The 57,671-nt window shown below is 44.7% G+C and carries 61 protein-coding genes, 1 pseudogene, 1 riboswitch and 1 other annotated feature (1 of these 64 running past the window's edge); of the genes and pseudogenes, 43 read left to right on the top strand and 19 right to left on the bottom strand.

The window, feature by feature from the left end; translation table 11 throughout:
* On the bottom strand, window positions 1-512 hold the 5' portion of the coding sequence (locus B9A22_RS12865; protein ID WP_084576136.1) for a metal-dependent hydrolase. It extends 436 nt beyond the left edge of the window; 512 of the gene's 948 nt are visible here — the first part of the coding sequence; it begins with the start codon at window positions 510-512; the stop codon falls past the left edge of the window.
* A 95-nt stretch (window positions 513-607) separates the two neighbouring features.
* Complete coding sequence (locus tag B9A22_RS12860) at window positions 608-2,029, bottom strand: amino acid permease (protein WP_084576135.1); 1,422 nt, start codon at window positions 2,027-2,029, stop codon at window positions 608-610.
* Window positions 2,030-2,471: 442 nt separating this feature from the next.
* Here B9A22_RS12860 and B9A22_RS12855 point away from each other — a divergent pair, with 442 nt between their 5' ends.
* Both B9A22_RS12855 and B9A22_RS12850 read left to right on the top strand, forming a co-directional pair.
* Complete coding sequence (locus B9A22_RS12855; protein WP_084576134.1) at window positions 2,472-3,158, top strand: TerC family protein; 687 nt, start codon at window positions 2,472-2,474, stop codon at window positions 3,156-3,158.
* Complete coding sequence (locus B9A22_RS12850; RefSeq protein WP_245823979.1) at window positions 3,082-4,236, top strand: sugar diacid recognition domain-containing protein; 1,155 nt, start codon at window positions 3,082-3,084, stop codon at window positions 4,234-4,236. The genes B9A22_RS12855 and B9A22_RS12850 overlap by 77 nt, the downstream gene beginning before the upstream one ends.
* Before the next feature lie 110 nt (window positions 4,237-4,346).
* Here B9A22_RS12850 and B9A22_RS12845 read toward each other — a convergent pair whose 3' ends face one another.
* The 3 genes from B9A22_RS12845 to B9A22_RS12835 all read right to left on the bottom strand — a co-directional run bounded on the left by B9A22_RS12845 (window position 4,347) and on the right by B9A22_RS12835 (window position 7,885).
* The gene (locus tag B9A22_RS12845) at window positions 4,347-5,675 is read right to left on the bottom strand and encodes a (Fe-S)-binding protein (protein ID WP_084576132.1); all 1,329 of its coding nucleotides are present in this window, start codon (window positions 5,673-5,675) and stop codon (window positions 4,347-4,349) included.
* Window position 5,676: 1 nt separating this feature from the next.
* Window positions 5,677-7,059, bottom strand: coding sequence for an FAD-binding oxidoreductase (locus B9A22_RS12840; RefSeq protein WP_084576131.1), 1,383 nt, complete (start codon window positions 7,057-7,059; stop codon window positions 5,677-5,679).
* Between the two features lie 169 nt (window positions 7,060-7,228).
* A complete protein-coding gene (locus B9A22_RS12835) occupies window positions 7,229-7,885 on the bottom strand; it encodes a response regulator (RefSeq protein WP_084576130.1) in 657 nt (218 codons plus the stop codon).
* A gap of 142 nt (window positions 7,886-8,027) precedes the next feature.
* Here B9A22_RS12835 and hyfB point away from each other — a divergent pair, with 142 nt between their 5' ends.
* The 9 genes from hyfB to B9A22_RS12790 all read left to right on the top strand — a co-directional run bounded on the left by hyfB (window position 8,028) and on the right by B9A22_RS12790 (window position 17,327).
* Window positions 8,028-10,058, top strand: coding sequence for a hydrogenase 4 subunit B (gene hyfB, locus B9A22_RS12830; protein WP_217805948.1), 2,031 nt, complete (start codon window positions 8,028-8,030; stop codon window positions 10,056-10,058).
* A gap of 5 nt (window positions 10,059-10,063) precedes the next feature.
* The gene (locus tag B9A22_RS12825; protein WP_245823978.1) at window positions 10,064-10,951 is read left to right on the top strand and encodes a respiratory chain complex I subunit 1 family protein; all 888 of its coding nucleotides are present in this window, start codon (window positions 10,064-10,066) and stop codon (window positions 10,949-10,951) included.
* A gap of 16 nt (window positions 10,952-10,967) precedes the next feature.
* Window positions 10,968-11,594, top strand: a complete 627-nt coding sequence (locus B9A22_RS12820) for a hydrogenase (protein ID WP_084576129.1) — start codon at window positions 10,968-10,970, stop codon at window positions 11,592-11,594.
* A 4-nt stretch (window positions 11,595-11,598) separates the two neighbouring features.
* Window positions 11,599-13,074 (top strand): hydrogenase 4 subunit F, encoded by a 1,476-nt coding sequence (locus tag B9A22_RS12815; RefSeq protein ID WP_084576128.1) that lies wholly within the window; start codon window positions 11,599-11,601, stop codon window positions 13,072-13,074.
* Window positions 13,071-14,582, top strand: coding sequence for a hydrogenase large subunit (locus B9A22_RS12810; protein WP_084576127.1), 1,512 nt, complete (start codon window positions 13,071-13,073; stop codon window positions 14,580-14,582). The genes B9A22_RS12815 and B9A22_RS12810 overlap by 4 nt, the downstream gene beginning before the upstream one ends.
* 11 nt (window positions 14,583-14,593) lie before the next feature.
* Window positions 14,594-15,316: an NADH-quinone oxidoreductase subunit B family protein gene (locus tag B9A22_RS12805; protein ID WP_084576126.1), complete on the top strand. Its 723-nt coding sequence runs from the start codon at window positions 14,594-14,596 to the stop codon at window positions 15,314-15,316.
* On the top strand, window positions 15,316-15,981 hold the full coding sequence (gene sdaAB, locus B9A22_RS12800) for an L-serine ammonia-lyase, iron-sulfur-dependent subunit beta (protein ID WP_084576125.1): 666 nt from the start codon (window positions 15,316-15,318) through the stop codon (window positions 15,979-15,981). The genes B9A22_RS12805 and sdaAB overlap by 1 nt, the downstream gene beginning before the upstream one ends.
* A gap of 19 nt (window positions 15,982-16,000) precedes the next feature.
* Window positions 16,001-16,885: an L-serine ammonia-lyase, iron-sulfur-dependent, subunit alpha gene (sdaAA, locus tag B9A22_RS12795; protein WP_084576124.1), complete on the top strand. Its 885-nt coding sequence runs from the start codon at window positions 16,001-16,003 to the stop codon at window positions 16,883-16,885.
* Between the two features lie 61 nt (window positions 16,886-16,946).
* A complete protein-coding gene (locus B9A22_RS12790; RefSeq protein ID WP_084576123.1) occupies window positions 16,947-17,327 on the top strand; it encodes a RidA family protein in 381 nt (126 codons plus the stop codon).
* 147 nt (window positions 17,328-17,474) lie between these two features.
* Here the strand turns inward: B9A22_RS12790 and lgt are convergent, their stop codons facing one another.
* Window positions 17,475-18,269: a prolipoprotein diacylglyceryl transferase gene (lgt, locus tag B9A22_RS12785; RefSeq protein WP_084576122.1), complete on the bottom strand. Its 795-nt coding sequence runs from the start codon at window positions 18,267-18,269 to the stop codon at window positions 17,475-17,477.
* Window positions 18,270-18,348: 79 nt separating this feature from the next.
* Here lgt and B9A22_RS12780 point away from each other — a divergent pair, with 79 nt between their 5' ends.
* Both B9A22_RS12780 and B9A22_RS12775 read left to right on the top strand, forming a co-directional pair.
* Entirely contained in the window at window positions 18,349-18,882 is a 534-nt protein-coding gene (locus B9A22_RS12780; protein ID WP_084576121.1) for a TlpA family protein disulfide reductase, read from the top strand.
* A complete protein-coding gene (locus tag B9A22_RS12775) occupies window positions 18,872-19,576 on the top strand; it encodes a cytochrome c biogenesis CcdA family protein (protein WP_084576120.1) in 705 nt (234 codons plus the stop codon). The genes B9A22_RS12780 and B9A22_RS12775 overlap by 11 nt, the downstream gene beginning before the upstream one ends.
* Before the next feature lie 7 nt (window positions 19,577-19,583).
* Here B9A22_RS12775 and B9A22_RS12770 read toward each other — a convergent pair whose 3' ends face one another.
* From B9A22_RS12770 to B9A22_RS12760, 3 genes are all read right to left on the bottom strand, one after another.
* Entirely contained in the window at window positions 19,584-19,853 is a 270-nt protein-coding gene (locus B9A22_RS12770; RefSeq protein WP_084576119.1) for a metal-sensitive transcriptional regulator, read from the bottom strand.
* A 73-nt stretch (window positions 19,854-19,926) separates the two neighbouring features.
* Window positions 19,927-20,622, bottom strand: a complete 696-nt coding sequence (locus B9A22_RS12765) for a metallophosphoesterase (protein ID WP_084576118.1) — start codon at window positions 20,620-20,622, stop codon at window positions 19,927-19,929.
* 76 nt (window positions 20,623-20,698) lie between these two features.
* Window positions 20,699-23,968, bottom strand: a complete 3,270-nt coding sequence (locus B9A22_RS12760; protein ID WP_245823977.1) for a DEAD/DEAH box helicase — start codon at window positions 23,966-23,968, stop codon at window positions 20,699-20,701.
* 142 nt (window positions 23,969-24,110) lie between these two features.
* Between B9A22_RS12760 and B9A22_RS12755 the strand changes: the two genes are divergently transcribed.
* On the top strand, window positions 24,111-25,487 hold the full coding sequence (locus tag B9A22_RS12755; protein ID WP_084576116.1) for an aminotransferase class V-fold PLP-dependent enzyme: 1,377 nt from the start codon (window positions 24,111-24,113) through the stop codon (window positions 25,485-25,487).
* A gap of 71 nt (window positions 25,488-25,558) precedes the next feature.
* On the opposite strand, the gene B9A22_RS12750 is transcribed toward B9A22_RS12755, so the two are convergent.
* Window positions 25,559-25,963 carry a hypothetical protein gene (locus B9A22_RS12750; protein WP_084576115.1) on the bottom strand — a complete coding sequence of 135 codons (405 nt, stop codon included), beginning with the start codon at window positions 25,961-25,963 and terminating at the stop codon, window positions 25,559-25,561.
* 109 nt (window positions 25,964-26,072) lie between these two features.
* Window positions 26,073-26,283 (top strand) — a binding site (T-box leader).
* Window positions 26,284-26,334: 51 nt separating this feature from the next.
* Between B9A22_RS12750 and leuS the strand changes: the two genes are divergently transcribed.
* From leuS to B9A22_RS12620, 25 genes and pseudogenes are all read left to right on the top strand, one after another.
* Window positions 26,335-28,815 (top strand): leucine--tRNA ligase, encoded by a 2,481-nt coding sequence (gene leuS, locus B9A22_RS12745; RefSeq protein ID WP_084576114.1) that lies wholly within the window; start codon window positions 26,335-26,337, stop codon window positions 28,813-28,815.
* Window positions 28,816-28,847: 32 nt separating this feature from the next.
* Window positions 28,848-29,171: a thioredoxin gene (trxA, locus tag B9A22_RS12740; RefSeq protein WP_084576113.1), complete on the top strand. Its 324-nt coding sequence runs from the start codon at window positions 28,848-28,850 to the stop codon at window positions 29,169-29,171.
* 277 nt (window positions 29,172-29,448) lie between these two features.
* A complete protein-coding gene (locus B9A22_RS12735) occupies window positions 29,449-30,621 on the top strand; it encodes a radical SAM/SPASM domain-containing protein (RefSeq protein ID WP_084576112.1) in 1,173 nt (390 codons plus the stop codon).
* Between the two features lie 4 nt (window positions 30,622-30,625).
* Window positions 30,626-31,618: a putative heme d1 biosynthesis radical SAM protein NirJ2 gene (gene nirJ2 / locus B9A22_RS12730; RefSeq protein WP_084576111.1), complete on the top strand. Its 993-nt coding sequence runs from the start codon at window positions 30,626-30,628 to the stop codon at window positions 31,616-31,618.
* A 295-nt stretch (window positions 31,619-31,913) separates the two neighbouring features.
* On the top strand, window positions 31,914-33,044 hold the full coding sequence (locus B9A22_RS12725; RefSeq protein WP_084576110.1) for a hydrogenase small subunit: 1,131 nt from the start codon (window positions 31,914-31,916) through the stop codon (window positions 33,042-33,044).
* A 21-nt stretch (window positions 33,045-33,065) separates the two neighbouring features.
* Complete coding sequence (locus B9A22_RS12720) at window positions 33,066-34,958, top strand: nickel-dependent hydrogenase large subunit (protein ID WP_084576109.1); 1,893 nt, start codon at window positions 33,066-33,068, stop codon at window positions 34,956-34,958.
* Window positions 34,959-34,978: 20 nt separating this feature from the next.
* Window positions 34,979-35,701 (top strand): Ni/Fe-hydrogenase, b-type cytochrome subunit, encoded by a 723-nt coding sequence (gene cybH / locus B9A22_RS12715; RefSeq protein WP_084576108.1) that lies wholly within the window; start codon window positions 34,979-34,981, stop codon window positions 35,699-35,701.
* A gap of 11 nt (window positions 35,702-35,712) precedes the next feature.
* Complete coding sequence (locus B9A22_RS12710; RefSeq protein WP_084576107.1) at window positions 35,713-36,195, top strand: HyaD/HybD family hydrogenase maturation endopeptidase; 483 nt, start codon at window positions 35,713-35,715, stop codon at window positions 36,193-36,195.
* Window positions 36,196-36,473: 278 nt separating this feature from the next.
* Window positions 36,474-36,788: a hypothetical protein gene (locus B9A22_RS12705; RefSeq protein ID WP_084576106.1), complete on the top strand. Its 315-nt coding sequence runs from the start codon at window positions 36,474-36,476 to the stop codon at window positions 36,786-36,788.
* A gap of 98 nt (window positions 36,789-36,886) precedes the next feature.
* Entirely contained in the window at window positions 36,887-37,246 is a 360-nt protein-coding gene (gene aroH, locus B9A22_RS12700) for a chorismate mutase (protein ID WP_084576105.1), read from the top strand.
* 221 nt (window positions 37,247-37,467) lie between these two features.
* On the top strand, window positions 37,468-38,439 hold the full coding sequence (locus tag B9A22_RS12695; RefSeq protein ID WP_084576104.1) for a glycosyltransferase family 2 protein: 972 nt from the start codon (window positions 37,468-37,470) through the stop codon (window positions 38,437-38,439).
* 86 nt (window positions 38,440-38,525) lie between these two features.
* Window positions 38,526-38,663: riboswitch (cyclic di-AMP (ydaO/yuaA leader) on the top strand.
* Window positions 38,664-38,668: 5 nt separating this feature from the next.
* Window positions 38,669-39,337 (top strand): C40 family peptidase, encoded by a 669-nt coding sequence (locus B9A22_RS12690; RefSeq protein ID WP_084576103.1) that lies wholly within the window; start codon window positions 38,669-38,671, stop codon window positions 39,335-39,337.
* Between the two features lie 153 nt (window positions 39,338-39,490).
* Entirely contained in the window at window positions 39,491-41,221 is a 1,731-nt protein-coding gene (locus B9A22_RS12685; protein ID WP_084576102.1) for an ABC transporter ATP-binding protein, read from the top strand.
* A gap of 163 nt (window positions 41,222-41,384) precedes the next feature.
* Window positions 41,385-42,353: a metal ABC transporter solute-binding protein, Zn/Mn family gene (locus B9A22_RS12680; RefSeq protein ID WP_084576101.1), complete on the top strand. Its 969-nt coding sequence runs from the start codon at window positions 41,385-41,387 to the stop codon at window positions 42,351-42,353.
* A 112-nt stretch (window positions 42,354-42,465) separates the two neighbouring features.
* Window positions 42,466-42,909 (top strand): Fur family transcriptional regulator, encoded by a 444-nt coding sequence (locus tag B9A22_RS12675; RefSeq protein ID WP_084576100.1) that lies wholly within the window; start codon window positions 42,466-42,468, stop codon window positions 42,907-42,909.
* 12 nt (window positions 42,910-42,921) lie between these two features.
* The gene (locus tag B9A22_RS12670; RefSeq protein ID WP_084576099.1) at window positions 42,922-43,650 is read left to right on the top strand and encodes a metal ABC transporter ATP-binding protein; all 729 of its coding nucleotides are present in this window, start codon (window positions 42,922-42,924) and stop codon (window positions 43,648-43,650) included.
* 11 nt (window positions 43,651-43,661) lie between these two features.
* Entirely contained in the window at window positions 43,662-44,507 is an 846-nt protein-coding gene (locus B9A22_RS12665) for a metal ABC transporter permease (RefSeq protein WP_245823976.1), read from the top strand.
* A gap of 69 nt (window positions 44,508-44,576) precedes the next feature.
* Window positions 44,577-45,146, top strand: a complete 570-nt coding sequence (locus B9A22_RS12660; protein WP_084576098.1) for an HDIG domain-containing metalloprotein — start codon at window positions 44,577-44,579, stop codon at window positions 45,144-45,146.
* Window positions 45,147-45,216: 70 nt separating this feature from the next.
* Entirely contained in the window at window positions 45,217-45,810 is a 594-nt protein-coding gene (yyaC, locus tag B9A22_RS12655; protein ID WP_084576097.1) for a spore protease YyaC, read from the top strand.
* A gap of 410 nt (window positions 45,811-46,220) precedes the next feature.
* A complete protein-coding gene (gene sigK / locus B9A22_RS12645) occupies window positions 46,221-46,934 on the top strand; it encodes an RNA polymerase sporulation sigma factor SigK (protein WP_084576095.1) in 714 nt (237 codons plus the stop codon).
* A gap of 145 nt (window positions 46,935-47,079) precedes the next feature.
* Window positions 47,080-47,316, top strand: a pseudogene (locus B9A22_RS12640) (transposase domain-containing protein); the annotation flags it as partial.
* A gap of 304 nt (window positions 47,317-47,620) precedes the next feature.
* Window positions 47,621-48,730, top strand: coding sequence for a WG repeat-containing protein (locus tag B9A22_RS12635; protein ID WP_139796242.1), 1,110 nt, complete (start codon window positions 47,621-47,623; stop codon window positions 48,728-48,730).
* Between the two features lie 165 nt (window positions 48,731-48,895).
* On the top strand, window positions 48,896-49,774 hold the full coding sequence (locus B9A22_RS12630; protein ID WP_084576093.1) for a CsgG/HfaB family protein: 879 nt from the start codon (window positions 48,896-48,898) through the stop codon (window positions 49,772-49,774).
* A 262-nt stretch (window positions 49,775-50,036) separates the two neighbouring features.
* Window positions 50,037-50,339, top strand: coding sequence for a hypothetical protein (locus tag B9A22_RS12625; protein WP_245823975.1), 303 nt, complete (start codon window positions 50,037-50,039; stop codon window positions 50,337-50,339).
* Between the two features lie 262 nt (window positions 50,340-50,601).
* Window positions 50,602-51,252 (top strand): TVP38/TMEM64 family protein, encoded by a 651-nt coding sequence (locus tag B9A22_RS12620; RefSeq protein WP_084576091.1) that lies wholly within the window; start codon window positions 50,602-50,604, stop codon window positions 51,250-51,252.
* A gap of 448 nt (window positions 51,253-51,700) precedes the next feature.
* On the opposite strand, the gene B9A22_RS12615 is transcribed toward B9A22_RS12620, so the two are convergent.
* The 7 genes from B9A22_RS12615 to B9A22_RS12585 form a co-directional block, all read right to left on the bottom strand.
* Complete coding sequence (locus tag B9A22_RS12615) at window positions 51,701-52,285, bottom strand: DUF2284 domain-containing protein (protein ID WP_084576090.1); 585 nt, start codon at window positions 52,283-52,285, stop codon at window positions 51,701-51,703.
* Between the two features lie 177 nt (window positions 52,286-52,462).
* On the bottom strand, window positions 52,463-52,654 hold the full coding sequence (locus tag B9A22_RS12610; RefSeq protein WP_084576089.1) for a DUF4177 domain-containing protein: 192 nt from the start codon (window positions 52,652-52,654) through the stop codon (window positions 52,463-52,465).
* 81 nt (window positions 52,655-52,735) lie between these two features.
* Window positions 52,736-53,263 (bottom strand): GNAT family N-acetyltransferase, encoded by a 528-nt coding sequence (locus tag B9A22_RS12605; RefSeq protein ID WP_084576245.1) that lies wholly within the window; start codon window positions 53,261-53,263, stop codon window positions 52,736-52,738.
* A gap of 57 nt (window positions 53,264-53,320) precedes the next feature.
* Window positions 53,321-53,734 carry a double zinc ribbon domain-containing protein gene (locus B9A22_RS12600; protein WP_084576088.1) on the bottom strand — a complete coding sequence of 138 codons (414 nt, stop codon included), beginning with the start codon at window positions 53,732-53,734 and terminating at the stop codon, window positions 53,321-53,323.
* Window positions 53,735-53,752: 18 nt separating this feature from the next.
* Entirely contained in the window at window positions 53,753-53,938 is a 186-nt protein-coding gene (locus B9A22_RS12595) for a hypothetical protein (protein WP_084576087.1), read from the bottom strand.
* Between the two features lie 67 nt (window positions 53,939-54,005).
* Window positions 54,006-54,446 carry a GNAT family N-acetyltransferase gene (locus B9A22_RS12590; protein ID WP_084576086.1) on the bottom strand — a complete coding sequence of 147 codons (441 nt, stop codon included), beginning with the start codon at window positions 54,444-54,446 and terminating at the stop codon, window positions 54,006-54,008.
* An 884-nt stretch (window positions 54,447-55,330) separates the two neighbouring features.
* Window positions 55,331-55,876: a hypothetical protein gene (locus B9A22_RS12585; RefSeq protein WP_084576085.1), complete on the bottom strand. Its 546-nt coding sequence runs from the start codon at window positions 55,874-55,876 to the stop codon at window positions 55,331-55,333.
* 88 nt (window positions 55,877-55,964) lie between these two features.
* Here B9A22_RS12585 and B9A22_RS12580 point away from each other — a divergent pair, with 88 nt between their 5' ends.
* From B9A22_RS12580 to B9A22_RS12570, 4 genes are all read left to right on the top strand, one after another.
* The gene (locus B9A22_RS12580) at window positions 55,965-56,171 is read left to right on the top strand and encodes an ASCH domain-containing protein (protein WP_084576084.1); all 207 of its coding nucleotides are present in this window, start codon (window positions 55,965-55,967) and stop codon (window positions 56,169-56,171) included.
* 93 nt (window positions 56,172-56,264) lie between these two features.
* Window positions 56,265-56,438, top strand: a complete 174-nt coding sequence (locus B9A22_RS25440) for a hypothetical protein (protein ID WP_176215505.1) — start codon at window positions 56,265-56,267, stop codon at window positions 56,436-56,438.
* An 11-nt stretch (window positions 56,439-56,449) separates the two neighbouring features.
* A complete protein-coding gene (locus B9A22_RS12575) occupies window positions 56,450-56,797 on the top strand; it encodes a trehalose-phosphatase (protein WP_084576083.1) in 348 nt (115 codons plus the stop codon).
* Window positions 56,798-56,877: 80 nt separating this feature from the next.
* A complete protein-coding gene (locus tag B9A22_RS12570) occupies window positions 56,878-57,057 on the top strand; it encodes a hypothetical protein (protein ID WP_084576082.1) in 180 nt (59 codons plus the stop codon).
* Between the two features lie 117 nt (window positions 57,058-57,174).
* On the opposite strand, the gene B9A22_RS25435 is transcribed toward B9A22_RS12570, so the two are convergent.
* Entirely contained in the window at window positions 57,175-57,339 is a 165-nt protein-coding gene (locus tag B9A22_RS25435; RefSeq protein WP_176215504.1) for a hypothetical protein, read from the bottom strand.
* A 41-nt stretch (window positions 57,340-57,380) separates the two neighbouring features.
* Window positions 57,381-57,671 (bottom strand): hypothetical protein (locus B9A22_RS12565; RefSeq protein WP_217805947.1); only part of this gene is annotated, 291 nt, incomplete at its 5' end.

The raw sequence follows: 57,671 nt of genomic DNA, 5'->3' as shown, positions 1-57,671 counted from the left end.
ATTTTAAGCAGGTATCTTAGCAGAGTGTATAGCCCAACTGAGGTGAAAAATAGCAGTGAGGTTTCGCGAGGGGCCAGTCCTTGCAAGAACACCATACACATAATACTTAGAAGTACCGGATCAAAGACGTTGAGCAGACTAAAACTTTTGCGTTCTCGGCTAAATGGGTACAAAATGGCTGCTCCGTGGGCATTAAAAAAATCAATAACGATATGTGAAAGGCCACCTAAAAATGACCAGACAAAAACCTGAGCAAGCGGTGCAGCTGGCATACATAAGAGAAAACCGGCGGCAATTAAACCTGACCACATGAAAAGCCCAGGTATAGAATGAGAAAAGGATCGATGTTGTCTGAGGTAAGAAAAATTGCCGCGGATTTGTGCAATTATATCAAAATCAGGCGCCTGGGCACCAATAATACTAGCCAAGTAAAGAGGGTCGTTAAAGCTTAGGGGGTGGCCTGATAAGCCGGCGACAGCGATACCCACTAAGGCATGGGACAAAGTATCCATGTAAAGCAAAGCCTCCCTGATCTAGGTGACATAATATCGACACTCGATAATTATACCACAGTAGATAGGGAGGCAGTCTATTGGTAATAGCTGGACTATCGAAGAGGTAGTGAAGTGTTATTTGGTTCTTTTCTATCAAGAAACAGCCGGTAATAAGCATAGATAGCGGCCAATATGGGGATGCCGGTATAGACGACAATACGCTGGGCTTCGTCAAAATACAGGCTGACAATTACGACTAAGTTAAGAACAAATGCAAGAATAGGGACAAGGGGATAGAAGGGGGTTTTAAAGCCAAGGGCTTCGACTTTGCCGCCCAGTCTTGTATATTCGCGGCGGAAGTTCATTTGACACCAGGCGATAATCATCCAGATTAAGCAGCCTGTCAAGCCGGTGCTTGACATAAGCCAAAGGTATACAGTATCTGCGGCAAACCTTTCGGTAAGAAGCGACATGCAGGCCAGTATAAGTGTTATCAGTACACCATTATAAGGTACGCCGCTCGTGTTCAATTTTCCGAGCCAGGACGGGGCTTGATTGTCTTGAGCCATTGACCATAGAAGTCGTGAGCAGGCGTATAGAGCTGAGTTACCTGCTGATAAGGCCGAGGTAAGTACGACAAAGCTCATAATATCTTTGGCATAAGGAATACCTGTTTTACCGAAGACATAAGCAAATGGGCTCTCTAATACACTTGCCTCTGATGCCGGAATGTTACCGGCAAGCACAATCATGGCCAGTACATAGAACATAACGATCCGTACAGAAATGCCTTTAATAACCCGCGGCACGTTTTTTCCTGGGTCTTTGCATTCGCCGGCGGCGATGCCGACAAGTTCTGCTCCTTGGAAAGAGTAGATAACAGCAATCATGGTCAAAAATACCGCTCCAAACCCGTTGGGGAACAGGCCGCCACCAGTATTGAAATTCGAAAAACCAAGTCCGGCTTGTCCACTACTAAACCCAAATATTAGGCCTGATCCGGCAATGATAAAGGATACGATGGCAGCCACTTTAATACTGGCAAACCAAAACTCGGTTTCCCCATAGGCTTTAACTGATACCAAATTGAGACCGGCCAAAGCTGCAGCAAATACAGCGCACCAAATCCAAACTGCGACATCAGGGAACCAATTGTGCATTATAATACCGGCAGCCGTAAAGTCGGCAGCAATACAGATCGCCCAGTTAATCCAGTATAGCCAGCCGGTGGTGAAGCCGGCACCAGGAGAGATAAAGCGAGTGGCATAGCTTTGGAAGGAGCCGGACACTGGCATGGCGACAGTCAGCTCAGCAAGGCATAATAGTACTAAATACATGATAAGTCCGCCGACCATATAGGCTAAAATAGCGCCAAATGAACCGGCTTGGTTAATCGTTTGGCCCGAACCCATAAATAGTCCGGTGCCGATCGTGCCGCCAATCGATATCATAAGCAGGTGGCGGGACTTCATGTCACGCTTGAGGCCATGTTTTTCGGGGCACAATTCAGATAAATTAACAGGTTGGTTTGACATTGAGACTATCCTCCTCCAGATGTCATTGTTAAATAATGTCCTCAACCATAATACTCTATCACCCATTAATTAGCAAGAATTATTAGATAGTAGCTGTAAAAAGGCCTGCCAAATAATTATATTGACTGGATACAGTTTCTGTAATATGATAAAATTAGTTAAATAATAATAATGATGTACCCTAAGGGGGAGTAACTGACAGGCACAGTCAACAATCCTGCACGTTGTGCATGGCTATGTCGTTGGAGCAGTCCAATAGTGAGACCTTTAGTATATTGCCGAATATACTACACCAAGGTCTTATTGCTATTTAATATAGGAGAGGACCTTGCCGTTGTTGACGGAAAGGTCCTTAGTTATTGAGAGGGGGAATTGCAGGGATATATATTAGATTTGATAAATAGACTATTATAAGGCAAACATATTTTGAGGGGGTATTTCGATGGAACTATTGATAGCGTTAGGCAGTATTACGCTCATAAACCTAATACTAAGCGGTGATAACGCTGTAGTCATAGCTCTGGCTAGTAGAAACCTGCCCCATGATCAGCGTAAGAAAGCTGTGCTATGGGGCAGCGCCGGGGCTGTAATACTGAGGATTTTGCTTACTCTGGTTGCCGCGCTTTTACTTAAGATTCCCTATGTACAGTTTCTTGGTGGAGTGGCCTTGGTATATATTGCGGTAAATTTGCTTGGTGACGAACATAAAGAGGTTTCTTGTGAGGGTGCAAATAGTTTTAGAGGAGCCATTAAAACCATTATTTTTGCCGATCTGATAATGAGCCTTGATAATGTACTAGCTATTGCCGGTGTAGCAGATGGTCATATAGGATTATTAATCTTTGGTCTTGCGTTAAGTGTACCGCTGGTGGTATTCGGCAGTCAGTTATTAATGAAGCTTATGGACAAATACCCGATTATTATTTATATCGGTGCAGCCATTCTTGCATGGACAGCTGCCAAGATGATGGTTGCCGATGCTGTACTGGGCGTGTGGTTCAAACCATATGCGCTGCTGCTTGAGGCAGGCGTCACATTGTTTGTTTTGGCCTTTGGCTATTGGCGTAAAAAGAATGCCGCAGCAAAAGATCACACATCTGTGTCTGGTGAAAATAACCATGGAACTTGATCCCCGGTTTGCCCAGTCGCTTGTTGATATTGTAGCGGCAGAACTTAATAAAAATGTAAATATTACCAATAATCATGGCGTCATCATCGCTTCGTTCAGCAAAGAACGGGTATCTCATATCCATGAAGCGGCCGCGCGCATGCTGACCAGCGGACCGATTCGGGAGTTTTCGGTTACGACCAATGATGAATCCCGTCTCAAAGGCGTACGACAAGGTTTTAATGTGCCGATTATGTTCGGCGATGGCTGTGTCGGGGTCATCGGTGTTACCGGTGTCCCTGACACGGCGGCGCCCTATGCCCGCCTTGCTGCCAAGTTTGTTGAAGCGGCATTGGAGTCTAATGCCAGGCAGGAAAAACTGGTGCGGGCGCTTAAGGAGAAAGAAGAGCTTCAGTCGATTCTCTTAAATAAGATAATTAGTGTCCAGGAAGAGGAACGCAAAAAGATTTCTCGGGAATTGCATGATGAGACCAGCCAGGCGCTGACATCAATTATTGTCGGACTGAGAGTATTGTCTGAACATGTACAGAGCGAAGGCGAGCGGGAAAAAATCCTGGAGATGCGGGACTTAGCGGTAAAAACGCTGGAAGATGTTCATCATCTTGCTGTACAGCTTAGGCCGGCGCTATTAGACGATTTAGGTTTGGTAGCGGCTACACAAAAATACATTGAAAATTATTCAAGGCAGTACAATATTCCGCTAGAGCTTAATGTACTAAATTTATCGCGAGAGCGGTTTCGACCGGAAATCGAGATTACGTTGTACCGGATTTTGCAAGAGGCGTTAACGAATATTGCCAAACACGCCAGTGCTACTCAGGTTATGGTGACGCTAAAAAAACAGCGGACTAAACTTATATTGATAATTAAAGATAATGGTATGGGATTCAATGCTGATATTTTAAGCGGCGTTGGCAGCGATACCTGTCTTGGCATTCACGGTATGCACGAACGGATTGCCTTGTTGTCTGGTGAATTTTATATTGATTCGGCTGAAGGGGAAGGCACAGTTATTACTGTAGAGATTCCGCTTAAGCGTCATAAAAAAGCAGAAAGCGGTTTGGGCCAAGCCCATTAACCGCTTTCTGCTTTTTGCCTGAATTATGAGGTTACAACACGAATGCTCATGATGACTATGGGGGTGAGTCAGACCATCCAGCATCATCGGTGAACATAAGTGAGTAATCTCTATTTCTTTTGGCCTGCTTTATAAGCCTTATCCAAAATTTGAATAACATGGACTACATCCTGGTTCATGTTATTCTGAACAAGGCCGTCAATTATATGCATCCGGCAGGTGCCACAGCTTGTAGCTACCGTGTCGGCTTTTGTTGAAGCAATATTACTGATTTTACGGTCATTGATTTTTCGCGATATTTCATAGTTTGCGAGGCTGAATGAGCCGCCTGATCCGCAGCAGCGATCAGCATCTTTCATTTCTACGAACGTTAAACCGGGGATGGATTTCAATACCTCACGCGGCTGAGCTGTGACTTTGATACCACGCGCCATGTGGCAGGGGTCATGCATCGTCACAGTGGTGTTAACAGGACCAAGTTTACTTTTATCAATTTTAACAACATCAATTAAGAACTGACTGATTTCGTAAGTCTTTTTGGCCATTTTTTCAGCTCTGGCTTTCATGCCCGGATCATCATGGAACAGTTCGACAAACTCGATTTTCCAGGCTTCGGTACAGGAGCCGCAGGCCGCAATAATATAATCAACATTATATTGTTCGAAGACCTCAATGTTGTGTTTGGCTAAAAGTTTAGCTGATTCAACATCGCCGGACATGAAGATGGGGGTGCCGCAGCAATGCTGCAGGGCAGGCATAACAATTTCGATGTTGTTTGCTTTTAGTACATCAATGACTGCCTGGCCTACATCGGTATAAATATAGTTAATTGTACAGCCGGTAAAGAAACCGACTTTCATTTTAGGCTTATCAACTTTAATGGTTTCAGGATGCTGGTTTCTCAGCGGCGAGGCGGCAAAGGGTGCTGTTACCCGCTTTTTGTCGAGACCTGGCATAGGAAAACGGGCGACTGCTGCCATGGGACGTGGAAGTTTTTTAAAGCTCAACGGGCCGAAGATACCAGCCATTCTAAGTGCTAAATCAAACATAGCCCGGCTCTTTAGTAAGTTAAATACTTGTTTCTTTATAGGATGCAGACCGCGTGCTTTTACAGCAGCCTGTCGACCACGTACAATGAGCTCGTCGGCCGGTACACCACAAGGACATTTTACTGTACATGCTTTACAGGATACACATTTGGTCATCCACTTATCAAAGTTTTCACTAATAGGAATCTTGCCGCTTAATACCGCTTCCATAAGCGCCAGTTTACCTCTGGCAACAGCTGTTTCGGTGCCCAGTTCCTTATAGATAGGACACACCTCCATACAGTTGCCGCACTTCATACAGTTAGCAAGTGCGTCCTGGAGGTCAGCTAATAGCGCTTTATCGTGCTCATTAATAGCCTCTGCTGTAATAGGTTTATTGGTATCGCTCATTTTAACACTCTCCCACAAGTTTGCCAGGATTCAAAATGAGGTTAGGGTCAAGGGCTCGTTTGATATTTCTCATAGCTTCCATAGCTACTGGGCCGAATTGGTCTTCCATATATTTAAGTTTTCCAAGGCCGATACCATGTTCGCCGGAAAGTGTGCCGCCCAGTTTAATGGCAGTGCCGAAGATTTCATCCATGGCTTTATATACGCGATCCATTTCCTCTTTGTCACGGATATCGCAAACAATTGTTGGATGCATATTGCCATCGCCAGCATGTCCGAAGGTGCCAATAGTCACATTATATTTTTTGGCAATCTCGTTTACGGCGCGAATCATATCAGGAACTTTGTTCCGGGGAACAGTAGCGTCTTCCACAAAGGTGGTGGGGCGAAGCTTAGCCAGAGCTGGAAGAGCAGCACGGCGGGCGGCCCACAGCTTGTCCCGTTCTGCGGCGTCTTTAGCCATTCTTACTTCGTCAGCTTTGTTGGTTTTTAACACTTCCATAACTTTAGCGGCTTCTTTTTCTACAACTTCAGGAATGCCGTCAACCTCGATTAAGAGTACTGCCTCAGCATCTGTTGGCAATCCGACTTTTGCGTAATCTTCAACAGTGCGGATGGTAGGGTTATCCATGATCTCAAGTGTTGCGGGAATAATTTTGGCAGCGATAATGGCAGCAATGGCGTTACCTGCATTGTCAAGGCTTTTAAAAATGGCCATCATGCTCTTTTTGGCCTCAGGAGCAGGTACCAGTTTCACAATAATCTTGGTAATTACTCCTAAAGTGCCTTCTGCACCGGTAAAGAGCTTGGTCATATCATAACCGGATACGTCTTTTACGTTCTTACCGCCGACATTCATAACCTGCCCATTGGCAAGTACAACTTCAAGACCCATTACATAATGTTTTGTTACGCCATATTTGAGTCCACGCAGGCCACCGGCATTTTCAGAAACAGTGCCACCTAAAGTTGCGGTAGTTACTGTGCCAGGATCAGGTGGATAAATAAGGCCATAGGTTTCAACTGCTTTATTAAGGTCGGACACTATGACTCCAGGCTCAGCTACAGCCACCAGGTTTTCAGTGTCGATTTCGATGAGTTTATTCATACGTGTCATGAGGAGGACAATGCCGCCTTTGGTAGGAACAGTACCGGCGCTTAAATTGGTACCAGAGCCACGGGTATACACGGGGATTTTTGCGTTGTTGGCTAAGGATAATACTTTTGATATTTCTTCCGTAGTAGCAGGTTTGACAACAACGTCAGGCATGTGAGAAAAACCGGGAGTAGCGTCATAAGAGTAGCAGTGCAGGTCCTCCACGCTTGTCAGCACGTGTTCATCGCCAACTATTTTCTTGAGAGCGTCGATATGTTGTTGTTGCATTTGCTCATACCCCTTTATTTTTTAAATTTTCACAACTTAAAAGACGTACAACTTTACTCCCTATTTTCGCTAAATTTTGCACAAAAGTAAATCAGGTACTTACCGTAAAATCAAGTAAGAAACTACTGTAGGTGCATGTAGGGTAAAATCCGACAAAAAGTAGTAATTTTCACATATTAATCAGTTTATATTGGAGGGCATAGTTGACAAGTTCAGATTTTTTTCGCACATTAAGTTTATTCATAATCCTTGAGCGGTACGTGTCGACTGTTTTGGCGCTTAGTGATAGTTGCTCAGCAATTTCACTATTAGTATGGCCCTGTGCTAACAATCTAAGTACTTGGCGTTCCCGGCTGCTTAAAAGAGTATAAGGGTCGCGTTGGTCATGTTTTTCGTCGTTTACCTGCAGGAGACTATTAAGCAGCGTTTGCGACATAGATTCATTCAGGTACTTTTTACCTGAATGAATCTTTATTATGCCTTCGACTAGTTCAGTGTCTGCAGATTTTTTTAACACATAACCGTCAGCACCAGCCCGCATAACTTCTTTAATGTATTCATTATCATCATACATGGTTAAGACAAGAATACGGCAAGGGAGACCGCGGGATTTTATTTCCTTAATACAGTCGACGCCGCTCATGACTGGCATAGATATGTCCAGAAGAAGTACATCAGGACGGAGGTCTTCTACCATAGTAAATGCCTGCTGGCCATCGCCGGCTTCGCCAATTACGTCAAATAATGGTGAACAGTTCAGCAATGCTTTAAGTCCGGAACGCAGTACTGCATGGTCGTCAGCGATAACAATACGTATCTTTTCCATTTGTGTATCCTCCATTAAAATGGTTATTATGTCAAACTTATGCAAAATTTTCAAAATTTTTATCCACATAGGCATATTATTATGTTACAATGATATAGTGTAGAAGATCAATCAATATTTACCTTAAGCGGAGGCGGTTACTGTGATTGCCGAGTTATTACTGTATTTATCGCTAGTTTCTTTTCTTACAGGTGTACTGTCACCATTTCTCACTAATAAGAAGAAAATAGTCAACTATGTTGCACATGGAATGGCAGCGCTGGGATGTCTAGCGGTCATACTGTGTGCAATTTTTGTTTTTGATGGCGGCAAAGTTGACTTAGCGGTGCCATGGGCTATGCCTTTTGGGTTAATACATATCAGGCTGGACTATCTGGCGGCGTACTTTTTACTGGTCATTGGGGTGGTAGGGTGCGCAGCAAGCGTCTATGCCATCGGCTATAGCCGGGAGTACTACCGGGATGGCCGGCGCTATCAGCTAATGGTGGCGCTTTATAATGCTTTTTTGCTATCGATGGTTTTGGTTGTCAGCGTTAGTCATGTGACGGCATTCATCGTTGTATGGGAAATTATGGCGGTAACCTCTTTTTTCTTGGTCAACCATGAATATGAACAGGCTGAAACCGGACGGGCAGCGTTTGTGTATATCGTCATGACACATATTGGGACAGCCTTTATTATCACGGCCTTTTTGTTGCTGGCACATAAGGCGGGCAGCCTGGATTTCGCCAGTTTTGTTCGGGCGGCAGGCAGTCTGGACAGCTGGACCAAGAATACGGTGTTTTTATGCGCACTTATTGGATTTGGTGCAAAAGCTGGTATTATTCCCCTGCATATCTGGCTGCCACGGGCACATCCGGCAGCTCCTAGCCATGTGTCAGCGCTGATGTCAGGGGTTATGATTAAGACCGCTATTTATGGTTTGTGCCGGTTTTTCTTCGATTTTCTAGGGGTGGGCCCAATGTGGTGGGGAGTGCTTATTTTGGTACTGGCCGTTGCCTCATCAGTGCTCGGTGTCTTGTATGCGCTTATGGAGAACGATTTGAAACGCCTATTGGCGTATTCCAGTGTTGAAAATATTGGGATAATCTTGCTGGGGATAGGGGCAGGGATGATCTTTACTGCTAAGGGGCAGGGTGTTTTGGCGGCACTGGCTTGGGGGGCGGCACTTTACCATGTGCTTAACCATGCTATATTTAAGTCAATGCTTTTCATGGGGGCGGGGGCAGTACTTAAATCCGCCCATACTAAAGACACTGAGCAATTAGGCGGGCTTATCAAGAAGATGCCCTATACCGCTCTATGCTTTTTAGCAGGCGTTGCCGCTATTTCAGCGTTGCCGCCAATGAACGGTTTTGTTAGCGAATGGCTGACATTTCAGGCATTATTTTACTTGCCGCAAGCCTTGGCTGGAGTCACTGGCAAGGTGATTGGCGCGCTATTAGTCGCGCTGCTAGGTCTTACCGGAGCGTTGGCTGCTGCTTGCTTTGTCAAAGCTTTTGGCGTGACCTTTTTAGCTAAGCCGCGGAGCATTCATGCTGAACAGGCCAAGGAAGTTGAGTTAGCAATGATTGTCCCGATGGCGGTACTTTCAGTTTTGTGCATATTGCTTGGATTGTGGCCTGAACCAGTTAGTTACATGCTTAAGCAGGTTTTGGCCAGTGCGGCAGGGGTTGACGTTTTTCAGGCTTTTTCCGCCACTAGCTGGTATGCAACTGGAATTTTGTCCCCAGTAGCTAACACTAGCATTCAAATGCCTGTCATAGCGGCACTTGCCATTTTGGGAGGAGTGGCTGCAATGGCGATATACCGCCTGTATGGCAAGCCGCAGGTAGTTACCAGCGAGACCTGGACGTGCGGCATTGTGCCGACTGCCAAGATGGAATATACGGCCACTGGCTTTTCCAAGCCAATTAGGATGGCTTTTCGTGCCATCCTGCGACCGCAGCGGGAAACGCTGGTTGATACCAATCCTAATCGTTACTTTGGCCGGCGGTTGAGTTATCATGTCAGTATAACTGATATCTTTAACGAGGTTTACCGGCCTATTAATACCGGCATAATAAATGCCGCCCGGTTTATGAAAGCAATTCAAACTGGCAGCGTGCAGCTTTATATTGGCTACATTACGGCCATAACGGTGATTGCGCTCATCTTAACTACAAGGTGGTGAATGGTTTGGAACAAATAACATCAGTATTTATTAGTATTGCTTATGCTCTAATTATTATGGTGTGTGCACCGCTGGTGGCCGGAATTATCAAGACAGCTAAAGCTGGCCTGCAAAACCGGCGTGGGCCGTTAATTTTGCAACCCTACTATGATATACTCAAGCTGCTGCAAAAGGATAGTGTGCAGTCGCCAACCACGTCATGGATATTTACACTGGCTCCGTATGTTTACTTTGCCGGGGCTTTTGGCGCGGCAGCGTTATTGCCAGCAGGCGACTTATTTGCGCTTATTTATCTTCTGGCTGCCGGTCGTTTTTTTCTGGCGCTAGCCTCGCTTGACGCTGGCAGCGCTTTTGGCGGCATGGGCGGTTCGCGCGAAATGTTCATCAATGTGCTAGTTGAACCCATGCTGCTATTAGCGATGCTTACCGTAGCGGGACAGGCCGGTTCAACAGGTCTGGCGGCCATGTCAGGCGCGGCGGCGTCGGCTCCGTTGTCACTGCCTTACATATTTTCCGCCAGTGCTTTTCTGATCCTATTATTGGCCGAGACTGGGCGTATTCCGATTGATAACCCCGATACTCATCTGGAACTTACCATGATCCATGAGGGTATGGTGCTTGAGTACTCAGGACGCTGGCTGGGTCTGATTTTTTGGGCGTCTGCTATCAAGCAGCTGGTATTTATTATTTTATTCATTACACTGTTTCTTCCTTGGCAGCCAGGCGGGGTATCCCCGGCTACGACGTTATTATGGACAGCTGGCAAGGTGGTATTTGCAGCATTGCTGCTAGCGACCATTGAAACTAGTACGAATAAGATGAGGTTGTTTAAAGTGCCTGGGTTTATTGGAGTGGCTGGCATGCTGGCGCTTCTTGCGCTGGTAGCCCAGTAAGAGGGGGACTTAGGTCATGAACTTGCTTATTATAATTCTATTGTTATTAGCGCTCTTATTGAGCCGGGTGACCAATCTCAAGACAGCAGTTAATATTCTCTTGGCCCAGTCGGCTATGGTGGCGCTGGCGTGTGCCATTGTAGCTGTGGAAACCGGCGAGGTTCATACTTATGCCGCCGCCGCATTTACGCTCATTTTTAAAGCCGGATTAATTCCATACGCCCTTTTTCGCATTGTTCGAATGCTGCGGCGTGAAAGGGAAAGCAATCCTATTTTGAGCCCTAATTATTCGGTAATGGTAGCCGGGATCATGATTGTGTTGGCATACGGACTGATTGACCGGGCGCTGCCAGGTGTGGTCAGCCGCGATGCGCTGGCTGCTGCTGTAGCCATGATGTTAATCGGTCTGACCATGATGATGACTAAGCGGCAGGCGGTACTGCAGATTGTTGGCCTGATAACAATGGAGAACGGCCTATATCTAGTAGGGCTTTCAGTAACTAAGGGGCTGCCGCTGATTATTGAATTTGGCGTGTTCTTGGATGTACTAGTGGCTGTAGTGGTACTGGTTATCTTAACCTACCGTCTGAAACGTTCTTTTATGTCTACTGACACCAGTGTGTTAAAAAAGTTAAAGGGATGATACTATGGAGCAATTGATTGTTCTGGCGCTTGTATTGCCACTTATGACCGGCGCTCTCGCCATGGCGCAGTCCAGACAAGAGGCCATCCGCTGTATTAGCTTAACAGGCAGCAGTCTGACTAGCTTGGTCTTATTAACTATTGTTTATCACGTAGCGACAGTAGGGAAAATTCATGTCGGCCAACTCTATGTTGACCATTTGTCAGCAGTTGTGCTTATGGTGGTTGCTGTGCTGACATTTACGGCTGCGTTGTTTTCCCTTTCCTATATGAAGCAGGAGATAGAGCATGGGCATATTTCGCTGAAAATGCTAAAACGGTATTACGGACTGGTTAGTTTGTTCACTTTTACCATGATTTGTGTACTGATGGCTGAGAACATGGGGATGATATGGGTAGCGGTCGAAGCCACTACGCTAAGTACGGCATTGCTTGTAGCTTTTTATTTTGACAGGGCGGCGCTTGAAGCTGCCTGGAAATATGTTATGGTGTGCACTGTCGGAATATGCTTTGCGCTTTTGGGCACTATTCTCCTTTATTATGCCCAAGTCAATGCTGGCATTGCCGGCGGGCAAGGCTTAAGCTGGCTGGCGCTTAAAGAAGTTAGCAACAGGCTAGACCCTGGCATGGTTAAATTAGCGTTTGTTTTTATTTTAATCGGCTATGGAACTAAGGCAGGTTTAGCCCCTATGCATACATGGCTGCCTGATGCTCACAGCCAGGCACCTTCGCCTGTTAGCGGTCTGCTGTCAGGAGCGCTATTAAGCTGTGCCTTATATGCCATTATCCGCACAGTTGTTATTGTCAAAGGTGCCTTGGGTGCTGCTTTTCCCGAACAGTTTTTAATTGGTTTCGGTTTGCTGTCAATAGTTATTGCTGTTCCGTTTATCATGGTTCAGCATGACCTTAAGCGACTATTGGCCTATTCAAGCATTGAACATATGGGGCTTATTACGCTGGGGGTAGGCATTGGTACGCCGCTCGCTGTGTATGGTGCGCTGCTGCACCTTATCAACCATGCTGTGACTAAGTCCGCGCTGTTTTATCTTGCAGGACTAGTGATTCAGCAGTACGGGACCAAGCATATTATGCGCATCAGGGGACTGGTGACCGCCGCACCTATGATGGGCACCATGTTTGTTGTTTCTGTGTTAGCTATTGCCGGATTACCGCCGTTTAGCATCTTTTTTAGCAAGTTCACAATTGTATGGGCAGCCTTTCAGTCAGGCAGCCCTTGGTTAGGGGCTATGGTATTACTCTTGATGGCGGCTATTTTTGCCGGTATGATCTATTACACGCTGAAAATTGGATTTGGCCCATTGCCCAGCCGTGTTTCTACTGATTACCGGCCGGGCAGACCTGCGATATCTGCAGTGTCACTGTCTATGGTGTTAATGATTGTTGCCGGACTGTACCTGCCACCATGGCTTGATGGGCTTATTAACCAGGCAGTGGCCATTGTAACAGGAGGGGAACTATGACAGGTACTTTGCAAATTATTCCGGCGGCAACTCTCAGAGCAGCTGCCACTGTAGTCAGCCATGGCGGCCAGTACCGACTGATAGCTATGTTCGCCAATGACGAACGCCTAGCCAACGGTTATTTCGCCATTTACGCAATTTTTGCCGGTAGCCGGGAACCAGCCTTTAAAACAATTAAAGCTACCATAAAACAAGATGAACCGCCCGAGTTTCCGTCGCTTACGCCGCTTATGGCGTCAGCAGCCTGGTATGAACGGGAAATCCACGACTTGTTTGGCTTAACGCCGCTGGGGCATCCTGATCTAAGGCCGCTGGTGCTGCATGAAAACTGGCCGCAGGGAGTGTATCCGCTACGTAAGGATTTTACGTATGATACGCCTATGCCAGAAGGCGGCAGTGAGTACATAGTACCGCCTGTACAGGGCGAGGGGGTATTTGAAGTGCCGGTTGGACCTATCCATGCCGGCATAATTGAGCCAGGTCATTTCCGCTTTAGTCAAGCTGGCGAAAATATCATTAATCTTGAGGCTAAACTGTTTTTTACTCATCGCGGCATTGAAAAAGCTGTTGAAGGCTTGCCGTTTACTATGGCGTTATATCGGGCCGAGCGCATTTGTGGCGCGTGTTCGGTTGCTAATACACTGGCCTATGTTCAAGCTGTTGAGGCGATGGCTGGAGCCGAAGTTCCGGTCAAGGGGCAATACCTTAGAGTACTCGCTGCGGAGCTTGAACGGCTTTATAACCATGTTGGCGATATCGGCAATCTGTGTGCTGGCTTGGGTTTTGCTCCTGTTGTCAGCCATGGATCGCGTCTTAAAGAACAACTCATGCGCCTAAATGAACGCCTGACCGGTAATCGATTCTTGCGTGGATGGGTGGCCTTGGGCGGTGTTGGTATGGATATAACGAGCGTTATGGTGAAAGATATTCAGCAGACGCTTGCCGGACTGACCAAGGACTTCTCCGGTGTTCTTGATCTCTTACGCAATAATGATTCTTTTTTGGATAGGGTTAATACAACCGGTATTCTGCCGTATCAGGCTGCCGTTGATTTGGGTGTTGTCGGTGTTGCCGCAAGAGCGTCAGGAATTGACAGCGATGTACGGCGGGATTTCCCCTATGCCGCTTATCAGGACTTTAGGTTCAGTGTGCCTGTGTATACCAGCTGCGATGTAGCCGCCCGTCTGTGGGTACGGGCTGATGAAGCAGCTGAGTCGGCCAAGATTGTCAGCCAAGTTCTTGACAGCTTGCCTAGCGGTAAGTTTAAGGGTGACTTACCACCAGTAAAACCGTATTCGACAGCATTCAGCATGACCGAATCGCCGCGAGGTTCAAGCCTGCACTGGCTTATGGCTGGTGAGAGCGGCAAAATCTACCGCTATTTTGTCCGTTCGGCCTCGTATCCAAACTGGCCGGCGCTTACTGTAGCAGCTCCGGGGAACATTATTCCGGATTTTCCCCTTGTTAATAAAAGTTTCGAACTATGCTATGCGTGTCTTGACCGTTAAGGGGGGATAATATGCTTAACTTGCTGATGAAAATAGTAAGAACAGGCCGGGTAACCGAACACCATGACAGCGGGACGACTATCCCGCCGCGTTTTAGAGGCAAGGTGGCGTGGAAAGACAGCCAGTGCCGCAGCTGCGAAATATGCCGTGAAGCTTGCCCTACTGGCGCCATAGCTTTCAGCAATGGCCAGTTGGTAGTAGATAACAATGCTTGCATTTTTTGTGGTCGCTGTAGTGAGGTTTGTGAGCATAATGCATTAGGCCACACGGCTGAGTATCAGTTGGCTGTGCTAAGAGACCACCTGTCTGAAAAAATTAAGGCAACTCTGAAGCGTTCGCTTCACATCCGTCATGTTGATGCCGGGTCCTGCAATGCCTGTGATTGGGAAATGACGGCATTGAATAACCCTGTCTATGATTTGCAGCAATACGGCATTGATTTCGTGGCTTCGCCGCGTCATGCCGATATGATAATGGTTACCGGAGTAGTGACCCGTAATCTCACTCAAGCACTTACAATGACATATGAGGCAGTGCCAGCACCTAAGCTGGTCATGGCAGTAGGTGCTTGTGCTGCCAGTGGCAAAGTTTTTGGCAATAGCTATGCAATTCGTGGTGCTGCTGATACAATAGTTCCTGTCGATATTTACGTGCCAGGCTGTCCGCCGCGTCCGGCGGCACTCATCTATGGACTGTTGCTGGCACTAGACCGACTAGGAGGTAACCACAAGTAATGAACATTTTTGATATTATCGGTCCGGTTATGGTTGGTCCGTCCAGCTCCCATACCGCTGGGGCAGTACGGCTAGGTAATGCTGCCCGGGCTATTCTCGGGCAGCCAGTTGCAGAGGCCATGATTGCCCTCCACGGCTCATTCGCTCAGACTGGTCGGGGGCATGGCACCGATTTGGCGCTGATCGCCGGGCTGATGGGCTGGCCGACCGATGATTTGAGGATTCCGAAGGCCTTTGACTATGCCAGGGAAGCCGGGCTTCAGTATTCTTTCCGGAATATTAATGTCGGCGATGCCGCTCATCCTAACTTTGTCAAGTTTTGGCTGAGAGGGCAGGACAGAGCCGAGAGCCAGGTGGCCGGAGCGTCCGTTGGTGGCGGCCGGGTGGTAATTAGCGAGGTTGATGGTTTTCCGCTCGAATTTACCGGTGATTTCCCGACAATTCTTACGCTGCATGAGGATCGTCCCGGAGCGGTGTCTGAGGTGACAGGTATTTTGTCCAAACGTGGTGTTAATATTGCCCAGATGCGCGTGTTTAGAAGAAATAAAGGCGGCTTGGCCAGTATGGTACTTGAAACCGACCAGCCGGTTGATGACGCTGATATTGCGGCTGTGGCTGAACTAGCGATGATTAGAGCTGTACGCTGCATTAACGCCATTAGCTGATAAGGGAGTGTAAGAAGCTATGTCATTAGACAAACTGTCACTTGAGGAATGGGTTCAGGCAGCTCAGGTACAATCAGTTCCTTTTGCTGACTTTTGCGTAGATTTTCAGTCCAGGCAGCTGGAATTGCCTGCAGCTGAAGTGATTGCGCGCATGGAAGCAATACTTATTGTTATGGAGGAGTCAATTGCTGCTGGACTCAAAGGACCCCGTTCCAAAGGCGGGCTGGTGGGCGGTGACGCGCAAAAGCTGCAGCAATTCACCCAAGGACCAAAGAAGAACATAATGGGAAGTTTTATCAGTAAAGCTGTGGCTTATGCCCTGGCAGTCGGCGAAGCTAACGCTGCCATGGGCCGGATTGTTGCTGCTCCAACGGCTGGCTCAAGTGGTGTATTGCCGGCAATCCTATTTGCACTTAAAGAAGAGTGCGGTCTTAGTCAGACTGAACTTGCTAAAGGGCTTGTAGTGGCTGGTGCAATTGGTATGGTCATTGCCTCACGCGCGTCTCTCGCCGGAGCTGCTGGCGGGTGTCAGGCTGAATGCGGTTCGGCCGGAGCTATGGCTGCTGGTGCTATGGTATCGCTCTTAGGTGGTACACCTGCTCAGTCCGGACATGCGGTTGCCATGACGATTAAGAATATGCTGGGATTAGTCTGTGATCCGGTGGCAGGACTCGTTGAGGTGCCTTGTGTTAAACGCAATGCCGGAGCTGTAGCTCAGGCTATTGTTGCTGCCGAAATGGCGCTGGCTGGAGTCGAAAGCGTCATACCAGTAGACGAAGTAATCGACGCTATGGATTCGGTTGGTCAGTCGATGCACTGCTCGCTTAAAGAAACGGCTCAGGGTGGTTTGGCAGTTACGCCTACTGGCCTAACGTTAACAGAAAAAATATTTGGTAATGTCTAGTAGCAGGTATTTTCCAATAAATGTAGAATACTCAAAAGAAAATAGGATTGGAGGCTGCAGCATGAAAACAGTTGTTAGTTCTGACCGTGCCCCGCAGGCCATAGGTCCCTACTCACAGGCTATCAAGGCTAATGGCTTTTTATTTATCTCAGGACAGATACCACTTGACCCCATTACTGGACAAATTGTCTACGGCGGCATCGAGAATCAAACCCACCAAGTACTCGCTAATCTTCGGGCAATTTTGGAAAGAGAAGGGTTAACCTTTGCTAGTGTTGTCAAGACAACGGTATTCTTGAAAGATATGGACGATTTTGCCGTTATGAACAAAGTCTATAGTCAGTACTTTACTGAGGAGCCGCCCGCCCGGGCCTGTGTCCAGGTAGCTAAGCTGCCGCGTGATGTTAGTGTAGAGATTGAACTGATTGCCGTTTACCCCTAAACTAAAGTAAAGAAAACACGACTTGCGCCGAGCCTCTGGCGATAGCGGAAGTCGATGTTGCCCTTATCCAGGAGAAAGTTATACTTTCTTATCAGGACAAAAGAGGCCGTATTGAAACTTTCGTTTCAGCACGGCCTCTTTTCAATTCTACTTGCTTTTGTCAGTCAGTCCGATACGCTCAGCATAGTAGCCTTGCCGGATAAACAGGATCAAACCAATGAGTATGACTGCCAGGCTGGTAAGTTGGGCGGATTTTAGGCCAAACATCAGTGTTCCGTAGTCTCCACGAAGAAACTCAAGAAAGAAGCGGGCCGTAGAATACAAAACAGCATACAGGATAAAAACCTGCCCTTTGGCATGGTTGGTTGTCCGAAAGATTAATAACAGTACAAAGATGACAACATCGATCTGGCCTTCCCATACCTCTGCCGGCCACAGCGGCTTGTCGCCGTAAACCTGGTAGGCCAATGTTGTTGAGGGATAAACAATGCCAAAATTCCCACCAGTAGGGTGACCGAAGGCATCTCCATTCATCAAATTGGCCATGCGGCCAATGGCTTGGCCCATAATGACAGCTGGAGCCGCCACAATATCAGCAAATGCCCAAGTATCAATTTTATGGATTTTAGTATAAATGATGCCGGCAATTGCACCGAGTAGAACACCGCCCTGGATAGCCATGCCGCCCTGCCAGACGAAAGGAATCTCAAGCAGGTGATGCTGGTAATAGTCCCAGTCAAAAAAGAAAACATCCCATAAACGGGCGCCGACAATGCCTGCTAAACCGCAGTAGATGCCCATATCAGGTACATGCTGGTGCCAACGACCATCTTGTTTGGCAAGGAAATAGGCAGTACCGGTTGCCAGGATAATACTCAAACTCAAAATGAGTCCGTATGCTCTGATCGGAAAGTCACCGATAAAAAAGAGGTACTGATGCATTGTGTGTTGAACCTCCACTATTAATAATAATAAGCCATAAAACATATATCTGTTATATACAGTACGAGAGGGGACCAGTATGCCGAAAAGACTCATAATTTTAGCAGTAGCAGTAATTGCCATGACCATGGCAATTGGTTTTGTCGCTATGCAGCCTGATAGTCTGCCAGGAGCTGAAACCAATAAACCGTCTGCAGATACCGGCGTGACAAGTGGGAAAACACTGCCAGGGTTTTCGCTTACCGCCCTGGACGGAAAATCGACAAAGGTTGCTCCCGCCGGACAAATTATTGTACTTAACTTCTGGGCAACTTGGTGCCCGCCTTGCCGCCAGGAGATGCCTGAACTGGATAAGTTTGCTCAAAAATATAGTGGTAAAGTTATATTCTACGCCGTCAACATTCAGGAGTCTGCCGATAAGGTGGCTGAGTACATGACTCAAAGCAGATACACCATGAATGTCCTCCTAGATAAAGATGGCGAGGTGGCGAAAACCTTCCGCATTAACAGCATACCCACAACGCTGGTAGTGGATAAACAAGGTATTATTAAATACCGCAAGTCAGGCCCAGTCACTGTGGCCGAACTGGAAGGAGTGCTGAATGGATTATAACCTCACCCTGTTAACTGTTTTTAGTGCAGGAGTAGTATCCTTTTTATCACCTTGTGTGCTGCCTATGCTGCCAACATATACTGCCCTTTTGGCAGGCACTGGGGATCAGACAGAAGTCTATGCTAAGCGCTGGAGCTTCTATATAAATGCCATTAGTTTTCTCAGTGGATATACTATAATATTTGTAGTTATGGGTGCAACAGCATCTTATATTGGTGAGCTGTTTTTTGATTACCAGGAAGTCATCCGCAAGGTTGGAGCAGTATTTATGGTAATTATGGGTCTGCAAGTGCTTGGTGTGCTAAAAATCCTCAGCCTTCAGCGCGAATACCGGCCACTACTGCGTGGTACTTTTACCGGTCCCTTCGGAGCCTTCTTATTAGGCTTGGCAGTTACTGCCGGCTGGACCCCGTGCACTGGCCCGATTTTAGCTACTGTGCTTATGCAGGCAGGCTCTTCGGCTACTGTCAGTCAGGGGGCTTTTTTACTGTTCATCTATGCCATGGGCTTTTGTGTGCCATTTTTAGTGTTAGCTATAACAATAAACCGCTACATAACCAAAATAAAAGGAGTATATAAATGGTTGCCTGTTATTCAGCAGATAGCGGGAGCCGTTCTTGTTGCGGCAGGCTTTTTCATCTACTTTGATTTAATGCAAAAAGGTTTGGGCGTATTTTGGAACCTTTTTCGCTAGGTAATCTCTACTTAAGGAAAGAAATCATTTGTTTGACTATCTGTTCAACTTTTTGTTTATCTTCTGGATTGTGAGTTATATCGCCCAAACATTCAATAGCATTGTTTTCCAGAATATAAATTCCAATTTTTTCGATAGAGGCCCTAATTGCTGAAAGTTGAATTAGGACACTACTGCATTGCTGACCCTCTTCAACCATACGTTCAATACCGGCAATATGGCCTTTGACATTCTTCAGGCGGTTTAACACTTCTGTTTGGGTGGAATTGCTAGCCATTACTACACCTCGTTTCTTGTCCTGATAGAAAGTATAACTTTCTCCTGTTTTCTTTATCCCAGGAGGGGCGGGGTTATATAAGCTGTTTGACCTTGAACTCTAGTGCATCGCAGGACACCAAATGATAAGCGGTACCGTTAATTATACCGGTAGCCGCATTTTTTATTGATGATTCGCTGTGTAAGTGGCCGTAAATGCAAAGCTCTACGTTATATTTGGCGATTAATCCGGCAAAGCCTGTTTCACTATAGTGATTATAAAATGGTGGGAAGTGGAGCATCAGGATAATGCGGTTAAACCCCGCTGTGCAGGCGGCATTAAGTGAAGCCTCTACACGCAGGAGCTCCCGGTCAAAAATCGGTCTGTCTTCAGTCGTGAATAAAGGGTCTTCCGGGCATGTCCAGCCTCGACTGCCACAGACAGCCCATTCGCCGGCAGGGGCAAAACTATTGTTGAGGAACTCAATTTTTCCTTCTACAGCTTTATTCATTTTACTCATTGTCTGCCACCAGTAGTCGTGATTGCCCCTTACCATGATTTTTCTTCCAGGCAGGCTGGCAATCGCGTTTAAATCGACAAGGGCGTCAGGGAGTTTCATAGCCCAAGAAATGTCGCCGGCAATAAGGACAACATCTTCATTAGATACTTGTTCCTGCCAGCTTGCCTTAATTTTATCCCAATGACCTTCCCAATGGTCTCCGAAGATGCTCATCGGCTTAGCAGGTGGTTCCCCGGACAAATGAGTGTCAGCTATGGCAAATATCTTCATATAAAAGCTTCCTTACGTTTATTTGAGTAAAGCCTGGAATATATTGTATCTGATAACAGAGCGAATAGCAATGTTTCTACAGTGTAAACAAACTTCGAATTTCAGCCTCATTCATTTTGGTTAAGAAATTTTCGCCAGGTTTAATGAGACTGTCAATCATTTCTTGCTTTTTCTGTTGCAGTAGATAGATTTTTTCTTCAATCGTATTTTTGGTTATCAGTTTATACACCTGAACAGAATTCTTTTGACCGATCCGATAAGCGCGGTCGGTAGCTTGGTCTTCAACAGCCGGATTCCACCACGGGTCATAGTGAATTACCATATCAGCTCCGGTAAGATTAAGCCCTGTGCCACCGGCTTTGAGCGAGATAAGAAAAGCCGATTTTTCGCCAGCATTGAAAGAATTGACAAGCCTGAGACGTTCTTCGGCCTTTGTTGAGCCATCCAAATAATAATAGCCAATTTTCATGATCTCAAGTTCTTGTCTAATCAAGGCCAACATACCGGTGAATTGTGAAAATAATAATACTCGATGCCCGCTGTCGATAGCGTCTCTCAATAGCTCCTGCAGCATCTCCAGCTTACCGCTGCCGCCAGAATAGTTTTCAATGAACAAGGAGGGATGGCAGCAGATTTGCCTGAGTCTTGTTAGCAGTGACAAGATCTTAATTTGACTCTTTTCAAAGCCATTCGCGCTGACTTCATCTTCAAACTCTTGTTTGGCTTTTAAAAGCCAGGCAGCATACAGCTTAGCTTGGGGGGGGCTCATTTCGTTTACCATTTTACTCTCGATTTTTTCCGGCAGTTCTTTTAGAACTGCTTTTTTCATACGCCGCATAATAAACGGTTTAATATGCCGCCCTAACTCCTGCAGGGCTTTTTGGTCGCCATTTTTGACAATGGGAATCTCGAATCGGTTGCTGAAAGCTTTGTGGGTGCGCAAGTAGCCTGGCATGAGAAAATCGAAAATCGACCATAACTCGGTCAATGTGTTTTCAATTGGTGTGCCAGTAAGGGCAAAATAGCTTTTCGCTTTTATTTGTTTCACTGATTTGGCATTTAACGTGTTTGGGTTTTTTATATGCTGGGCCTCATCTAAAAAACAGTATTTAAAGCTTCTTTTTTCATAAAAATCGATATCTCGCTTGATAAGACCATAAGAGGTTATTACTAGATCGGCGTTGTCAATGTCCTTGAGCTGCTCTAGCCGTTCACTAGGTTGTCCAGAGATAACGGCTATTTTTAAGCTGGGGGCGAACTTTAAAACTTCTTCCTGCCAGTTATAAACCAGTGAGGTTGGCGCAATGACCAGTGATGCCTCTGGAGAAGTGCCTTTTTCTGAAAGAATAAAGGTAATTACCTGTAAGGTTTTCCCTAGCCCCATGTCATCGGCTAAAATGCCTCCCAAACCGTAATTAGCAAGTGACTTAAGCCATTTAAACCCTGTTTTCTGATAATCTCTAAGTTTACCTTGGATTCCTTGAGGAATTGCATATTCGATATCTTGCGGTTCGCGGATGTCTTGTACCATGCGTTTAAAAGCGCTGCTGCGTTCAACGGTAAAGTCAGGCGTTTCGCGCGCTAGGCTGTCTAGGTAAAGGGCACGGTATTTTGGCAACTCGACAACTTGTTTTTCAATGTCAGCTGGGCGCAGGCTTAATTCGTCAATTAATCTGGCAGCAGCCTGAAATTCGGGTAAATCAAGTGGTATAAATCCACCGTTCGGCAAGCGGTGATAGCGTTTTTTTAGCTTATAAGCGGTTAATAAATCAATTAATTCTTTCGGTGATATGTCTTCAAGCTGAAGCGAGAACTCAAGCATGTCGGTTTCCGTATTAAGCCTTACGCCAGCGCCAATCTTTCCAGCCGGCTTGATTTTAATATTGTTAAAGTCATCTGAATAAAGAACTTCAGCAATATTTTGGAGTTCTGGTAATGCTTGCTGCAAAAAAATGTAGGACGCTTCTTCATCTGGTAGAACCAGCTTGTCGGCTGACCAGGCAAACCCGTATCGCTGAAAAATGTTTAATAATTCTCTTTCTTGGGTAGTAGACCGGAGCAGCCACTTACCTGCAGTATCAGAGTGACTAGCTCCTTTATCGTTAACAGGATTTATTATCAAATCGCCGTAGCAAAACTCGATCCTAGCGCTTACTCCATCACCAAGCCTGTCAAGATAGATGCGCTTTTCCAGCTGCTCTTTGTAAAACTTGTTGTAAACGGCTGCATCTACTTTGACTGAAGCAATTGTTTCAAGTGCAGGCAGTGTACCTGACACAAAATCAGACACTGTTGCCGCCGGAATTTGTAGTTCTGGTTTCCGGTTTTCGTTAAAACAATTTAATAATCGTCCTACATAACTGGCAAAGACAGCATCAACATGGTAAATAGCCTTATTATGATAAATGTAGCGGAACTCGGTATCAAGTCCATAAAATACATTGCCTGATAGATCCATAGACAGACGCAGCCCGCCCTCAATGGTTTTAACTGAAAGGTTTACTGGTGGCCGGCCGCCTTGAATGCGGACCCCTGGCGTTGCCTCATTATTGATGACTACGGTAAACGGCTTAGCGCCCATAATTTCAAAAAAACGCATAAGGTTTGAATGAATCAGTTTAAACCGGCGGGGTTCGCTAAAAGCAGAATTGGACTGAAGTCCGGAAAAAGAACGATAATTCCATACGGCACGTTGATTTTCTTCATCGTAGGCCTGCTGCAGTAGTTTGACTAATGCTGCTGTCACATCATCAAAAATAATTTCTTGTGGTTTTAACGTAAAATTTTTGCCGAAAACAATCTCCTGGTTATGGTTTAAGGCTGTAAGCAGCTGGGGTATATCTTTCAGGACATACATCCGGTCAGAGCCAATGGTAAACTCCAGATAGCTTGTTTTTTGGGTATTGTACAAATGAAACCCATAGGTAGGCACAAGTTTTACCAGAGCAGGTTTGCTTGATATGTTTGTATTGGTTGCAATATCCTTGTCCTGAAAAAAATCCAGGAGTTCACGGGTTGCCCGTGTTAACGGTACTAGGCTGGAAGTGCCAAAGTATTTGCTCCAGCTGTGCTGGATGGTTTTTAACACCGCGACAACATGCTTGCAAGCGCCGTCATAGTTGTAAAAAGCCGGGCAATCGCATTGATAGTGCTTGATTTTTTGTTGCTGAGTAAAGGTCACAGACACCATATAAAAATATTGTCCACGCACTCGGGCTTCAAAGGTAGTATCCTTGAGCGAAAACTGCAAGTCGTCGACACAATTATTGTGGTAATAGTGGCAGCCTCTTATATAGGAAGCGTGAGAATCTGCTTCACTTTTGATTTTTTCTTCAGTTAACATCATAGCTCCTTCCCGCTTTGTTTAACTATAATAAATTATATTAATGTAGATAAAAATCCTGCACACGATTCCCCAAGTTTAACTATTGGCATACATTATATCGACGGCATATTAGCTTAGATTATGCTAAAAGCGGGGTTGAAATATGATTTACCGTAACTTGAGTAGTTATTTCCGGAGCTTAGTAGCCGGGGCTGATACAAAGATACCGATAGCGAATGGTAAATACGTTACGGCGATTAACTTTGACAATGCGGCCACCACGCCGCCGCTTTGCTCGGTGCTAAAAGAAATTGCCTGCTTCGCTCCCTGGTATGCCTCTGTTCATCGCGGTAAAGGTTATAAATCCATTCTTACTTCAGAGCGTTATGATCACGGGCGGGAAGTTGTCAAACAGTTTGTCAAGGCAGATAAACATGATGTTGTAGTTTTTACCAAGAATACAACTGAATCAATCAATATGCTGGCCTATGCCTTAGCAACTGATGACAAGCAGCAGGTGGTTCTGTCAACAGACATGGAACATTTAGCTAATGACCTGCCATGGCGGGATAAATTCACTATTGATTATGTAGCTATAACAAGCTCGGGCAGATTATCATTAGAGAACTTAGCGCTAAAACTCCAGACCTATGAGGGCAGAGTAAAACTTGTGACTGTTACTGGTGCCTCAAATGTGACCGGTTATATCAATCCAATTCATACAATTGCCCGGCTGGCCCATAAATATGGTGCCAAAATTTTTGTTGATGGTGCCCAATGGGTGCCGCATACTCCTGTTGATATGAAGCCGTATGATTCTCCCGAACATATTGATTACCTGACCTTTTCCGCACACAAGATGTATGCGCCGTTTGGCGCCGGGGTTCTTATTGGGGCAAAAGAAACCTTTGAACAAGCCATTCCCGTATACCAGGGTGGCGGGGCAGTCGGTTTGGTGTCGCAGCAAACTATTGAATGGGATAGTCCTCCTGCAAAATATGAAGCGGGAACTCCCAACATGATGGGTGTATTGGCACTTATCACAGCAATAGAGACACTATCTAGACTAAATATTGGTGACATTCACAATTACGAACGGAAATTGATTGACTATGCCATCGGCGGTCTGTCAACTATCCCAGGCATTACCTTGTACAGTACCCGGGATCGGGATGAAGAAAGAGTAAGCCTGGTATCCTTTAGCCTAGAAGGAATGCACCACAGCCAAGTGGCAGAAATCTTATCCCAAGAAGCGGGAATTGCTGTTCGCAACGGTCTGTTCTGTGCTCACCCCTATGTAGAAAAATTACTGAATTTAAGTGAAAAAGAAATCAGCCATTATCAGACCCAAAATGATAAAACCATTCCCGGATTGGTTCGGATTAGTTTTGGTATCTACAATAACCTCCGGGAGATAGAGGGTTTTCTTGATTTGTTATCACATGTTGCTAAGCACCGACAATATTATGCCCGCAAGTATAGTTACGTACTAGCGCCTGACCGCTGCGGGGATCGGAAAAAGGATGACCTGTACTGCTAGAAACAAAACCACCCAGATTCCGTAGTTCGGATTCTGCGTGGTTTTGTTCTTTGCTTAATTTTGCATTCATTTTAGTTACTGGAGCTAACTGATTTAATCCATTCCTCCAACTTAGCCAATACTTCTGCCCTGGCGGTGTCTACCTCTGTGCCGCGCCATTCCTGCCCTGTTTCACTGTCAAACCATGAATCCTTTTGTGAAAAAGTTCCAGTAGGGTAGAGTTTTTCTTTGGCAGCATCTAAGATACCATCAAACATGCTTTGCTTAATATTTTTCCTGATCATGCGGCAGCCGGCCTTTTCGGTAGTTGCAACTTCTATACCGTCCGGGCCGGCGCTAAGCTCAACGTAGGAAAGCAGCTTGCCTTGCTGGCCAGCGGCGGAAATAGCCTGCTTGGCATAAGCGGCGGCCTGCTCCCGCTTAATACTGTCATCATTGACACTAACTCTGACATTGCCGATAATAAGCTTATACATGACGCACCTCCTTATGAACTATTGTATGAGTATTTGCCTAATATAGAACAGCTTTTGCCAGTGCCGCCATAAGTTGACTTTTGCAATTTATTGCTATATAATGGAACATACAAATCTGAAGAGGCAGAATAGTAAGCTTATTGGATGCTGTTCAGAAAGTTGGCGGCTGTTGCGAGCCAATCTGCACGATAGCTGAACTCGCTGCTCAGGAGCGGCCGTGAAATTTTTTGTAATGGTCGACGCAAGCCAGCGTTATAGGTGAAGAGTGGATGACAACTGTCATCAAACAGGGTGGTACCGCGAGAAACCTCGTCCCTGGCGTCAGCCACGGGACTTTTTTTACTATTGTCCGAGGGGGATTGAATTACTCGATGAATGAAAAATACACGCCACAAGAGATTGAAGCCAAGTGGCAAAAACTCTGGGTTGAAAACGATGCCTTCCGCACAACCATTAATCGCCAGCGACCAGAATATTATGTTCTGGAGATGTTTCCTTATCCGTCAGGCAACCTGCACATGGGCCATGTACGTAACTACTCAATTGGTGATGTTGTTGCCAGATTTAAGGTAATGCAAGGCTATAATGTGCTGCACCCTATGGGGTGGGATGCCTTTGGCATGCCTGCCGAAAACGCAGCTATCAAGCATGGCATTCATCCTTCGTCTTGGACATGGGAAAATATTGCTAACATGCGCCGCCAGCAGCAAGAGCTGGGCTTATCATATGACTGGGACCGTGAGGTGGCCACCTGCCACCCTAAATACTATCATTGGACACAGTGGCTGTTTTTGCTGTTTTTTGAACGGGGGTTAGCCTATAAAAAGAAAGCAGCAGTAAACTGGTGTAATGACTGCAATACCGTGCTGGCCAATGAGCAGGTGGTTGATGGTCGCTGCTGGCGTTGTGACTCGGTTGTCATTAAAAAAGATCTTGAACAATGGTTTCTCAAAATAACAGACTATGCTGACCGTCTCTTAACCGACCTGGCTGAGCTCAAAGGCTGGCCTGATCGTGTTAAAACCATGCAGGAAAACTGGATCGGCCGCAGTGAAGGCGCTGAATTCAGCTTTGCTGTGCTAGATATTAACGATAAGATTGCTGTATACACTACCCGTCATGACACCGTTTTCGGGGTAAGTTATATTGTACTGGCACCTGAACATGCATTGGTGGACAAGCTGATTACCGGTAACCCGGAAGAAGCGGCTGTCAGGGCCTTTGTTGAGCGCGTTCGCGGCCAAAGTGAAATTGCTCGCACTTCAAATGAGACTGAAAAAGAAGGTGTCTTCACCGGCGCGTATGCCCTTCACCCGTTTACCGGTGAGCAAGTACCTATCTGGATAGCTAACTATGTTTTGGTGGAATATGGTACAGGCGCAGTAATGGGGGTACCAGCTCATGACCAGCGCGACTGGGAATTTGCCGGAAAATATGGATTATCCAAAAAAGTTGTAGTTCAGCCGGTTGGCAAAGAGCTTGATCTAAGTGATATGACCGGAGCTTATGATGGTCAGGGGACTATGGTTAACTCTGGAGAATTTAGCGGTTTGGATAATGAAGCAGGCAAGGTCAAAATTGCTCAGTGGTTTGAGACACAGGGGATAGGCAAACGCCGCATCAACTACCGTCTGCGCGACTGGCTGATCTCCCGCCAGCGCTATTGGGGTGCACCCATTCCGGTCATCTATTGTCCGGACTGTGGTACAGTGCCTGTTCCTAAAGATCAACTGCCTATTTTGCTGCCTGAAAATGTTGACTTTGCCAGTGGGTCAGTATCGCCTCTGGCTAAAGCCGAAGAATTTATAAACTGTACTTGTCCTAAGTGCGGCAGTAAAGCGCGGCGTGAAACAGACACCATGGACACCTTCATCTGTTCGTCTTGGTACTATTTCCGCTATACCAGCCCGCACAGCACCGATGAGCCGTTCGATCCCGACAAGGCTAACTACTGGATGCCTGTTGACCAATACATCGGTGGTATTGAACATGCTATTCTCCATCTCTTGTATTCGCGGTTCTTTACCAAAGTACTTAAGGATGCCGGCTTGGTTAATGTCAATGAGCCGTTCAAAAACCTTCTGACTCAGGGGATGGTTATCAAAGACGGTGCAAAAATGTCTAAGTCTAAAGGTAATGTAGTTTCACCTGAAGAGATTATCGGTAAATATGGTGCTGACACAGCCAGACTATTTATCCTGTTTGCTGCTCCGCCAGAACGAGACTTGGAGTGGAGCGACCAGGGGGTAGAAGGCGCCTACCGGTTCTTAGGGCGTTTGTGGCGGATTGTTGGTTATTATGCACCGCTAGTCAAAGAAGAAGTAACAGACTATGACCCCAAGCAGTTGAGCAAAGAAGAAAAAGAGCTTCGCCGTATCCTTCACGTGACCATTAAGCGGGTAACTGAGGATATTGGACAGCGGTTTAACTTCAATACAGCTATCAGCGCTATTATGGAACTGGTGAATGCTATGTATGCGCTTAGAGAACAGGGTGTAACGCCCAATGTTGGTTTAGCGCGGGAAGTAGTGTCAGGGCTCTTAAAAATGCTTGCGCCGTTTGCGCCGCATGTTACTGAGGAACTCTGGATGGAAACCCTTGCTGAGGGCAGCGTGCACAAACAGTTGTGGCCGACCTTTGAGGCTGCCGCGATGGAAGTAGAAGAGGTTGAGATTGTACTACAGATTAACGGCAAGGTCCGGGATAAGGTTGTAGTTCCGTTTGGTCTGAGTGCCAAGGAACTCGAAAAGACAGCCCTTAGTCAAGAAAAAGTTCAAGCGCTTATTGTCGGCAAGCAAATTGTTAAAGTCATATCGGTCCCGCAGAAGCTGGTTAATATTGTTGTAAAATAGAGATAATAAATAAAAATGAGGAGGCGGAAAAAATGAGTGTGCTTACCATAGCAAGCATGACTGAATTCAATGATGCTGTACTCAAGTCTGACAAACCAGTGCTAGTAGACTTTTGGGCTCCATGGTGCGGCCCTTGCAAAATGGTTGGACCGGAAGTTGAGGCAGTGGCTAAAAACTTTGAGGGCCGGGCAGTTGTAACCAAGGTAAATATTGATGAACAGCAGGCTTTGGCCAGCCAATACAACGTGATGAGCATTCCGACGCTGATAGTCTTTAAAGGCGGCAGTGAAGTCGGCAGGATTACTGGTTACCGTCCACAAAAAGATATTGGCGATACTTTAGAAAAAGTATTATAAGCAAACTTGAAACTCCTGGAATAAAATCCGGGAGTTTTTTATCCGTCTGGATAAGGGCAACATCGGCTTCCGCTTTCGCCAAAGGCTCGGCGCAAGCCGTGTTTTCTTTATGTATTCTAACTTGTATTTGTCTGTAAAATTTGCCATAATTAAACTAAATCTAAGTGGACCTAATTTTCAATAGATAGTAGGAAAGTTTGGGGATGTCAGCAGGGAACACCCTGGGGAATGTCGAAATTATCATTAAACTTAATTTTCGAAGGAGACATAAATAAAGATGATAGGTTGCACTAAATTGCTTTGCGGCACAGCTACCGTGTCGGACATAGTAAAATATGGCCGCAGTTCGCGCCATTTGCCGCCACAGATGCTTCAATTTTCTTCAGATGCAACACCGATTGTCGTATGGAACTCGACTAATCGCTGTAATCTGAATTGTCAGCACTGTTATATTTGTGCCGAAGACCGTGAATATGCCGGAGAATTTACAACTGCTGAAGCTAAAGCTTTTATTGATGATTTGGCAGATATGAAGGTGCCAGTCTTACTGTTTTCCGGTGGTGAGCCGCTCGTACGGAAGGATTTGTTTGAATTAGGTGCGTATACCATTGAAAAGGGGATTCGCCCTGTTATCTCGACAAATGGTACGCTGATTACACCAGAGATGGCCAAACGCATCAAAGATATTGGTTTCCAGTATGTCGGTGTCAGTGTAGACGGTAATGAAGAAGTCCATGACTATTTTCGGGGCAAAAAAGGCGCATTTCAAGAAACAATTGCAGGGATTCGCAACTCAATTGCGGCGGGCAACAAAACAGGCATCCGCTTTACTGTGAACAAACTTAACTATCACACTTTACCTGATATTTTAGATATTGTTGAGCGGGAAAAGATTCCTCGCTTCTGTATGTATCATCTGGTATATGCCGGACGTGGCCGGGAGATGGCTGAACTTGATACCACGCCAGAACAAAAACGCCAGACTATAGAACTTCTGATTGAACGGACACTGGATTTCCACCGGCGCGGTATTGAGGTTGAGATTCTTACTACTGACAACCATGCTGATGGGATTTATATTCTGCAATATTTTGAACGTACCCAACCTGAGCGCGTGCCAGAAATTAAAGAACTCCTGTCTATGCATGGCGGGTGTTCAGCCGGGCAGAAAATGGCCAATGTTGATCCGCAGGGCAATGTTCACGCCTGTCAATTCTGGGGACATAAGTCGCTGGGCAATGTACGGAAGCAGCCGTTCAGCCAAATTTGGCAAAATACCCAGGATGAATTTTTGTGCAAGCTTCGTGACAAACAAAGCCATGTCACCGGCCGTTGCGGCGAGTGCCGGTATAAAAGTTTTTGTGGTGGCTGTCGGATAAGAGCCGAAGCCGTATCTGGTGATCTATGGAGCGAAGATCCGGCCTGCTATCTTACTGATTATAAGGAGTAACTGCATGATAATCTCATGGAATACCACTCAGCAGTGTAACATTAACTGTGTGCACTGTTATCGTGATGCTGGTGCTAAACGGGTAGATGAGTTAAGCACAGACGAAGGAAAAAAACTGCTCAGCGAGATAGCGAAAGCTGGTTTTAAGATTATGATCTTAAGCGGCGGTGAACCCATGCTTCGTCCCGATATCTATGAACTCATCTCACATGCTGCTTCAGTTGGCCTTAGACCTGTTCTCGGCACTAATGGTATTATGCTTACCGGTGATGTACCTGCCAGGCTGAAGTCTGCCGGACTGATGTGCGCAGGGATCAGTGTGGACAGTCGCGACCCTGAGCGCCATGATACTTTTCGCGGGCTTAAAGGAGCTTGGCAGCAGACTATGGAAGGCATAAGAACCTGCCGGGAGGCTGGTTTGCCATTTCAAATCCATACGACAGTGAGCAATTGGAATGAAAACGAAGTGACAGACCTTACTGACTTTGCTGTTGAACTCGGTGCTGTGGCTCATCACATTTTTTTCCTGGTGCCGGCAGGTCGGGGGAAAGATATTGAAGACACAACACTAAAGACCGCTCAGTATGAAGCTCTGCTGACACGTATTCTTGATAAGCAGGCAGCTACTTCGATTGAGCTAAAACCAACGTGCGCTCCACAATTTATGCGTATTGCCAAAGAGCGGGGCGTACCTATGCGTTATACCAGAGGGTGTCTGGCCGGAACCACTTATTGCGTAATACTGCCTAACGGTGATGTGCAACCTTGCCCGTATCTGCCGCTGAAAGTTGGCAATGTGCGGGAAACTGCCTTTGATGCAATCTGGCAGGATAGTCAAGTATTTAAGGAACTTCGCCATGAACCACTCAAAGGCGGCTGCGGTTCCTGCGGTTTTGATCAACTGTGTGGCGGCTGCCGCGCCAGAGCGTATTACTACTCAGATGGAGATTATTTAGCGGAAGAACCCTGGTGCAGCCGAGGCTGCAGAGATAAATAACAGGTTATTGAGAAAAACGAGATTGCTATACTACCGTTCGCAATGATGATACCGTTATCCGGTCATTGCAAGCGAGAAAGGCAATCTCGTTTTCTGTATAAATGCTCCCAGGAAAGGAAATCTAATAAAGCCGAATAATTGCGCGGATGTGGCAGCCGTAATCTCTGAATTTCACAAAATAGATCAATGGATAATTATTTTTACTTTCAAACTAAAATGGACAGGAAATTCAGAAAAAAGAGAGAATACCAAATAAAGGGATTAGTTAGGAATACTTATTTTAAGGGGGGCGACTATGGAAAAGCGGGATACCCTTTGGGAATTATTCCAGAAGAAAAATATTGGTCGGCGCGACTTCCTAAAAACATGCGTGGCCCTGACCAGCATGATGGGCTTATCCACTGAATTTTTACCTCAAGTAATTGAAGCAGCTGATAAAAAGCCGCTGCTGCCAGTTATTTGGCTCCACGGTCACGAGTGTACAGGCTGTGATGAAAGCTTTATCCGCTCGCAGTCACCGCTAGCTTCAGATCTTGTATTAAATATGATTGCTCTTGAATATATGGATGTATTAGCCGCTGCAGCCGGCGAACCGCTTGAGCATCACTTGGAAGAAACCATTAAAAAGTACGCTGGTCAATATGTTCTAATATTTGAAGGAGCTGTACCTACTGCTGAAAACGGTATATACTGTATGGTCGGCGGCAAACCAATTCTTGAAACCTTGAAACATGTTGCTCAAAATGCGGCAGCTATTATTGAAAATGGTTCCTGTGCCGCCTGGGGTGGCATTCAGGCTGCCAGACCTAATCCGACTAAATCCGTGGCTGTAAGTGAAGTAATTAGCGGTAAGCCTATTATCAAAGTTCCTGGCTGTCCGCCGATTCCTGAAGTTTTGACAGGTACAATCATGCACTATGTGTTATTCGGGCAACTGCCGCCTGTTGATAATCAGGGACGGCCAAAGCAATTCTTTGGCAACCGCATTCATGATACCTGTTACCGGCGCCCATTCTTTGATTCGGGCATGTTTGTTGAGAAGTTTGACGACATGGCCAGTAAAGCTGGCTGGTGTCTGTACAAGGTAGGCTGCCGGGGACCTGAGGCTTATAATTCCTGTGGCAATATGCGTTGGTGGAACGGTATGAGCTATCCTATCCAATCAGGCGCGCCTTGTGTGGCCTGTGCGGCTAACAATTTCTGGGATAATGATCCTTTTTATGAGCGCTTGCCTAACATTCCGGTGCCTAATACAATTGCCAACGCAGACAAAGTTGGCGCTATCCTGGCTGGCGTGACTACCGCTGGCGTAGTGGCTCATGGCATAGCATCCTATGTTCAGCATAAAATGCATGAGTCGAAAGCAGAACACTCGCCAGAAGGCACTGATGAACATAAGCCTGAACGCGGCCAGGATAATGAATAGGGACGAGGAGGAACTGCTTAGATGAAACGCATAGTTGTTGACCCAATAAACCGGATTGAGGGCCACCTGCGAATTGAAATAAAAGTTGACGAAGCTACCGGCAAAGTTGAAGACGCCTTGTCAAGCGGTACCGCCTGGCGGGGAATTGAATTGATATTGAAGGGACGAGACCCTCGGGATTCCTGGATGTTTGCCCAGCGCATCTGTGGTGTATGTACTACTGTCCATGCATTAGGCAGCCTAAGGGCTGTTGAAGATGCGCTAGGGATCGAAATCCCCAAAAATGCTAACTACATCCGCAATATCATTGCTGCCTCGCAAATGGTTCATGATCATACTGTGCATTTTTACCACCTTCATGCTTTAGACTGGGTAAGTCCGGTTGCTGCTCTCAAAGCTGACCCGGCAGCCACAGCGGCTCTCCAGAACACAGTGTTGGAAAAGTACAGCCTAAAGTTTGAGGGGCCTGTTAGTTTTGATACCAATGCTTATCCCAAAGATTTCCCTAAAGCAACTACCGCTTATTTCAGAGAAATTCAAAACAAAATAAAGAAGATTGTCGAGAGTGGCCAGTTAGGTATTTTTGCCGGTCATTACTGGGAACATCCCGACTATGATGTCTTACCGCCTGAAGCCCATCTCATGGCTGTATCGCACTATTTAAATATGCTTGACCGCCAGCGTGAACTGGTATATTCACATCTTGTTTTTGGTGGGAAAAATCCTCATCCTCATTACATAGTCGGTGGAATGCCGTGCTCGATCTCGATGAACGATATGAATGCACCGGTTAACACGGAACGATTAGCATTAGTTGATACATCAGTAAACCTGGGGATTGACCTAGTTAATAATTTCTATATTCCTGATTTGTTGGTTATTGGTGAGCTCTTTGTCAAAGCAGGTTATGTGGATGGCGGTGGCTTAGCTGGACAGCGGGTATTATCTTTTGGTGATTTTCCGGATGAACGCTATAGCGGGACATCAAATGGCGATTTTTTCAAAAATCTATTGGTCGACTCAAGCGGTGTTGTTGAGAACTTTGGCCAGGGTGTGTCTAAGGCAACTTTCTTTCCGCTGGAAGGCAAAGATTTAAGCGATCCTAATGTACTGGCTGAAGGTGTCGAACATTCCTGGTATAGCTATCCTGAAGCAGGCAAAGACCTTCATCCCTGGAGTGGCGTTACCAGTCCGCAGTATACCGCGCCCAAGGAAGGAACTAAGACCAATTGGAAATACCTTGATGAAGCCGGAAAGTACTCCTGGGTTAAAACGCCAAAATGGAATGGGAAAATGGCGGAAGTGGGCCCGTTGGCTAAGTACATTGTAGTGTACACCAAGGTTAAACAGGGAATTATTCAGCAGCCAACCTGGGCGGAAAAACTCATTGTTGACCAAATTGATGCAGTATCAAAACTACTCAACCTACCACCGGAAAAATGGATGCCCAGCACTGTTGGACGGACTGCTATCCGCGGCCTAGATGCTCAGCTAAGCGCCTACATAAACAAGTATTTCCTGGATAAACTGATAAATAACATTAAGGCAGGCGATACAACAGTAGCTAACACTGCCACCTGGGATCCCGCAAGCTGGCCGAAAGAAGCCAAAGGTGTTGGTCTGCATGAAGCACCCCGCGGTGGCCTTAGCCACTGGGTGACAATTAAGAACGGCAAGATTGACAACTATCAGGCTATTGTTCCCTCCACCTGGAACGCCTGTCCGCGAGACGGCAAAGCCGGTTATGGTGCTTATGAATCCAGTATGATAGAGACTAAGGTGAAGATTGCCGAAAAGCCGCTTGAAATACTGAGGGTTATTCACTCCTTTGACCCCTGTCTGGCCTGTGCAACCCATCTGTATGACAAAGAGGGCAAGGAGCTTGCAGTAGTCCGCACCGACCCGTATTTATAGAAAAAGGAGGAATACCGGTCATGCGCCAAGGAGCTATGAAACCGTATTACCTGTTTAGCCCGTGGACACGGATTTTTCACTGGGTAATGGTAATATGTACATTTATTCTGTTTTTTACTGGGCTGTATATCGGCAATCCCTTTTTCTTAGGTACACAAGGGATGGAACCGACATTTGCCGTTAACAATGTGTTGTCCATGGAAGTGATACGCTATATCCACTTTATTGCGGGTTACGTGCTTGTCATTTCTTTTATTCCACGCATTTACGGCTTTATCATTAATCCCGGTGACAGGCTGCTGCCTAAGCCGTGGACCAAGCTCTACTGGACAGGGATTATCGATACCAAAATGCACTATATGTTCATGCGCAGCAAGCACCGGCCTTATTTAAGAAATTCATTGGCCAGGTCTGGTTATTTGGCTGTGTATCTTATGTTTTTAATTGAGGCTATTACCGGTTTTGCCATGTACTACATGGTCGACCCAAACCGGTTTTTGGCAAAAATATTTGGTCCATATACCAACTGGCTAGTCAATGAGTATATGGTTCACATGATTCACCATTATGTTGCTTGGTTCATAATCCTATTTGTTATCGTTCATGTTTACATGGCGATCAGGGCTGACTTTACAGAAAAAGGCGGCGAGGTATCTGCTATGTTTTCGGGCATCAAGTACATGGAAGAAGAGCCTGACGATCTAGGCGACATAATAGATACTAAGAAAAGTAAGGCAAAATAGGAGCTTCGATTATGGAGAAGATCATTGTTCTAGGTGTCGGTAATATTTTAATGCAAGACGAAGGTTTTGGCGTCCGGGTGGTTGAAGAACTCACCCGGCGCTATGCATTTCCAGACAACGTGCAGGTCTTAGATGGCGGCACGTTAGGGATGGAACTGCTCAGATTTATCGCTGGTGCTGACCGACTGCTCATTATTGATGCTGTAAACGGTGGCTGTGCGCCAGGCGAATTCTATCAGTTTGCCAATGAGGAAGTCAAAGCCTATTTTAGGGATAAGGTGTCGATGCATGAACTGGGGATTCAGGATGTGTTGGCAGCATTGGAGCTTATAGAAGAACCAGTCAAAGAGGTTGTGGTTCTCGGCATTCAGCCTGCTGTTATCGATGTTGGACTAGAGTTAAGTGAAATAGTGCAGCCTGGTGTTGATAAGGCTGCGGCTAAAACGATTGAGGTTTTACGTTCTTGGGGTATAAACTGCCTGACGCATACATAGGTTTTATAAAGAAAACACGGCTTGCGCCGAGCCTTGGCGAAAGCGGAAGCCGATGTTGCCTTATCCAGACGGAAAGTTATTACTTTCTTACAGAATAAAGATAGACTTAGCTTCAGGTGGGGTTTTAACCCCATCTGAAGTTTAGTCGACCTTATCCAGGGACTTAGACGCTCGCCTGTGCCCTTTGGGTATAACTCCCGCTTATATACCCTAAAGGGCATAGGAAAGCGGGAGTCTTAGAGCGACTTAGTCATCGGATAAATGCGGGAGGTGGGGCAGTGAATCATAGTGTCCTGTATGTTATTCTTACCCTAAAAGACGATCCTGAGGTATTTCCAGCTGAGGACTACCGGTATAATCACGAAAATAACTGTCATGAGTTATTAATTACTGTATTTGATCAAATGCTATGGGTAGACACTCGGAGCGTGAAGTTAAGGAAAGTGACAGGTACACTTTTTTGCTGGAAGGAATATGAACAGGGAGAATATGTTGAACTGAATCAAACCAATGCTGTTTGCCCTGAATGCGGCTGGTGGAGATGCCATTTATGCGACTCCTGCCGCTGTAACAAACCTGGTAAAACGGGATAATGACTAAAGTAATTTACAACACAAGCAGGAAAAAAAGAATTTTGCGCGTATATTGTATACTATAAACTTTCCTAATTCTTTTTCTAGGAGTGGTGACTATGCTACGCGGCGTTCGTGGTGCAACAACTGTTACAGCCAATAATCGTGAAGAAATCTTTGAGCGCGTGGCTGAACTTCTTTCGGAAATAGCGCGGGAAAATGCGATAGTTACAGAGGACATTGGTGCTGTAATATTTAGCTCTACCCCTGACCTAAACTCAGCTTTTCCTGCGGCTGGTGCAAGAAAGCTCGGCTGGATTCAGGTGCCGCTGTTTGGGACACAGGAGATAGAGTGTACTGATGCTTTGCCGCTTTGTATTCGCGTGTTGATTCTCTGGAATACTGATGCGCAGCAACAGGATATCAAGCATGTTTATCTGCATGATGCTGTCGTCTTGCGTCAGGATATCAAGCTGTAAAAAACTGAGGTTACCAACATTAAAGCCTGCTTTGTTAATTTACAGAGCAGGCTTTAATAATTCACTCATAGATGCTAATGATAGTATAAAGAGAAGCACGTTCTGAGGATAACTGCACTAAGCTGCGTTTTGTTGTCGGAGCTGGCTAATTTATGTAAAATTTAATTGCAATCACAGGCTGGCAATGTATAATATAGTGGTGACAAGGAGGATGGAATGTTATGGTTTTGAGTAATGATTTGATATCTATTGTTGTGCCGGTATTTAATGAACAAGATAATATCAACAACTTTTATCAGGAAGTTGTTAAACATATGAAGCAGCTGGACTACTGTTTTGAGCTTATTTTTATCGACGATGGCTCAAGCGATGCGACACCACTTATTTTGGAGCGGCTAGCTAATGAGGATGGGCGGGTAAGGGCGCTGATTATGGCTCGTAATTTTGGACACCAGGTAGCCTTGACTTGTGGATTGGACTATGCGAAAGGAGCGGCTGTAATCACTATGGATGGTGACATGCAGCATCCGCCTGAGATGTTGCCGCAACTGATTGAAAAATGGGAAGAAGGGTTTCAGGTAGTCCAAACAGTAAGAATAAATACTGAGGGTGTTTCCTGGTTTAAAAGTTTTACGTCAGGCATGTTTTATAAACTGATGAATGCCATGTCTAATGTGCGGGTAACTGAAGGCGGTTCTGATTTTAGATTATTGGATAGGAAAGTGGTAGAGAGTTTTTGTCGCTTTCGGGAACGGGCCAGATTTATTCGGGGGATGATTAGCGCTATTGGTTACCGGCAAACTAAAGTTGAATTTGTCGCTCCTAAACGATTCGCCGGACAATCTAAGTTCTCTTTAAAAAGAATGCTGCATTTTGCCCTTGACGGTATCACCGCCTACTCTAAGACACCGCTTCGCTTTGCTTTTTATGCTGGCATTGCCCTAGGGTTTGGCAGCATTGTTCTAACACTGCATGTTCTCTACATTAGGCTCTTTACTAGTGAAGCTGTTCCCGGTTGGGCGACAATTACTGCGAGTATCTTACTCTTAGGCGGTTTACAATTGGCCGGGATTGGCATTATCGGCGAATACGTTGGACGAATCTTTGAAGAGGTAAAACAGCGTCCGCTTTACTGGCTCCGGGCCGAGCTTGGACAGCAGCAGGAAAAAAATAGAGAACAAACCCTTTTATAAAAAACAAATGGCTGCCCTAATAATTGTAAAAAAAACACGATTTTGGGCAGGATTTTTTAAATTAAAGTCGAATATATTATAGTGAGCATTGTAGAAAGCCGAATCCAGCTCAGGTACGGGGGAACCAATTCGTGGGGTGAAACTTAAAAAGCGCCAGCTTTTTAGGTAGGGTGCCTGCAACCCTAACCCGTCAGCTAACCTCGGAGGCCACCGAGAGGAGAAACCAAAATTGCAAAAGTTTTTCGGGTTTATTGTCGCGGTTTGTCTCGTTTTTGGGACAGCTTCCTTTGCCCATGCGTCGGGGACATTCGAGGCCGGCGACCAGGGGTCAGATGTAGCCACCATTCAAGCTCAGCTCAATAATCTTGGCTTTAATGCGGGTACAGCTGATGGTGATTTCGGCGACGTAACAGTCAGCGCTGTTAGGGCCTTTCAAAAGGCCCGTGGTCTTGAAGCCGATGGTGTAGTCGGAGCACAGACTTATCGCGCCCTGATGGGGCGGGATATACCTGCTAGCCGTGATTCCTCCACCGCTTCGGTACGGCGCATCATCCAAAGCTCTATGCGTTATACAGGTGTTCCTTATGTATTTGGTGGAACAAGTCCCAATGGTTTCGATTGTTCCGGCTTTACCCGGTATATTTTTGGGCAAAGCGGGATTTATCTGCCGCGAATGGCTGACGAACAGTTTGAAGTTGGCCGAGGTGTATCCTATAGCCGTCTCCAACCTGGTGATTTGGTGTTCTTCAGCACCTATGCTTCAGGAGCATCCCATAGTGGAATCTACATTGGTGATGGCAAATTTATAAGTGCTACGTCTAGTCGGGGTGTTGCTATTGACCGCATGGACAGTAGCTATTGGGGTCCGCGCTATGTCGGCGCCCGCCGGGTGATGTAAACTAACAAAAGGGAAGGCGTTGTCGGCCTTCCCATTTTTATTTAATCTAAAGCTGTTGTTTTTGCAGGAGTTTCTTAGAAATGATTGTATTTAAGTATAGTAACTGACACAATATAAGTAGTCAAGCTAAGCATATTGCATGGAGATATATTTATGTTAACTTTTTACTGGCGCAAGTTCATAGTGCCCCACTGGTTACCGGCTCTAACGGCGGTAGTGAGTTTTATTGTCGCCAGTGCAGCCGGTTTAGCGGCGCCGCTCGTAGTCAAGCTGTTGATTGATGATGCGCTATCTGGCGCTAATCTTGCATTTTTGCATTTTATTACTGCCGGGATAGTGTTGCTATACCTTATCCGTGGCTTGTTCTCCTACTTTTATGGTTACATTATGGCTAAGGCTGGTAACAAGATGTTAGCTAGATTGCGGGAAGATATGTTTAGTAAGCTGCAGTCACTGGACTATGCCTATTTCATGAAGACGCCATCTGGCGACCTTATTTCATTGTTTACTAATGATCTTTTGTTTATTCAGCAAGCAGTTACAGTAGGTATTCCTGACGTTATTGTCGAGTCGCTTAACCTGCTAGCCATTATGGCGATTATGATTTATTTTGATTGGGAATTGGCAATGGTTACATTTGCCACTTTGCCCTTTATTATTGTGGCAATCAGTTTTTTTAACAACAAGATTGGTAGGTTAGGGGCCCTTGTCGAGCACACCTTGGCTAAGGTGACATCAATTGTTCAGCAGTCATTGGTATCTGTTATGGTCGTGCAGAGTTACGTCAGGGAAGACTACGAATACCAGAAATTCAGCGATAAGATTCAGCAGGCAGCTGGTGATTTGCTCAAAGCCCAGCGTCTTAGTGCCATTCTGATGCCACTGGTTGAGTTTCTTGCCGCTATCGGCTTAACGATTATTGTTTGGTACGGTGGGCGGGAAGTCATTAATGGGGACCTTAGTATCGGCGGCATGTTTGCTTTTCTTGTCTATATCATTAATGTACCTATGCCAATACGCAAAATTAGCCAGGCTTTGACCCACCTTAAACTTGGTGCTGTGGCTTGGGAACGTATCAGCGGCTTGCTTGATGAGCAAACACCGGTAGTAGTCGACGGTTATCGCGAAATGCCGGAGGCCAAGGGACAGGTAGAATTCAGGAACGTGTCATTTGCTTACCAGGAGGGCAAGCCTGTCCTTGATAATATAAATATTATTACACAGCCTGGCGAAGTTATTGCAATTGTTGGGCCGAGCGGTGCTGGCAAATCTTCATTTGCAAATCTGCTTTTGCGGTTTTATGATCCGGAAAGTGGCGATATTTACTTAGATGGTGTCAATATCAAAGACCTTAAAATCAGCGCACTGCGGCGGCATATCGGCTTTATCCAGCAGGAACCCATCTTATTTAATACGTCTATATTGGAGAATATTCGCTACGGCCGTCCTGTTGCCACTATGAGCCAGGTTGAAGCAGCTGCCAGCTTGGCCAATGCATATGATTTTATTATGGAATTGCCACAGGGCTATGATACTGTTGTTGGTGAATTAGGAGGCCGTCTGTCTGGTGGTCAACGGCAGCGTGTTGCCATTGCCAGGGCAATCATTACAGAACCGGCAATACTGCTTTTAGATGAACCGACTGCCGCGCTTGACGCTCATACTGAAAAGCAGGTTATGGCGGCGATCAGGCAAGCAGGAGCTGGACGAACAACCTTTATTATTACCCATCGAATGTCTACCATCATGGCTTCTGACCGGGTGGTGTATTTAACTGGCGGCAGAGTGGTAGAAACAGGTACTCACCAGGAGCTTGTTTCCAAGGGTGGTTTGTACGCCCGGGCAGTCGAACTGGCTGAGCTTAAAACACGTATAAATGAGTAAAATATTGGCAATAATCTATAGCGGCAGATAATTAGCCGCTATATTTTTTTTCTTTTAAATAAGAATAATCTTGTTAAGCTACTGCCAGGTGTTGACAGGTGAAGAATAGCCTGTTAACATTTTAATAGTAATATTCTTATTAACAAACAAAGGGGGATATAGAATGAAGATCAAAAGCTTTTTTATTGCCATCGTTATATTGGGGGTTATTCTTACTGCCGGATGTGGTCAAAAAGCAGCTGCGCCAGGAGACTCTGCCCTGCAGGCACCTAAAATAAAAGTATTAGCAAGTGTGTATCCAGTATATGAATTTGTCCGGCAGGTAGGCGGAGAAAAGGTTGAGATAGCCATGATGGTCCCCGCTGGAGCCGAACCGCATGAATGGGAACCATCGGCGAAAGACTTGGTTAATGTTAAGAATGCCAAGCTGTTTTTTTTCCATGGTGCCAACCTTGAGCACTGGGTTGCTAAGGTTACTGCTAAAGATGTGCTTGGCACTACGACTGCTGTTGAAGTAAGCAAAAATATTGAGCTAAAAGCAGGCAGTGCTCACAGCCATGATCACGAGGCCAACCAAGCCACCACGCATGAACATGATGAGGAAGAAGAGACTGATCCGCATGTGTGGCTTGATCCGTTACTGGCTCAAAGAGAAGTAACTAATATTGCCGAGGCGCTTGCTGCCGCCGATTCGTCCAATGCAGGTTACTACAGGGACAATGCTGCTAAATACAATGCTGAACTGCAGAAACTTCACGAAGAATATCAAAATAGCCTGCAGAATGCTAAAAACCGGATCATTATTACCAACCATGCGGCCTTTGGTTATCTGGCAGCCCGCTACAATCTGGAACAGGTAGCTATAATGGGTTTATCGCCTGATGCCGAACCAACGCCAGAAAAAATGACTGATATTGTGAAGCTGTGCCGTGAGCGGCAGGTTAAATACATATTCTCTGAAACTATTGTTAGCCCGAAAGTTGCCGAAACGCTTGCCAAAGAAGCCGGTGCCAAAGTGCTTGTGTTGCACCCGATTGATGCGCTGACGCCTGATGAGCTAAAACAGGGGAAGAACTATCTTACGCTCATGCGTGAGAACCTGGTTAATTTAAAAATCGTTCTCGGACAATAGAGAACTGAGATTGCCGCGCTGCTCGCAATGAAGACATAGAGACTTACCCTCTTCGTCATTGCGAGCATCTGCGAAGCAATCTCATTTTTCACAACAAGGGAAGGGGAGAAAGATGACTGGCGACAATACAATAAATGCTGTGGCTGTAGTTAGCCGTCTTAAAGATAAGGGCTATCGAATAACGGCGCAGCGCCAGGCTATGGTTGAGAAACTGATTGAATCAGACAAAGCTTTGTCTGCGTATGAGATTTGGGAAGCACTTAAAGTGCAGTATAGTGATATAAGTTTGGATACTGTCTACCGTAACCTGCATGTGTTAGTGGATTTAGGGGCGCTTATTCCAATCAACGCCATGGGAAAAGAGAGTGTGCGATATGAATTGGTGTGCACAAACCACCATCACCATATTGTATGCGTAAAATGCGGTAAGTCTCAGTGTCTTGACTATTGTCCCATAGACCCGCAGTTTCTCATACTGCTGAAAAATCATGGCTATGAGCTGGTGCGCCACAACCTGGAGCTATTTGGGGTATGCCGCCAGTGCAACGCTTCTTAAGGAGTCAAACCAATGACTGAGATTACGTTAAACAACATCACCTTCGGTTACAACGCAGAAATGGTACTAAACAACATCTCACTTACTGTAAAGCAAGGTGAGTTTGTTGTTGCGGTAGGCCCAAATGGAGCTGGCAAAAGTACTCTTTTGAAGATAATTGCCGGACTCATTGAGCCTTCCGCCGGTCAAGTTCTTATTGACAATCAAAGTATACGAACTGCCGCAAGACAGGGAATTATCGGTTACGTCCCTCAGCATTATGCCCAGAATACAGCTGCCTTTCCAGCGACGGTAGAGGAAGTGGTTGCGCTTGGGCTTGTTAATGCCAATGGGAACCTAAAAGCTAAGGGGACTAAGCATATTATCAAACATATGATGGAAATGGTCGGGATTGAAAAACTGAAGGGCCGCCGGATTGGCGAGCTGTCAGGAGGCCAGCAGCAAAGGGTTATGGTAGCTCGAGCCTTGGCAGGCAATCCACGGCTTTTACTGCTCGATGAACCTACCAGCGGTATTGACTATGCTGCCAGCGCAAGGATTCATGAGCTCTTAGGCCAACTTAACACTACATTGGGCATTACTATCATCATGGTGTCTCATGATATTGAAAACGCCATTCGCTTTGCAGCCAAGGTGGCCTGCATTAACCGTAGTCTATGTTTTTTTGGTGATAGCCAAGAGTTTCATTCCACACATGCCAGCATGCGTCATTTATGGTATTATTCTGGATACACCAGCTAGGAGGGCATATTATGCCATTAATAGAAATGTTTCAGTATGATTTTATGCAGAGGGCTTTTTTGGCGGGGATTATTACCGCAGTCATATGCCCGCTGTTAGGTATATTTGTTGTAGTACGCAGGCAGTCCCTAATTGGTGATGGACTAGGACATATTGCCTTTGCCGGAGTAACAGGCGGCTATCTTGCTGGTATTTATCCGGCCGCAGGGGCCTTTGCTTTAACCATTGCAGGAGCGGCAGGCATTGAGATGGTACGGCGCCAGCGCACCCAGATGGCAGATACTGCGCTGGCGGTTTTTTTCTATGCCGGAATTGCACTGGCTATTATCTTTAGCACTATTACCCGTATGCCCAGTGCTGGATTACTAGGATTTCTGTTTGGCAGCATTATGACAGTCTCCTGGCAAGATGTTATGGTGATTGCCGGATGCAGTTTTGCTGTTATGACATTTATTTTCAGCAATTTTAACAGGCTTGTCCTCGTTTCTTTTGACGAAGACGTGGCCAAGGTTGCCGGTATCCGTACCGATGCTATCAATATGGCGCTGAGTATAGTTACTGCGATGACCGTTGTTACCGGCATGATGGTAGTCGGTATTCTGATGGTGAGTGCCCTGATGATTGTACCGGTGGCAGCAGCTGAACAATTGGGAAAAGGTTTTAAAGCTACGCTGGTTTGGGCGGTTGGTTTGGCCGTGCTTTCAGTAGTCAGCGGCTTGACGGTAGCCTTTTACTTAGATATCGCCCCAGGCGGATCAATTATTATGACCACAATTGTTTTTTATATAGCAGCCGCCGTTAATCGTCAGGTTCGGTATACGTGGCAACGCGTCGGGCGGACGCAAATGTACACTTAACTTGTCTTTCGCCAGAGAAATTTGGTATAATTAGGGTAAATTTACGATACATAACTAGGGGGATTTTCCATGAGCGATACCAGAGAGCAAGCTTGGCAGCTTTTGCGCCAGCATGTACAGAGCGAAGTGCTGCTCAAACACTGCCTGTCAGTTGAAATTGCCATGCGGTCATATGCTGACAAGTTTGGCGAGGATGTTGAATACTGGGGTGCCGTAGGGCTTCTCCATGATGTTGATTTTGAAAAATATCCGAATGACCATCCAAATCATGCAAGAGAAATTCTTACCGCTGCCGGGTATGATAATCAGTTTGCCACAGATGTTGAATCCCATGCACGTGAATGGCAGCAGGAACGTACGCTACTGCAAAAAACACTATTGGCTGTTGATGAGCTGACAGGCTTTATTATTGCCTGCGCTTTGGTGCGCCCTGACAAGAATCTGGATAACCTGGAAGTTAAATCAGTTATGAAAAAAATGAAAGATAAGGCCTTTGCCCGCGCCGTTAATCGTGAAACTATAACCACGAGCGCAGAGGCTATGAATGTTGATTTCAAGGAGCATGTCGAATTTGTTACTAAGGCGTTAGCTCAGGCGGTAAAAATGCCTGAATACCAGGAGTTGCCGTTGGTAGGTTAGCGGATTATTACACATAAAACGAAAAGGAGGTGCATACAGATTAATGAGGATAGCTAAGAGGAGAGAGAGAATGGCAAAAAACGTTCTGAATAAGCTTACCATCAATCTGTGTGACACCGACATCCGGAATAAACTGTATCAACATCTGATAATGCTCTTAAAACGCCAGGAAGGGCTTAGCCTAAGGCCGCTTGTGGTACTATGCATCGGTTCTGACCGTTATACCGGCGATGCGCTGGGCCCCTTAATCGGCACTTACCTTGAAGAGCATACCGAATGCAGTGTTTATGGCACACTGGATCATCCTGTTCATGCCGGTAATTTTATCGAAACTTTAAACATTATCAACCACCGTTATCACCACCCGCTTATTGTTGCCATCGATGCCTGTCTGGGTAAATCCCACGAAATTGGCAATATTGAAATCTGGCAGGGAGGACTGGCGGCAGGAATTGCTGTTGGTAACAGGCTGCCCACCGTTGGTGATATTTCGGTTATTGGGGTAGTTAACGCTCAAAGCCAGATAGGCTACCTTGACCTTCAGAGCACACCGCTATCGAAAGTGATGAAATTGACCAAAGCCATTAGTGAATCACTTGTTGATGCGATCAATACTGTAGTGGTTGAAGCCATGCCGGCCTGTACTCAGTCAGCCGCCAAATGAAATAGAATATAAAAAAGGAGAGATTGCAACGCACGCGAAGCAATCTCTCCTTTTTTATCCTGTAAGAAAGTATAACTTTCCGTCTGGATAAGGGCAACATCGGCTTCCGCTTTCGCTAAGGCTCGGCGCAAGCCGTGTTTTCTTTATATATGCCTAGTCCTCAGGAAACAGTCTGTCCCACAACATATATAGTACTATTAATGTTCCTGCAAAGAATATGCCAATATCGGCAATGTAAGGTTCCATTGCAAACCACGCTCCCCCGATTAGCATATATTTCTTACCTGGATTATATGCTACTTGGGGCACTGGTGCAAGGCCGAGGCAAATAAAATTTTTTGTTGCCAGGCACATTCAGCTTGTTTTCCCCATAATATTTAACCGACAGACTTTTGGGGGTGAATGACTGAATGAGCCTCTCGTTTATCATGGTGTTGGCAGCTTCGGTAATTAAAGGCATCACCCTGCTTGTGTCTTATATCGCCAATAATACTTTTCCCTTGCCGCTGTCAGAAAAAGACGAGCAAACCTATCTGCAGCGGCTAAAGAGTGGGGATGAAGACGCGCGCAATGTCCTGATCGAACGCAACCTACGGCTAGTCGCTCATATTGTCAAAAAATTTGACAATACCGGTGAAGATGTTGATGACCTCATTTCTATTGGCACGATTGGCCTCATCAAAGCCATCAACACCTTTGATCCGGCTAAGAAAATCAGGCTGGCTACATATGCTGCCAGATGCATTGAAAATGAAATATTGATGCACCTGAGAAGCACACGACGAATTCGTACTGAGGTTAGTTTGTACGACCCAATTGGAGTCGATAAAGAGGGAAACGAGATTACACTAATCGATGTGCTAGGTACAGCGCCTGATGTTGTCGGTGAAACTGTTGAAAGCCTATGTGAACAGGAACGGTTGAATAAGGAAATCCACCGGCTGACAGCCAGGGAAAAATGGGTGCTAGAAATGCGTTTCGGCATCCCGAACGGCAGTCGCAAAACCCAGCGAGATATTGCCAAAATCCTGGGGATATCCCGCAGCTATGTCAGTCGAATTGAGAAACACGCCATTAACAAACTGGGGAAGACATTGTCGGCAGAGGATAATCCAACGAAGTAAGTCTGTTGTAGTTAAGAAGATAAAAAGTGGAGATTGCTGGACTTGTGGCAATCTCTTTTGTTTTTCTTTTTTCATGTTATAATTTCTGTTAATTGTATATTAATTACTTAGGAGGGAAAATTTGCTTACATTGCTAGTGCCCTGTTTGGCGGAAAACAGCATTCGGCCATTTACGATTGGGAGGAAAAATTGGTTATTTAGCGGCAGTCCCAAGGGAGTAGCCGCCAGTGCTGCCATTTACAGTCTGGTAGAGACAGCCAAGACCAACGGATTAAGTCCCCATCGTTATTTAGAGTATATTTTAGGAGACTTACCCGGTGTTCCTTTTCGGCAATATCCCGAGATTTTGGATGACTATCTTCCATGGCACCCAGACATTTAGAAAAAGTGCTCTTCTAGCAAAACCGGTAAATGAGATTGCCAGTTTTATTTTTTTCTAGCCACCTTCTTGTTTGACGCTTACCTTTGTTAGAGATATTAATAAGACTAAATCATATAGACTTACTTATGCGTCTTACGTTTAAGTTCAATGCATAGGTAACAATTTTCTAGCAGAAGGATGATCAAAAAGTCTGATATATGGAATAAATGTGATATATAGGAATATATTTATTGCAATTGCCTTGTACATTTAATCATTTTTAAAATCTATACTGGGTATAGAAGGGAGAAAGATTAGCGTGCACATGGATATCAAAATTGTATACCGAGTCTTACTAATTTTAATACTGATAAGCTCTTTAGTTACTGTTTGCATAGCTTCCCCGGCGGTGTGGGAGGATGTTTTGCCATTTAGTGAAGGAATGGCTCCTGTCAAAGTAAATGGTAAATGGGGATTTATTGAGAAAAATGGTTATATAACTATTGCTCCTAGATATGATGATGTGCGGCAATTTAGTGAAGGACTTGCAGCAGTTAAGTTCGGGAATTATTGGGGATATATTGACAAAAGTGGCCAGTGGGTAATTGAACCTGCTTATCTTGATGGTGGTAAGTATGATAAAGATTTGACTATGCAATTTGAGAATGGTTTGGCTGAAGTATACGCTAAACGAAGCGAGAATAACTATTCAAAAGTGTTTATTGATAAAAAGGGCAATACAAAATTTTTGGAATCTATTACGGTCGAGAGAAAATATACGCCAGGAATTTATGACCGTATACAGTTGCAACGCTCATTAACGTACCGACCAGGATTTGTTTTGCAAGATTTTGAACATGGTGGGCTTTACGGTAAGCTTAAGCAAGCTGTACGCGAGGGTTCAGCAACAGAATGGAAGTTGGCTCCCAGTGGATGGAATATGGATACTGACTTAATTAGAAATCCAGGCGTAGTTTCTTATGAGTCAAAAGGACGACACTTTGGTGAAGACGGTATGATTCTTTTGTTTCCACCTGTATTTATTGAGCCATTAGTTTTTTATGAGGAATTTGCCGTTGCGAGAATACACAATAAAGCTGCGTATGCGACCGAGATGGGAACTCTAACTTGGCTTAAAGATTCACTTTCCGGAGATATACTTAAAGCATATCAGGACTGGAATTTTTTAGATCAATTTCCAATAATAGCTCAAGATGCATTTATGTTTGATGATGCAAGGCGTTTTGGTGAAGGCCTTGCTGCAGTGAATTTTGATGGTCATTGGGCATTTTTAAATAAAAAGCTAGAAGTTATAATACCTTGGTCTAACTTGGAAGATGCTAAATGGTTTTCGGAAGGGTTAGCCCCAGTGAAGCATGATGGAAAATGGAAGTTTATAGATCGTGAGGGAAAGGTAGTAATTGAGAGTCAATGAATTAAAGATAAAGTTTGAAGCTTAGCATTATTGTGTGGCAGCAATCCAGGTTGGGCTGGACTCAACTAGTAGCTACTGGTGAAGCTTAATTAGCTGAATCGTATATGGAAAAAATGGGAATGCTATATAAATTTAATAGGGAACAAATTATTTAGGGGGATGTAAATGAAACACTACAGTAAATCAAGAATCTTATTTTTGATAACAATTTTAATTTTTATTGTCAGTATTAGCCTTCCTCAAGCGGTAGCGGCAGCTGACAGTGGTTTGAAGTACACTATTGTAGTATCGAAATTTGAAAACCGCTCTAACTGGTCCGGTCAGTTTAGCTTGGGTGATGCATGGGGGACTGTTTTGACAGATATACTTAACCAATCGGGAAAATTTATTGTTCTTGCTGAGAATGATATGCGTATAGAGGCAGCTAATGAACGTAACTCCAACCCCCATGTAATTCCAGCTCAACTTTTAGTAAAGGGCGTTATTACTCACGTTCAAAATACAGGAGGTCAAGCCGGCGGACTAGGTATCGGTGGTATTTATCTTGGTGGTAGTAAATCAAAGTCTGAGATCAATATTACTATGTATATTGTAGAGGCTGGTACCGGACAGGTTTTAGCCTCTAAGAGCGTTATTGGAAAAGCCGAAAAAGGCGGTATGGTAGTTGGCGGTCGTGGGGCAGTATTCGGTAACTATGGTGCGCAAAACCTGGGTAAGGCTGTTGAGAATGCTGCCTCACAGGGTGTAGAATGGATGATCACTCAATTACCCAAGATCAGATGGACTGGCGCTGTTGTTATGAATAATAATGGACAGATATATATTAATCGAGGAACTCGCGAAGGTGTTAGAATGGATCAAGAGTTTATAGTAGGTTCGGCTGAGGTATTGAGAGATCCTACTACTGGTGAGGCCCTCGATGAAATGGTTACAGAGAGAGCTCGCATTCGCGTAGTATCTGTAAAAGAGAAAATTTCTATTTGCGAAGTGATTTCTGGTAGTTCAGAGAGTATCAATCAAGGAATGAGAGTATCATTGCCATAACAGCTTTAAAAGGCTGTTTCGAATTATAAACCCGCTAATTAGCTTACTTTCGAGGATAATTAGCGGGTTTATTTTTTTAGGGTGCTCTCTCCACCAGCTAAAACCCGACTTCAGAAAAAAATAGTAACTATACTTGACAAATAGGATAAAATAAGAATCGAGTACTATGTGTATGATGCTCTAACGAAAAATTGGAATTACCTATTTGAAAAGACACACATCATTGATAAGAAAGTAGGAAATGGCAATAATGAAATTTGCTATGGCAGTGAAACTCCATGAAAAATATTTAGAAGATGTTGTGACAGAAATTAGTCAAGATAGTCTATGGAGAAAGAAACTTATTGAAGGGCAATATAATGAGCAGTTCTTAATAACCTTTAAGGAGTTAGAAGAACTACCTTGCCATTTATGGAGTACTTTTTCCCAATATGGCTTAGAGTTCTTTGTTTCAAAGATTTACTCGTGTCCCGAAGGATTTGATGAAGGGTTTATAATTTTTGAATTTAAAGCAAAGGATTTTTCACATTTAGTGAGTCAAGTGAAAGTGTCTCCGACTCATTAAATAGGGCGAATTTACAAAAGTCAAAGTCAACAGATCATATTGTGAGGTTATGTTATGGAAAGATTTTATTTGGACACACCAAGTGAAGGTTTTCTTGACATTACTGCTCGTGTAAGGCAGATTGTCAAGAATAGTAATATCCAACAGGGAATCTGCCAGGTATTTATGTAAGGTGGTTTTAATTCTATAGGGGTATCTAAAAATTATTTAAAACAATATTCTTCTTTACATTTAAGTGATATAGCGACTATAATTAATCCTTATGAGATACTACAATCAAACGGCATTTAAGCCAGCAGCAGCCGGATATTTTGCAGGTTTTATCGTACTAGGCATTCTATATGTTCATGAGTTCGGCATCGAACGGTTTAAAACAGAGACGATTCGTGACACGATTCTGTCCTTAGGATACTGGAGCCCGCTACTCTATATTTTATGCAATGTTTTTCGCCCGTTTTTTTTCTTTCCAGCTATTATCTTGGCCGTCGCTGGCGGCTTAGCGTTCGGGCCACTGTGGGGAGCAATATACCTAATTATCGGTACAGCCCTCGGGGCCGCTTTGTGCTTTGGAGTAGCTCGGCTGCTGGGGCGTGATAAGCTCAAGCGTTTTTGGTCTAAGTGGGTACTACTTGACGAGCTAGATAATCAGGCAGCGAGGCATGGGTTCAGAACAGTATTGATTATGCGTCTAGCCCCCGTTTTACCATGGGATGCTGTTAGTTTTCTTGCCGGATTGTCGAAGGTGCGATTTTGGCCATATGTTTCGGCAACAGTGATGGGCAGTGTGCCTGGTGCTATCGCGTTTAGCTATTTTGGCAATGTCTTGTTCCAATCTTTATCAATGGCAGTGGTAGTTGCCGTAATCATTGTTTTAATGAGTATTTATCTACGAGTACTGTATCGGGGGCGTTAGAACAAAAAACTAGGGTCAGGCTTGACTTAGCTACTTAGTTAAAAGAAAATTATTTTGCTGTTACAATGATTTAGAGAACCGTATCACAGTTAACGAAAAAAATGCTTTGAACTCTTATGAAAATAAGGGTTTAAGATTTCTTTAGACCAATGGACAGGGGGTCGATGAACTTCGCCTCCACCATGCAAATCCGGAAATAATTGAAACCCGCGAAATTTTCGCGGGTTTTTTGTTCTATGCTTTCCTTTTCCCGGCGTAATGCTTCTTTAATATCATCTCTTGTTGAGCAGAATAAGTCCATATGACTAACCAGAGATAACCAAAGCCGGTACCGCTAAACTCAAAGGTTTTGACATAATAATCCCTCCAATAGTAAGTTTTACTACTTCCTCGGCACCCAAACCCATCGCCTACGTACTCTGGCCGTTAGGTTTATTGTGCTAGGGAGCTATATGCTTATGTTCTCCAACATATCCCCCAAAGAATGTTTCGTTAACAATGCGTGAATTAATGTGTAGTATTCAGGTAAGCTATCCTTTGACCATTTTAATTCTATCTGAAGTAAATCGGACGTAATTGCTGTAAGATCAAAGCCAAAAGCATCTAAAGAATGACGCATTTTTTCAGGATATTTGCAGGGTAGATTATCACATCTACTACAACGCTGACATATGTGACATCCGCCAGATGCTAAACTAATGCTATCCGGAATTTGGCGTTCTAAGTCAAGCAGTATATTTGATAGTTTATTTTTTACTTCTCGTAAAGATTGCGTGGTAATTTCTTTGATTTTGTCACTGGTATTGGCTAACTCAATGGTTTCTGCATCATAGATTACCTTGACACCAATAATGTAGATATAATTAAAGCCTAGTAGCAATTGATTAGCATCAAATTGCAGAGGAGGGCAAGACCAAAGGGTATTATAATTATGACAGTCTTTGCAAAAAGCCATGAATTTTTCTTGATGCTGATATTTGCTGATAAACTCATGTAACTGTTCCGAATTAATACTTGTGGCGGTATGATACAAGTCAATTACCTCATTTCATAGTAATAGATATAAAAGCAGCCTTCAAAGCTACCGTCTCACCGGCGCCACCAGCCTTAATAAGCAATTCACATATTCGTGCCTCAGGCGTGGCTAAATAAAGCCCTGGAGCTATCACATGACCAACTACCAGACTTATAAGTATACTCGTTATATAATCTAAACTTCTTTATAAAAAATGAGCATAACCGTGTCTTTATCAAGAATTAAGGTTTCACTTGAAATATGCTTATCAAAGATCCAGCCATCTTTCGCTTCTGCATTAAGAATACTTTCAAGGCGTTCTCCATCAAGTCTTGATGTTCCAAGCATACCTTTTTTCTTTACTTCAAGTACTCTGTATTTACGCATGTTATATATCCTCCAATTTTTAATATACTGCCTAATTATTGAAGCTGAATTTGTTAATGAGCCTTACTTTATGCTTGCTTTTCATAGGTCAATCCAGAATTTCTGTATAGTTTTGCCATCTGTATATACGAATTCTTTTTCTAGAATACCTCCACAATGTATGATTGTTTTTCTCGAAGCCGCATTGTCTTTATAGCAAGCGAGCATTACTCTTTGCAAAGGCAATTGTTTGCAATACTTCAAAGCTAATTTGAGAATCTCAGTAGCGTATCCTTTGTTCCGTTCAGAAGGCCGCACACCATAACCTATATTCCCGCCATAAGTTCTCAGAAACTCATTTAAAGTATGTCTAATATCAACCATACCAACAATCTTACTATCGCGTTTGCGAATAGCAAAAACTGTGGTTGAAACTACCCAGTCGGGATTTACTGTAGTTTCATTTGAGTTGTTTTTTAACTGCTCTAGCCAATCATCATATGAATCTGTCTTGTCAAAAAGAGAACTTCCATGAAGCTCATATTCTTGGTTATCAAAGTGCTCTTCTTTATACTCGAGTGCTGCCATCTCGAGATCTTTACTTGGTAATACTAATTCAATTTCATCCATAAAAACCATCATTTCTTTCGCTGTGCTCAAGGCACAAAAATATGAGAATAATGTGCGCTAATTAAGTAACTTAGTACAATGTGCACAAAACTTCCAATCAGTTTCAGTCTTCATTCCGCAATGGGGGCAACCTTGATCACTTTGAGTAGTTAGAGTAGAGCCACATTGAGCGCAATAAGTCCAATCTGACTCGCACCTAGCTGCGCAATTGCCGCATAGCTTGCGTATGTTTTGCGCTGTATTATCTATAGTCGTAGCATTTTTTGTAGCTCCGGCAATCAATACGGCAATGCCACAAACTCCTAATATGAGAGCTGTAATTGAATGATTTTTGATGAATATAAATGCTGAAATAAATAACAATACTGAGCCCATAATCATAACTTTGTTTGTCAAGTAGGCAGTATTTTGTGGTTCATTGGTAGATTTCTTGGCTGAGATTAGAATGTCGTGGAGGATAGATTTTGGCACGACACGCACCCCCTAATTTTACTTACCTCCACCAAACACCACATATAACATAAGCAAAAAACCTAGGGCAATAATCCAATCTTTAACACGTGAAGTTTTTGGCTGCTGCTTTCGAGCACGTTCTGCCTCAATACGTTCACGGGCTTTACTACGTTCGAGTTCTTCCTCATAGATTTTTTTCTTTTGTTCTTTGGTTAGTGCCATGGAGAACACCTCTATGAATATTAGTCGTTTATAAGTTAATATCCACCATGTTGCTCGGTACTGCCGGTTATAAATACTTCTTAAATCCTTGAACAACGCCTTTTGGGTAGCCAATAGACTCATAAAATGCATGAGCTTCTTTTCTTTTAGCAGTGGATGTAAACATAGTGAAATAGCAGTTACGTTCACGGGCGCGATCTTCTATGTAGCTCATCAATTTCTTCCCGATTCCTAGCCTGCGGCTCTTCTGACTGACAACAACATTTTCAATAACCATAAATGGGCGACACTCCCCAACAGTATCCATACATACAATGCCCATTACTGCGCCAAGTAGTTGTTGACTCTCAGCATCTATTGTGCCAATAAGAATATAGTCAGGGTTAGCAGATATTTTTTGTAAGATAGTTTTTAAGCGAGTTGTATTTGTTTTCGATTCGAACAGTTCTTCACATAATGCGGCATATTGCTCTAAATCCGCGAGCTCGATATTTTTAATCGTTATCATATCTACACTCCTACATACTTGATCCGGCTCTAAAAATGAACAAACCACGGCCTATCTAATATAGTCCTAAAGAATGAATCGCTGCGTATCGAACTGAGATTGGATAGCCAGTGTCTAGATAAGGACAGTATCCGTATACCTGACCAAAGCACTTGACATAGTTTCCTCCAACCTGAAATGGCAGGCTGATATAGAAATCACTTCGACAGGAGGAAAAAAATCCCTTTATTAAATTATCAAATGACGGAAGAGGAGAAGGAGATAATCCTCAGAGGTTTTCACCTAGCCGCCTGGGCTGCATGAAATTCTTTACCCGTCAATGAGCGTTTAAAACTTAATCTGGGTGTTGATTTAACTAAAGTTCTTCAGCGGAGGCTTAGTTTGCTAGTTAAGGCCGAGTAAGTCGGCTTATTTAGAAATTGGACAAGTAAAGGGTTTGATTAAGTGCGTTGTACAAATTGTGGAAAGGAGTTGTCTACCTGGAATCTTATCGTTAAAAAGAATAAGTGCCATCCGGTTGCCGGGGTGGTTACGACTGCTACAGGCGGAGTGATAGTGCGGTAAGCGTCCAAACAAAAACCAGACCTTAATGGCCTGGCGTAAAAATACATATTAACCAGATTAGTAGCACTGTACAGACAGCACTAATAAGCAAAGAGCCTGATCCAAGTAAAAAATCTAATGTCATATACACATCCCCCGGTACATCATATGCAGGGTGATGCTTGTACAGAACAATTGTGTCAAAGTAGGCGGAGCGGGGCCCAAGAGTGGAATATCATTATGAAAATAGCCAAAGACTTAGCGCAGACTATAGGCATACTCCTTTTCTTGGGATAAGGGTAAAAATAAAAGACGGGCGTAATTAAACGCCCGTAATGAAACTATCTTTCAAAATAGAAGTTGTTGTGCCAGGGATGCCAGCTTTTTTTACCTATACAGATTTCTTTAGTTGGCATCTCCTTGCCATCTTTATATAAGTCAAAGTCGACGGTGTCTCCTCCTCTAACTTTAAAGTCAATTCCATCCATACCGCGTCCAGTAAAACGAAAACGGATGGTGTTCCTCTCACGATCCAATTTAACGTAATCGCCGTTCTCTAGCTGTTTTTCCTCAATGTTATAGAATTTTCCATCAGTCTGAATCACACCAGAGTACACATGTTGATTACCCCAGGAGTTCTTATTAACTGCTCGTATATGGAGTTGTTCGTCGTTACGGTCACTCCAGACATACAAGCCGGGCTTGCCATTTAATTTAGCAAAACGAAAAAATGGGTGGTCTTCAGAGAGGTCCGAGAAATGATTCCATTTTTGCGTAGAATTATATTGATCTGGGTGTCCTTCGGAACGATCACTCCAAGCAAGAGCAGTTCCTGATAACGTAACTAGAACAAACGTGATAGCCATTAAGAAAGTAAGCTTTTTCATACAACATCTCCTTTATATGGTTTTATGACCAGTATACCCCAAATCCATGACAAATGTGTGACAAAAATATTGAGGAGAGTGAATATTAATGAGAGCCATAACAATCCTGCAGCCGTGGGCTGAACTTATAGTCCGGAGGTTCAAGACGATAGAAACCCGTTCGTGGCCTACGAAATACAGAGGACAATTAGCCATACATGCAGGTGCTTCCCTTCCAGCCTATGCAAAAGCATGTATACCTGAGATTAACCAAGGGAATGCAGCGGATTTGGGAGTGGGGGCATTCTCCAAGTAGTACTACAACTGAAGACTTAGCTGCTACAAGTTCGGCAATACTAAATGTTATTACTATTGAAAGCCAGTAACTGCTAGAAGGGAGGGGCTGTGGATGTGCGAAATTGACGAGCTTTTTACGAGAGTTGGCGATATGGATAGAACGGAACTGGCAAAAGCTTACTTAATGGCATTGAAAGAGAACGCTGATCTTCGTCGCCAGATCCAAAAATCAATTGACCAAGGTCCGTTAATTGAGTCAGAATTGACGGCAAATAGAGGTATGTAGGGGGGATAACGATGGCTCGAACAATAGTATTAGACTTTGACGGGGTAATTCATAGCTACACAAGTAAATGGCAAGGGGTAGATGTAATACCCGATCTACCGGTTGAAGGAATTAAAGAAGCAATAATAGACATACGTAAGCACTATAAAGTCGTTGTTGTGTCGACTAGGTGTTTTCAGGAAGGCGGGTTAGAAGCGGTCAAAGCATGGCTAGATAGGCACAATATTGGAGTAGATGATGTGCTGTCTCATAAGCCGCCGGCTATTGTGTATGTGGACGATCGGGCGCTGACTTTCGATGGGGATGCTAAAGGCTTATTGCATAAAATCAAAACCTTTAGGACTTGGCAAGAGAAATAGATAAAGGGCAGCAGTTATTCCATAACCTGAATATTTTACCCCCAATAGTTAATCATAAGAGAAACGATTGGGGGTAAAATATGAAGTCGGTTATTTGGATGAGTAGAGATTTGTTGGAGCAAATAGTCGATTGCAATGGGGAGTATGTATTGACTAAGGCTGGTACGACAAAGGTAACTCAACTTGGGCAAACAGTAACGGAAGCTAAGGAGAAACTTAAAAATATTGGTAGGGCGGATATCGTAACGCAACTATACTAAGAGCCTTCGGGTTCTTTTTTCTTTGCCTTTCAGGTCCGCTCGGCTAACTCCTCAATACAGCTCCTATTGAGGCGCTTTTATTATGCCCAGTAGTATAGAAAGCCAAGCAATATATAGCTATTTACTTACTATCCCTTGCATTTCTTTTTCAAGAACACTCTTAAAAGATACTCTCGGCTTTTTCAACGGCAAGTATTCTCGATCAACAAACCGGTCTTGCATAAATACTCTTTGACTAGGATAGACCGGTGGAACCTTAGTAACCTTCAAAGTAATCACCATATTGAGTACTCCTTTTCCAGCATGAGATCTGTTTTCATTAGTCAGTCTCCTAACTGATACTCCGCAATATTATTTGACTGCATATGATACAATTTTTCGCCACTATATCCAAAATGATTATGTTTATTATAAATTTCCATTGTGACAAAAATTTGACAAAGCGTTTTTTTATATTCAAACACAGGAGGTGACGCACCATGCCCCACTGCAACCAAATTGACAAAGCCGCCAGTGTCCAATGATATGCTCCCCAATAGGTAGACAGGAGAAATAATAAAACCTGTTACCGAAAGGGGAGTATTTTCATGCCTAAAAAGAGTCGATATAGCAGT

The organism is Sporomusa malonica, assembly GCF_900176355.1.
Classification (GTDB): Bacteria; Bacillota; Negativicutes; order Sporomusales; family Sporomusaceae; genus Sporomusa; species Sporomusa malonica.
The sequence above is the reverse complement of the archived record's forward strand: the minus strand, read 5'-3'. Positions and strand labels throughout refer to the sequence as shown.

Coding starts and splice junctions, on each gene's coding strand:
- B9A22_RS12675 (WP_084576100.1), top strand. CDS start 42,466: ATGACTGGCGACAATACAATAAATGCTGTGGCTGTAGTTAGCCGTCTT.
- B9A22_RS12685 (WP_084576102.1), top strand. CDS start 39,491: ATGTTAACTTTTTACTGGCGCAAGTTCATAGTGCCCCACTGGTTACCG.
- B9A22_RS12755 (WP_084576116.1), top strand. CDS start 24,111: ATGATTTACCGTAACTTGAGTAGTTATTTCCGGAGCTTAGTAGCCGGG.
- B9A22_RS12665 (WP_245823976.1), top strand. CDS start 43,662: ATGCCATTAATAGAAATGTTTCAGTATGATTTTATGCAGAGGGCTTTT.
- B9A22_RS12610 (WP_084576089.1), bottom strand. CDS start 52,654: ATGCGTAAATACAGAGTACTTGAAGTAAAGAAAAAAGGTATGCTTGGA.
- lgt (WP_084576122.1), bottom strand. CDS start 18,269: ATGCATCAGTACCTCTTTTTTATCGGTGACTTTCCGATCAGAGCATAC.
- B9A22_RS25435 (WP_176215504.1), bottom strand. CDS start 57,339: ATGGTGATTACTTTGAAGGTTACTAAGGTTCCACCGGTCTATCCTAGT.
- B9A22_RS12680 (WP_084576101.1), top strand. CDS start 41,385: ATGAAGATCAAAAGCTTTTTTATTGCCATCGTTATATTGGGGGTTATT.
- B9A22_RS12625 (WP_245823975.1), top strand. CDS start 50,037: ATGGCAGTGAAACTCCATGAAAAATATTTAGAAGATGTTGTGACAGAA.
- aroH (WP_084576105.1), top strand. CDS start 36,887: ATGCTACGCGGCGTTCGTGGTGCAACAACTGTTACAGCCAATAATCGT.
- B9A22_RS12855 (WP_084576134.1), top strand. CDS start 2,472: ATGGAACTATTGATAGCGTTAGGCAGTATTACGCTCATAAACCTAATA.
- B9A22_RS12620 (WP_084576091.1), top strand. CDS start 50,602: ATGAGATACTACAATCAAACGGCATTTAAGCCAGCAGCAGCCGGATAT.
- B9A22_RS12695 (WP_084576104.1), top strand. CDS start 37,468: ATGGTTTTGAGTAATGATTTGATATCTATTGTTGTGCCGGTATTTAAT.
- B9A22_RS12765 (WP_084576118.1), bottom strand. CDS start 20,622: ATGAAGATATTTGCCATAGCTGACACTCATTTGTCCGGGGAACCACCT.
- sigK (WP_084576095.1), top strand. CDS start 46,221: ATGAGCCTCTCGTTTATCATGGTGTTGGCAGCTTCGGTAATTAAAGGC.
- sdaAA (WP_084576124.1), top strand. CDS start 16,001: ATGTCATTAGACAAACTGTCACTTGAGGAATGGGTTCAGGCAGCTCAG.
- B9A22_RS12720 (WP_084576109.1), top strand. CDS start 33,066: ATGAAACGCATAGTTGTTGACCCAATAAACCGGATTGAGGGCCACCTG.
- B9A22_RS12630 (WP_084576093.1), top strand. CDS start 48,896: ATGAAACACTACAGTAAATCAAGAATCTTATTTTTGATAACAATTTTA.
- B9A22_RS25440 (WP_176215505.1), top strand. CDS start 56,265: ATGTGCGAAATTGACGAGCTTTTTACGAGAGTTGGCGATATGGATAGA.
- B9A22_RS12670 (WP_084576099.1), top strand. CDS start 42,922: ATGACTGAGATTACGTTAAACAACATCACCTTCGGTTACAACGCAGAA.
- B9A22_RS12710 (WP_084576107.1), top strand. CDS start 35,713: ATGGAGAAGATCATTGTTCTAGGTGTCGGTAATATTTTAATGCAAGAC.
- B9A22_RS12595 (WP_084576087.1), bottom strand. CDS start 53,938: ATGGCACTAACCAAAGAACAAAAGAAAAAAATCTATGAGGAAGAACTC.
- nirJ2 (WP_084576111.1), top strand. CDS start 30,626: ATGATAATCTCATGGAATACCACTCAGCAGTGTAACATTAACTGTGTG.
- yyaC (WP_084576097.1), top strand. CDS start 45,217: ATGGCAAAAAACGTTCTGAATAAGCTTACCATCAATCTGTGTGACACC.
- B9A22_RS12575 (WP_084576083.1), top strand. CDS start 56,450: ATGGCTCGAACAATAGTATTAGACTTTGACGGGGTAATTCATAGCTAC.
- B9A22_RS12750 (WP_084576115.1), bottom strand. CDS start 25,963: ATGTATAAGCTTATTATCGGCAATGTCAGAGTTAGTGTCAATGATGAC.
- B9A22_RS12860 (WP_084576135.1), bottom strand. CDS start 2,029: ATGTCAAACCAACCTGTTAATTTATCTGAATTGTGCCCCGAAAAACAT.
- B9A22_RS12725 (WP_084576110.1), top strand. CDS start 31,914: ATGGAAAAGCGGGATACCCTTTGGGAATTATTCCAGAAGAAAAATATT.
- B9A22_RS12660 (WP_084576098.1), top strand. CDS start 44,577: ATGAGCGATACCAGAGAGCAAGCTTGGCAGCTTTTGCGCCAGCATGTA.
- B9A22_RS12735 (WP_084576112.1), top strand. CDS start 29,449: ATGATAGGTTGCACTAAATTGCTTTGCGGCACAGCTACCGTGTCGGAC.
- B9A22_RS12585 (WP_084576085.1), bottom strand. CDS start 55,876: ATGAAAAAGCTTACTTTCTTAATGGCTATCACGTTTGTTCTAGTTACG.
- sdaAB (WP_084576125.1), top strand. CDS start 15,316: ATGAACATTTTTGATATTATCGGTCCGGTTATGGTTGGTCCGTCCAGC.
- B9A22_RS12570 (WP_084576082.1), top strand. CDS start 56,878: ATGAAGTCGGTTATTTGGATGAGTAGAGATTTGTTGGAGCAAATAGTC.
- B9A22_RS12580 (WP_084576084.1), top strand. CDS start 55,965: ATGAGAGCCATAACAATCCTGCAGCCGTGGGCTGAACTTATAGTCCGG.
- B9A22_RS12835 (WP_084576130.1), bottom strand. CDS start 7,885: ATGGAAAAGATACGTATTGTTATCGCTGACGACCATGCAGTACTGCGT.
- B9A22_RS12845 (WP_084576132.1), bottom strand. CDS start 5,675: ATGAGCGATACCAATAAACCTATTACAGCAGAGGCTATTAATGAGCAC.
- B9A22_RS12815 (WP_084576128.1), top strand. CDS start 11,599: ATGGAGCAATTGATTGTTCTGGCGCTTGTATTGCCACTTATGACCGGC.
- trxA (WP_084576113.1), top strand. CDS start 28,848: ATGAGTGTGCTTACCATAGCAAGCATGACTGAATTCAATGATGCTGTA.
- B9A22_RS12810 (WP_084576127.1), top strand. CDS start 13,071: ATGACAGGTACTTTGCAAATTATTCCGGCGGCAACTCTCAGAGCAGCT.
- cybH (WP_084576108.1), top strand. CDS start 34,979: ATGCGCCAAGGAGCTATGAAACCGTATTACCTGTTTAGCCCGTGGACA.
- B9A22_RS12760 (WP_245823977.1), bottom strand. CDS start 23,968: ATGATGTTAACTGAAGAAAAAATCAAAAGTGAAGCAGATTCTCACGCT.
- leuS (WP_084576114.1), top strand. CDS start 26,335: ATGAATGAAAAATACACGCCACAAGAGATTGAAGCCAAGTGGCAAAAA.
- B9A22_RS12790 (WP_084576123.1), top strand. CDS start 16,947: ATGAAAACAGTTGTTAGTTCTGACCGTGCCCCGCAGGCCATAGGTCCC.
- B9A22_RS12635 (WP_139796242.1), top strand. CDS start 47,621: ATGGATATCAAAATTGTATACCGAGTCTTACTAATTTTAATACTGATA.
- B9A22_RS12840 (WP_084576131.1), bottom strand. CDS start 7,059: ATGCAACAACAACATATCGACGCTCTCAAGAAAATAGTTGGCGATGAA.
- B9A22_RS12590 (WP_084576086.1), bottom strand. CDS start 54,446: ATGATAACGATTAAAAATATCGAGCTCGCGGATTTAGAGCAATATGCC.
- B9A22_RS12770 (WP_084576119.1), bottom strand. CDS start 19,853: ATGGCTAGCAATTCCACCCAAACAGAAGTGTTAAACCGCCTGAAGAAT.
- B9A22_RS12775 (WP_084576120.1), top strand. CDS start 18,872: ATGGATTATAACCTCACCCTGTTAACTGTTTTTAGTGCAGGAGTAGTA.
- B9A22_RS12780 (WP_084576121.1), top strand. CDS start 18,349: ATGCCGAAAAGACTCATAATTTTAGCAGTAGCAGTAATTGCCATGACC.
- B9A22_RS12605 (WP_084576245.1), bottom strand. CDS start 53,263: ATGGATGAAATTGAATTAGTATTACCAAGTAAAGATCTCGAGATGGCA.
- B9A22_RS12805 (WP_084576126.1), top strand. CDS start 14,594: ATGCTTAACTTGCTGATGAAAATAGTAAGAACAGGCCGGGTAACCGAA.
- B9A22_RS12820 (WP_084576129.1), top strand. CDS start 10,968: ATGAACTTGCTTATTATAATTCTATTGTTATTAGCGCTCTTATTGAGC.